This is a genomic window from Proteus genomosp. 4 str. ATCC 51469, from assembly GCF_003144375.1.
Classification (GTDB): domain Bacteria; phylum Pseudomonadota; class Gammaproteobacteria; order Enterobacterales; family Enterobacteriaceae; genus Proteus.
Genome location: NZ_PENV01000013.1, coordinates 1 through 57671 on the forward strand (window position 1 = coordinate 1; position 57671 = coordinate 57671).

The 57671-nt window shown below is 38.2% G+C and carries 50 protein-coding genes and 2 rRNA genes (1 of these 52 running past the window's edge); 35 read left to right on the forward strand and 17 right to left on the reverse strand.

Annotation, left to right across the window (positions count from 1 at the left end):
* Together DK866_RS12510 and rrf are read left to right on the forward strand one after the other, a co-directional pair.
* Nucleotides 1-161 (forward strand): 23S ribosomal RNA (locus DK866_RS12510); the annotation flags it as partial.
* A 117-nt stretch (nt 162-278) separates the two neighbouring features.
* Nucleotides 279-394 (forward strand): 5S ribosomal RNA (gene rrf, locus DK866_RS12515).
* Nucleotides 395-524: 130 nt separating this feature from the next.
* On the opposite strand, the gene DK866_RS12520 is transcribed toward rrf, so the two are convergent.
* Nucleotides 525-1184: a GntR family transcriptional regulator gene (locus DK866_RS12520; protein WP_109409179.1), complete on the reverse strand. Its 660-nt coding sequence runs from the start codon at nt 1182-1184 to the stop codon at nt 525-527.
* Nucleotides 1185-1651: 467 nt separating this feature from the next.
* Between DK866_RS12520 and DK866_RS12525 the strand changes: the two genes are divergently transcribed.
* The 11 genes from DK866_RS12525 (at nt 1652) to DK866_RS12575 (ending at nt 12542) form a co-directional block, all read left to right on the forward strand.
* On the forward strand, nt 1652-2902 hold the full coding sequence (locus DK866_RS12525) for an NRAMP family divalent metal transporter (protein WP_109409180.1): 1251 nt from the start codon (nt 1652-1654) through the stop codon (nt 2900-2902).
* A 13-nt stretch (nt 2903-2915) separates the two neighbouring features.
* Nucleotides 2916-3701 carry a LamB/YcsF family protein gene (locus DK866_RS12530; RefSeq protein WP_109409181.1) on the forward strand — a complete coding sequence of 262 codons (786 nt, stop codon included), beginning with the start codon at nt 2916-2918 and terminating at the stop codon, nt 3699-3701.
* Between the two features lie 2 nt (nt 3702-3703).
* Nucleotides 3704-4510, forward strand: coding sequence for a putative hydro-lyase (locus DK866_RS12535; protein ID WP_109409182.1), 807 nt, complete (start codon nt 3704-3706; stop codon nt 4508-4510).
* Between the two features lie 14 nt (nt 4511-4524).
* Nucleotides 4525-6102: a 5-oxoprolinase/urea amidolyase family protein gene (locus tag DK866_RS12540; protein WP_109409183.1), complete on the forward strand. Its 1578-nt coding sequence runs from the start codon at nt 4525-4527 to the stop codon at nt 6100-6102.
* A gap of 16 nt (nt 6103-6118) precedes the next feature.
* Nucleotides 6119-7864 carry an acetyl/propionyl/methylcrotonyl-CoA carboxylase subunit alpha gene (locus DK866_RS12545; RefSeq protein ID WP_109409184.1) on the forward strand — a complete coding sequence of 582 codons (1746 nt, stop codon included), beginning with the start codon at nt 6119-6121 and terminating at the stop codon, nt 7862-7864.
* A gap of 203 nt (nt 7865-8067) precedes the next feature.
* Nucleotides 8068-8865, forward strand: a complete 798-nt coding sequence (locus tag DK866_RS12550) for a sulfite exporter TauE/SafE family protein (protein ID WP_109409185.1) — start codon at nt 8068-8070, stop codon at nt 8863-8865.
* Between the two features lie 104 nt (nt 8866-8969).
* Nucleotides 8970-9245: a His-Xaa-Ser system protein HxsD gene (hxsD, locus tag DK866_RS12555; RefSeq protein ID WP_208624184.1), complete on the forward strand. Its 276-nt coding sequence runs from the start codon at nt 8970-8972 to the stop codon at nt 9243-9245.
* Nucleotides 9242-10630 (forward strand): His-Xaa-Ser system radical SAM maturase HxsB, encoded by a 1389-nt coding sequence (hxsB, locus tag DK866_RS12560; RefSeq protein ID WP_109409187.1) that lies wholly within the window; start codon nt 9242-9244, stop codon nt 10628-10630. The genes hxsD and hxsB overlap by 4 nt, the downstream gene beginning before the upstream one ends.
* Entirely contained in the window at nt 10623-11732 is a 1110-nt protein-coding gene (hxsC, locus tag DK866_RS12565; protein ID WP_109409188.1) for a His-Xaa-Ser system radical SAM maturase HxsC, read from the forward strand. Before hxsB ends, hxsC begins: the two co-directional genes overlap by 8 nt.
* Nucleotides 11729-12292 (forward strand): His-Xaa-Ser repeat protein HxsA, encoded by a 564-nt coding sequence (gene hxsA / locus DK866_RS12570; RefSeq protein ID WP_109409189.1) that lies wholly within the window; start codon nt 11729-11731, stop codon nt 12290-12292. Before hxsC ends, hxsA begins: the two co-directional genes overlap by 4 nt.
* Nucleotides 12293-12311: 19 nt before the next feature.
* Complete coding sequence (locus tag DK866_RS12575; RefSeq protein WP_072063842.1) at nt 12312-12542, forward strand: hypothetical protein; 231 nt, start codon at nt 12312-12314, stop codon at nt 12540-12542.
* A 38-nt stretch (nt 12543-12580) separates the two neighbouring features.
* On the opposite strand, the gene DK866_RS12580 is transcribed toward DK866_RS12575, so the two are convergent.
* Entirely contained in the window at nt 12581-13021 is a 441-nt protein-coding gene (locus DK866_RS12580; protein WP_109409190.1) for a PACE efflux transporter, read from the reverse strand.
* 111 nt (nt 13022-13132) lie between these two features.
* Between DK866_RS12580 and DK866_RS12585 the strand changes: the two genes are divergently transcribed.
* Nucleotides 13133-14035: a LysR family transcriptional regulator gene (locus DK866_RS12585; RefSeq protein ID WP_109409191.1), complete on the forward strand. Its 903-nt coding sequence runs from the start codon at nt 13133-13135 to the stop codon at nt 14033-14035.
* On the opposite strand, the gene narL is transcribed toward DK866_RS12585, so the two are convergent.
* The gene (gene narL / locus DK866_RS12590) at nt 14032-14685 is read right to left on the reverse strand and encodes a two-component system response regulator NarL (RefSeq protein ID WP_082239485.1); all 654 of its coding nucleotides are present in this window, start codon (nt 14683-14685) and stop codon (nt 14032-14034) included. The genes DK866_RS12585 and narL overlap by 4 nt on opposite strands.
* 25 nt (nt 14686-14710) lie before the next feature.
* Nucleotides 14711-16516 carry a nitrate/nitrite two-component system sensor histidine kinase NarX gene (gene narX, locus DK866_RS12595; RefSeq protein ID WP_109409192.1) on the reverse strand — a complete coding sequence of 602 codons (1806 nt, stop codon included), beginning with the start codon at nt 16514-16516 and terminating at the stop codon, nt 14711-14713.
* 296 nt (nt 16517-16812) lie between these two features.
* Between narX and DK866_RS12600 the strand changes: the two genes are divergently transcribed.
* From DK866_RS12600 to DK866_RS12640, 9 genes are all read left to right on the forward strand, one after another.
* A complete protein-coding gene (locus DK866_RS12600; protein ID WP_109409193.1) occupies nt 16813-18207 on the forward strand; it encodes a NarK family nitrate/nitrite MFS transporter in 1395 nt (464 codons plus the stop codon).
* Between the two features lie 52 nt (nt 18208-18259).
* Nucleotides 18260-22021 (forward strand): nitrate reductase subunit alpha, encoded by a 3762-nt coding sequence (locus tag DK866_RS12605; RefSeq protein WP_109409194.1) that lies wholly within the window; start codon nt 18260-18262, stop codon nt 22019-22021.
* Nucleotides 22021-23574, forward strand: coding sequence for a nitrate reductase subunit beta (narH, locus tag DK866_RS12610; protein ID WP_075672934.1), 1554 nt, complete (start codon nt 22021-22023; stop codon nt 23572-23574). The genes DK866_RS12605 and narH overlap by 1 nt, the downstream gene beginning before the upstream one ends.
* The gene (gene narJ, locus DK866_RS12615) at nt 23574-24299 is read left to right on the forward strand and encodes a nitrate reductase molybdenum cofactor assembly chaperone (protein WP_167395486.1); all 726 of its coding nucleotides are present in this window, start codon (nt 23574-23576) and stop codon (nt 24297-24299) included. The genes narH and narJ overlap by 1 nt, the downstream gene beginning before the upstream one ends.
* A complete protein-coding gene (gene narI / locus DK866_RS12620; RefSeq protein ID WP_109409196.1) occupies nt 24296-24973 on the forward strand; it encodes a respiratory nitrate reductase subunit gamma in 678 nt (225 codons plus the stop codon). The genes narJ and narI overlap by 4 nt, the downstream gene beginning before the upstream one ends.
* Nucleotides 24974-25347: 374 nt before the next feature.
* Complete coding sequence (gene ycaC / locus DK866_RS12625) at nt 25348-25971, forward strand: isochorismate family cysteine hydrolase YcaC (RefSeq protein ID WP_109409197.1); 624 nt, start codon at nt 25348-25350, stop codon at nt 25969-25971.
* A gap of 122 nt (nt 25972-26093) precedes the next feature.
* Nucleotides 26094-27290: a lactate oxidase gene (locus DK866_RS12630; protein ID WP_109409198.1), complete on the forward strand. Its 1197-nt coding sequence runs from the start codon at nt 26094-26096 to the stop codon at nt 27288-27290.
* 193 nt (nt 27291-27483) lie between these two features.
* Nucleotides 27484-28587 carry a hypothetical protein gene (locus DK866_RS12635; RefSeq protein ID WP_109409199.1) on the forward strand — a complete coding sequence of 368 codons (1104 nt, stop codon included), beginning with the start codon at nt 27484-27486 and terminating at the stop codon, nt 28585-28587.
* Complete coding sequence (locus DK866_RS12640; protein WP_109409200.1) at nt 28578-29153, forward strand: tetratricopeptide repeat protein; 576 nt, start codon at nt 28578-28580, stop codon at nt 29151-29153. Before DK866_RS12635 ends, DK866_RS12640 begins: the two co-directional genes overlap by 10 nt.
* 113 nt (nt 29154-29266) lie before the next feature.
* Here the strand turns inward: DK866_RS12640 and eptB are convergent, their stop codons facing one another.
* The gene (gene eptB, locus DK866_RS12645; protein WP_109409201.1) at nt 29267-30958 is read right to left on the reverse strand and encodes a kdo(2)-lipid A phosphoethanolamine 7''-transferase; all 1692 of its coding nucleotides are present in this window, start codon (nt 30956-30958) and stop codon (nt 29267-29269) included.
* A 529-nt stretch (nt 30959-31487) separates the two neighbouring features.
* Between eptB and fdhF the strand changes: the two genes are divergently transcribed.
* The 4 genes from fdhF to DK866_RS12665 all read left to right on the forward strand — a co-directional run bounded on the left by fdhF (nt 31488) and on the right by DK866_RS12665 (nt 37769).
* Nucleotides 31488-33632 (forward strand): formate dehydrogenase subunit alpha, encoded by a 2145-nt coding sequence (gene fdhF / locus DK866_RS12650; protein WP_109409202.1) that lies wholly within the window; start codon nt 31488-31490, stop codon nt 33630-33632.
* Between the two features lie 297 nt (nt 33633-33929).
* On the forward strand, nt 33930-35507 hold the full coding sequence (locus DK866_RS12655; protein WP_109409203.1) for a PTS transporter subunit EIIC: 1578 nt from the start codon (nt 33930-33932) through the stop codon (nt 35505-35507).
* A gap of 14 nt (nt 35508-35521) precedes the next feature.
* Nucleotides 35522-36883 (forward strand): 6-phospho-alpha-glucosidase, encoded by a 1362-nt coding sequence (locus DK866_RS12660; protein ID WP_109409204.1) that lies wholly within the window; start codon nt 35522-35524, stop codon nt 36881-36883.
* 109 nt (nt 36884-36992) lie between these two features.
* Complete coding sequence (locus tag DK866_RS12665) at nt 36993-37769, forward strand: MurR/RpiR family transcriptional regulator (RefSeq protein WP_109409205.1); 777 nt, start codon at nt 36993-36995, stop codon at nt 37767-37769.
* A 23-nt stretch (nt 37770-37792) separates the two neighbouring features.
* Here DK866_RS12665 and DK866_RS12670 read toward each other — a convergent pair whose 3' ends face one another.
* Both DK866_RS12670 and DK866_RS12675 read right to left on the reverse strand, forming a co-directional pair.
* A complete protein-coding gene (locus DK866_RS12670; RefSeq protein ID WP_109409206.1) occupies nt 37793-38680 on the reverse strand; it encodes a 2OG-Fe dioxygenase family protein in 888 nt (295 codons plus the stop codon).
* Nucleotides 38681-38857: 177 nt separating this feature from the next.
* Nucleotides 38858-40471, reverse strand: coding sequence for a sigma 54-interacting transcriptional regulator (locus DK866_RS12675; protein ID WP_109409207.1), 1614 nt, complete (start codon nt 40469-40471; stop codon nt 38858-38860).
* A gap of 403 nt (nt 40472-40874) precedes the next feature.
* Here DK866_RS12675 and hydN point away from each other — a divergent pair, with 403 nt between their 5' ends.
* From hydN to sugE, 4 genes are all read left to right on the forward strand, one after another.
* Nucleotides 40875-41432, forward strand: coding sequence for an electron transport protein HydN (gene hydN, locus DK866_RS12680; protein ID WP_109409208.1), 558 nt, complete (start codon nt 40875-40877; stop codon nt 41430-41432).
* Between the two features lie 72 nt (nt 41433-41504).
* Nucleotides 41505-41846 carry a hydrogenase maturation nickel metallochaperone HypA gene (hypA, locus tag DK866_RS12685; protein ID WP_109409209.1) on the forward strand — a complete coding sequence of 114 codons (342 nt, stop codon included), beginning with the start codon at nt 41505-41507 and terminating at the stop codon, nt 41844-41846.
* An 8-nt stretch (nt 41847-41854) separates the two neighbouring features.
* Complete coding sequence (hybG, locus tag DK866_RS12690; protein WP_036933156.1) at nt 41855-42145, forward strand: hydrogenase maturation factor HybG; 291 nt, start codon at nt 41855-41857, stop codon at nt 42143-42145.
* A gap of 130 nt (nt 42146-42275) precedes the next feature.
* Complete coding sequence (gene sugE / locus DK866_RS12695) at nt 42276-42590, forward strand: quaternary ammonium compound efflux SMR transporter SugE (RefSeq protein ID WP_072069833.1); 315 nt, start codon at nt 42276-42278, stop codon at nt 42588-42590.
* 65 nt (nt 42591-42655) lie between these two features.
* Here sugE and frdD read toward each other — a convergent pair whose 3' ends face one another.
* The 4 genes from frdD to frdA are packed head-to-tail and all read right to left on the reverse strand — an operon-like array spanning nt 42656 to nt 45963.
* Entirely contained in the window at nt 42656-43015 is a 360-nt protein-coding gene (gene frdD, locus DK866_RS12700) for a fumarate reductase subunit FrdD (protein WP_006535438.1), read from the reverse strand.
* Nucleotides 43016-43029: 14 nt separating this feature from the next.
* Complete coding sequence (gene frdC / locus DK866_RS12705) at nt 43030-43422, reverse strand: fumarate reductase subunit FrdC (protein ID WP_075672947.1); 393 nt, start codon at nt 43420-43422, stop codon at nt 43030-43032.
* Between the two features lie 14 nt (nt 43423-43436).
* Nucleotides 43437-44174 carry a succinate dehydrogenase/fumarate reductase iron-sulfur subunit gene (locus DK866_RS12710; RefSeq protein ID WP_109409210.1) on the reverse strand — a complete coding sequence of 246 codons (738 nt, stop codon included), beginning with the start codon at nt 44172-44174 and terminating at the stop codon, nt 43437-43439.
* The gene (gene frdA, locus DK866_RS12715) at nt 44167-45963 is read right to left on the reverse strand and encodes a fumarate reductase (quinol) flavoprotein subunit (protein ID WP_109409211.1); all 1797 of its coding nucleotides are present in this window, start codon (nt 45961-45963) and stop codon (nt 44167-44169) included. The genes DK866_RS12710 and frdA overlap by 8 nt, the downstream gene beginning before the upstream one ends.
* Nucleotides 45964-46907: 944 nt before the next feature.
* On the opposite strand from frdA, the gene epmA reads away from it, so the two are divergent.
* On the forward strand, nt 46908-47885 hold the full coding sequence (epmA, locus tag DK866_RS12720) for an elongation factor P--(R)-beta-lysine ligase (RefSeq protein WP_109409212.1): 978 nt from the start codon (nt 46908-46910) through the stop codon (nt 47883-47885).
* A gap of 43 nt (nt 47886-47928) precedes the next feature.
* Here the strand turns inward: epmA and DK866_RS12725 are convergent, their stop codons facing one another.
* From DK866_RS12725 to glpT, 6 genes are all read right to left on the reverse strand, one after another.
* Nucleotides 47929-48342, reverse strand: a complete 414-nt coding sequence (locus DK866_RS12725) for a hypothetical protein (protein WP_109409213.1) — start codon at nt 48340-48342, stop codon at nt 47929-47931.
* Nucleotides 48339-48881 (reverse strand): LemA family protein, encoded by a 543-nt coding sequence (locus DK866_RS12730; protein WP_109409214.1) that lies wholly within the window; start codon nt 48879-48881, stop codon nt 48339-48341. The genes DK866_RS12725 and DK866_RS12730 overlap by 4 nt, the downstream gene beginning before the upstream one ends.
* A 9-nt stretch (nt 48882-48890) precedes the next feature.
* Entirely contained in the window at nt 48891-49964 is a 1074-nt protein-coding gene (locus tag DK866_RS12735; RefSeq protein WP_109409215.1) for a hypothetical protein, read from the reverse strand.
* Nucleotides 49965-50000: 36 nt separating this feature from the next.
* Entirely contained in the window at nt 50001-50558 is a 558-nt protein-coding gene (locus DK866_RS12740; protein ID WP_072069826.1) for a LemA family protein, read from the reverse strand.
* 264 nt (nt 50559-50822) lie between these two features.
* Nucleotides 50823-51902 (reverse strand): glycerophosphodiester phosphodiesterase, encoded by a 1080-nt coding sequence (gene glpQ / locus DK866_RS12745; RefSeq protein WP_109409216.1) that lies wholly within the window; start codon nt 51900-51902, stop codon nt 50823-50825.
* A gap of 134 nt (nt 51903-52036) precedes the next feature.
* On the reverse strand, nt 52037-53389 hold the full coding sequence (glpT, locus tag DK866_RS12750) for a glycerol-3-phosphate transporter (RefSeq protein WP_109409217.1): 1353 nt from the start codon (nt 53387-53389) through the stop codon (nt 52037-52039).
* A 380-nt stretch (nt 53390-53769) separates the two neighbouring features.
* Here glpT and glpA point away from each other — a divergent pair, with 380 nt between their 5' ends.
* The 3 genes in view from glpA to glpC are tightly spaced (each overlapping or abutting the next) and all read left to right on the forward strand, a layout consistent with a single transcriptional unit that may run on beyond the window.
* Entirely contained in the window at nt 53770-55428 is a 1659-nt protein-coding gene (glpA, locus tag DK866_RS12755) for an anaerobic glycerol-3-phosphate dehydrogenase subunit A (RefSeq protein WP_198624321.1), read from the forward strand.
* On the forward strand, nt 55418-56725 hold the full coding sequence (gene glpB, locus DK866_RS12760) for a glycerol-3-phosphate dehydrogenase subunit GlpB (protein WP_109409218.1): 1308 nt from the start codon (nt 55418-55420) through the stop codon (nt 56723-56725). The genes glpA and glpB overlap by 11 nt, the downstream gene beginning before the upstream one ends.
* Nucleotides 56722-57671, forward strand: partial view of an anaerobic glycerol-3-phosphate dehydrogenase subunit GlpC gene (gene glpC / locus DK866_RS12765; protein WP_109409219.1) — the 5' portion only. The gene runs 244 nt beyond the window's last position; only the first 950 of its 1194 coding nucleotides appear in the window; the start codon lies at nt 56722-56724; its stop codon lies beyond the right edge, outside the window. The genes glpB and glpC overlap by 4 nt, the downstream gene beginning before the upstream one ends.

Genomic DNA, 57671 nt, shown 5'->3' on the forward strand with positions numbered 1-57671 from the left:
GCTGAAAGCATCTAAGCGGGAAACTTGCCTCGAGATGAGTCTTCCCTGTCACCTTGAGTGACCTAAAGGAACGTTTAAGACTAAGACGTTGATAGGCTGGGTGTGTAAGCGTAGCGATATGTTGAGCTAACCAGTACTAATGAACCGTGAGGCTTAACCTGACAACACCGAAGGTGTTTTGTCTGAGAGACAAAGAGTAGATGAAGTAAGCTTGTTTAAGATTGAATATTGCTGGTTATGACGAGAAATCGGAGTAACGGGTGATAAAACAGAATTTGCTTGGCGGCCATAGCGCAACGGTCCCACCTGATCCCATGCCGAACTCAGAAGTGAAACGTTGTAGCGCCGATGGTAGTGTGGGGTCTCCCCATGTGAGAGTAGGGAACTGCCAGGCATTAAATAAGACGAAAAAGCCAACCCAATGGGTTGGCTTTTTTGCGTTTAGAGTTTTTAAATCGAATAATAATGAAAAATCACGCTATTTAGATGCCCCAACATAGGGCATTTTATTATTAATTGAATAATTAACAAAAATTATGACGAGAAAAAGCAGCAAGCACAGTCCTTTCTGAAATATCCAAATAGTCTTCCATTGCCATCGCCGCTTCTTGCGCTTTGCCATCCATTAACAGCATTAAAATCTGTTCATTTTTCTCAATATAAGGTGCATGTAGCAATTGAGGATCATTTAATAAGCCGAATGCTAAGCGCAATTCAGCTAAAATAAGCTGGTATTGCTTAAATAATCTGGGACTATCAGAAAGCTCAGCGATAGCGGTATGAAAATGCATGTTACAGGTTCCGACACCACTCCAATCTTGTTGTTCTTGAAACTTTTTTGCTTGATCGACACTATCTTGCATTCTAATAATGGCAGGGTGCATAGGATAAGAATGTCGCAGAGCATCACACTCAATTAATCGTCTTACACGATAAATATCCATGATACTTGCCATATCTGGCACTGAAACAAAAACACCACGATTAGGTTTATAAGTTAACAGCCCTTCTTGAGTTAATACACGAAAAACCTCTCTCAAGGTATTACGAGATATCTCTAGCGTTTCACTTAATGCGGTTTCTGAAAGTCTTTCACCAGGAGGTAATTCTCCGATAGTGATTTTTTGCCGAATAATATTGGCAACTTTTTGAGAAAGAATTTGTGGCGATGTTTTTTTCTGCATTATCTTCTGCTATTAGCTTAATAGAAACATCTATTCTATCAGTGAGCTTTACAATATATAACCTCTATTGTCGCTGTATGTTGCACTTATCACTCTCTACAATATTGCTTTCAGTTTGTTTTTATTAAAAAAATTGATTTTTTCTTTATTAATTTTTAATACTCAAATTTATTTTTCTTCATTTATATGCACTATTTTTGTGCATCTTATCTTTTTATGCTTCATTCCCGTGCATTTCTGATACGAATAAACCACCTCCAATTGTCAATAAAATGTTAAAAATGCGATCTTCTTTGCACTTTTATCATCCTATATTTAAATCTATTTGCTTATTTATTCATCTATTATTATTAATTGTTCAACAATCTAATATCAACTGATTAACAATCAGATATTCATGCTCAACAATGGCATGCAAATTGCCTTAGTAATAATAATTAAAATAATGATGATAAAGGGGGTAGCTTATGGCTACACAAGATTCTGCAAATACAGCTCCAACTTCGTTTATAAAAAGTAGACGTTCTTCTCTGATTGCCGCTATTTTTTTAATGGCAACCTCGGCAATTGGTCCTGGTTTTATTACACAAACTGCAACCTTTACGGCGACAATGGGTGCCGCATTTGCGTTTGGGATCTTAGCGTCGATTGTGATTGATTTTATTGTGCAACAAAGTATTTGGCGAGTGATCACGGTAACCAATATGCGCGCTTCAGATATTGCCAACAAAGCTATCCCAGGAAGTGGCTATTTGCTGGCGATATTAGTTATCTTCGGTGGTTTAGTTTTTAACGTTGGTAATATTGCAGGTGCAGGATTAGGGCTTAATGCTATGGTTGGGTTAGATCCTAAATGGGGTGGGATCTTAAGTGCATTACTTGCGATCTATATTTTCTCTTCACGCAAAGCCAGTAACTTTATTGATCGTATGATTATTATTCTTGGTATGGTCATGATCTTACTAACTGTTTTTGTCATGTTTGCTTCTAATCCACCGATTGGTGAAGCATTAAAACAAACGGTTTTACCTGACTCTATTAATTTTGCCACAATTACCACAATTGTGGGTGGAACAGTAGGGGGTTATATCTGTTATGCGGGGGCTCATCGCCTTCTTGATAAGGGAACGACGGGTATTGAGAATATTGAAGCCGTATCGAGCGCTGCAACAAAAGGTATCTTAGTTGTTGGATTGATGCGCTACATTTTATTCCTTGCCATTTTAGGTGTTGTGGCTAGTGGTGTAACATTAGATATTTCTAGCCATGCTGCAAACCCTGCTTCACAAGCATTTCAACATGCTGCGGGTTTAACTGGGTTACGTATCTTTGGCCTTATCTTATGGGCAGCTGCTCTTACTAGTGTTATTGGTGCTGCTTATACCTCTATGTCATTTATCACTGTGTTTAAAAAAGGGATCACTGAACGCCAGCGTAATATCGCAACCATTATCTTTATTGCTGTTTCATTAGCTATTTATATGATGATGGGAACAGCGCCCGCTGCTTTATTAGTCTTTGCCGGTGGTTTTAATGGTCTGATTTTACCTATTGGTATGACACTGTTTATTTTTGTTGCATGGCGTCGTCAAGACTTAATGAATGGCTATAAATACCCAGCATGGCTGTTATGGTCAGGCATTTTAGTCTGTGTACTGACTTGGTATATGGGCATCATGTCAGTAGGTGCGATTTTCAACTACCTCAATATTGCTTAAAGGAATAATAACAATGATAAATGCCATCGATTTAAACAGTGATTTAGGTGAAAGCTTCGGTCAATGGACAATGGGCAATGATGATGCGGTACTTGAAATAGTCAGTAGTGCCAATATTGCCTGTGGTTTTCATGCTGGCTCTCCTGATGGAATTTTAAGAACATTAAAAGCGGCAAAACTGCATAATGTCTCGATTGGAGCTCATGTTGCCTATCCTGATTTAGTGGGTTTTGGTCGTCGTAATATGGACATTGCCAGTGATGAATTAACCGCTGATGTGATTTATCAAATTGGTGCTTTGCAAGGGCTAGCTACAGCAGTAGGTTTGAGTGTGACTTATGTTAAGCCTCATGGTGCACTCTATAACACAATTGCACATGATAAACGCCAAGCGCTTGCGGTTATTGAGGCGATACTTGCTGTAGATCCTCAATTGGTATTAGTTGCTTTAGCCGGATCACCCTTGATTACTTTTGCTAAAGAAAAAGGGCTTCGTGTAATAGCCGAAGCCTTTGCAGACAGAGCTTATCACGCTGATGGCACTCTGGTTTCTCGTAAAAAAGAGGGCGCAGTTTTACATGATCCAGAACGTGTTGCACAACGTATGTTACAACTTGTACAAGAAGGTGGTATTGAGTCTATAGAAGGTATTTTTACTGCTATAGATGCAGATTCTATTTGTGTCCATGGTGATAGTCCTGATGCAGTCAATTTAGCCAAAAGTGTAAAAAAAACTTTAATAAATCATGGCGTTGTAATTAAACCATTTGCGCCTGCTTTACTGAAAAGTGAGGGGTAAATATGACAAATTTAATGAAAGCAGCTGCTGATGCAATCACCAAAGCACAAGAGGCTCGATTAGCAATTCGTCATGGTTTAGCTATACCAACAGCAGGTATGGCAAAAGGAATGACACAAGCAAATATGATTAGTTTGCCTCGTGATTGGGCATTCGACTTCTTACTTTATGCACAACGTAATCCTAAAAGTTGTCCTATTTTAGATGTTTGCGAATCAGGTAGTTATCGTACTGTTTTAGCGAAAGACGCCGATCTGCGTACCGACATTCCTCTTTATCGTGTTTGGGAAAATGGCAAATTAACGGATGAAATTACAGATGCTAGAGCCATATGGGCACAACACCCTGATCTCGTGACATTTCTTATTGGCTGTAGTTTCACTTTTGAAACGCCGATGTTAGAAGCGGGTATTGAAATCCGACATATCACGGATAACTGCAATGTTCCGATGTATAAAACCAATCGTTTATGTCGCCCAGCAGGACGATTAGAAGGCGAGTTAGTTGTTTCAATGCGTCCTATTTCGTCAGATAGAATTGCTGATGCTGTAATGATCAGTGGTCGCTTTCCTTCGGTACATGGTGCTCCCGTGCATATTGGTTCACCTGAAGCTCTGGGTATTAAAGATATTATGTCGCCAGATTTTGGTTCACCAGTGAGAATTGAAGACGGCGAGATCCCCGTGTTTTGGGCGTGTGGTGTGACCCCACAAGCGGCGGTGATGCGCTCAGGTGTTCCTTTTGCACTTAGCCATGCTCCAGGGCATATGTTTATTACCGATGTGCCCGATGCAGCTTATCACGTATAAGGGAGGAAGATACTTTGCGCTTTTTACCCGTTAATTTATCCCATTTACTTGTTGAGCTTTCCTCTTTAAAAGAGACTCTCGCGCTGTATGAATCCGTTAAACAAGCGGATATTGCTGCTATTGAAGATATTGTACCTGCAGCGAAAACGCTCTTAATTCACTATACGCCATGGCTAATCACGGCTGAAGAACTTGTTGTTCAGCTCCGACAATTAGAAATCAAAGCACTATCGGCACGTCAAACACAGTCATTAACGATCCCTGTTCATTACCAAGGGGAAGATCTTAGTGAAGTGGCTGAATTATTAGGCATAACCATAAATGATGTGATCCGCAGACATACTGAACAAACCTATCAAGTTGCATTTACCGGTTTCGCTCCAGGGTTTGCTTATCTGATCGCTGATGAAACCCAGCTCTATGTACCTCGTCGTAAAACTCCTCGTACACGGATCCCTGCTGGCTCTGTCGGATTAGCCGGTGAATTTAGTGGTGTATATCCACAACAAAGTCCCGGCGGTTGGCAGCTAATCGGAACTACGGAAATAAAAATGTGGGATCTATCCCGCAAACAACCTGCCTTTTTATTGCCGGGAAATGAAGTGCATTTTATTGATGCACAAAAAGCACCAATAACAGTTTCATTACCTGAAAAAAAATCGGCAGTAGCTTCTCCTATCTCATTAAATGATAAAGGCTTATATGTCATTTCGGCAGGATTACAGACATTATTTCAAGATGAAGGACGAATTGGTGCTGCATCAATGGGGGTTTCCGCTTCTGGTGCACTAGATAAACCCGCTTTACATGCGGCTAATCGTTTGGTGGGGAATCCGACAACCTTCGTAGCACTTGAGATAACTCAAGGTGGATTAGCACTTAAAGCGCGACAAGATTGTGTTATTGCCTTAACTGGGGCGGATTGTTCTATTTTATTAAAACATGAGTCAGGAGTGAATGAATATCTATCAAGCTATCAACCAATAGATGTTCGTTGTGGTGATGAAATTATTTTAGGGATACCAACAACAGGGGTACGTAGCTATCTTGCTGTGAGAGGTGGGTTTGAATTACCTAAAGTTTTAGGTAGTCATGCTTTTGATACTTTAGCCCAAATTGGGCCTAGTGCATTGCAAGAAGGAGATGTACTTCACCTTAATAACGAAAGCATATCAAACCGTGTTATTGTTGAGGAACAACCAATATTAACACTGCCAAAACAAGGAGATATCGTCACTCTTGATATTGTTTTAGGTCCTCGTACTGACTGGTTTACTGTGGATGCAATAAAGACGCTAACCTCTCAATTGTGGCAAGTCACACCACAATCTAATCGTATTGGTTTACGTTTACTAGGCGAAACGCCCCTTGCGCGAGAGCAACAACAAGAATTATCAAGTGAAGGCACCTGTATTGGTGCAATACAAGTACCAATTAATGGGCAGCCTGTTTTGTTTCTTAACGATCACCCATTAACAGGAGGTTATCCTGTTATTGGTGCTGTCGCTGAATATCACTTACCACTCGCAGGGCAGATCCCTGTTAACGCTAAAATTCGTTTTAATCCAATTACCGAATTCCAAGAATATTGATAGGAGAATGCCACTCATGACAACAATTAACCAAAAACAACGAGTGAAGCATCGAGTACTTATTGCAAACCGAGGCGAAATTGCGGTTCGTATCATTCGTGCTTGTCAGGATTATGGTGCCACTTCAATTGCTATTTATGCGAATGATGATATTGATGCACTGCATGTTCGTCTTGCTGATGAAGCTTATGGACTCAATGGTAATTTACCGAAAGAAAGCTATTTAGATATTAACAAAATTATTGATATCGCTAGTAAAGCTAAAGCAACGATGATCCATCCAGGCTATGGTTTTCTTTCAGAGCGTGCAGATTTTGCAAAAGCGGTACAAGAAGCTGGATTTATTTGGGTCGGGCCAAATTCTGAAACGATTGAGGTACTTGGCGATAAAGTGAAAGCGCGTAAAATTGCACAGTCAGTTGGTGCTCCTTTAGTTAATGGTACTGCTGATCCTGTTAATAATGCTAAAGAAGTATTAGATTTTGCCAAGCAATATGGTTTGCCTGTTGCGATTAAAGCTGCTTTTGGTGGTGGTGGGCGAGGCTTAAAAATTGCTCATAAAATGGAAGAAATTGAAGAGCTTTATCATTCCGCAGTACGAGAAGCTGTCACCGCATTTGGACGTGGCGAATGTTATGTTGAGCAATTTCTAGATAAACCTCGTCATATCGAAGCACAAATTATCGCAGACAAACTGGGCAATGTTGTTGTTGTCGGAACACGAGATTGTTCGCTACAGCGACGTAATCAAAAGCTTATTGAAGAAGCACCAGCACCTTATTTGACAGACGAACAACGTGAACGCATTCACCAGTCAGCTAAAGATATTTGTGCTAAAGCGGGCTATATAGGGGCTGGTACAGTTGAGTTTTTATTAAGTGCAAATGGCACTATCTCATTTCTGGAAGTAAATACTCGTCTACAAGTAGAGCATCCAGTGACAGAAGAAACCGCAGGTATTGATTTAGTTATCGAGCAGTTACGTATTGCTGAAGGTTTGCCACTCAGTATTGATAAAACACCTGTCCCGCGTGGCCACTCTTTTGAATTTAGGATCAATGCGGAAGATCCCACCAAAGGTTTTTTACCGACACCAGGTTTAATTACGCATTTTTCTCAGCCTTCAGGCCCCGGTGTGCGAGTTGATAGTGGTGTTGCTGAGAATAATCAGGTTTCACGCCAATTCGATTCAATGATGGCCAAACTGATAGTGACGGGTGCAACTCGCGAACAAGCTATTGCTCGTGCTCGTCGAGCATTATCTGAATTTAAAATAGAAGGCGTGGCAAGTGTATTACCTTTCCATTGTGAAATGATGGAACACACCGATTTTACTGAAGATTTTAAGGTACATACTCGTTGGATTGAAACTGACTTTCAGGCAAAAAATATTCATTTCCCTCGTAGTACACCAGCAAAAAATGAAGAACTCGTTCGTACCTTTATTGAAATTGATGGTCGTCGTCATGAACTCGCTTTGCCAGCTCAATTATTGTCACTCTCCGCGGTAATACCAACAGCTGTTAGTGCTAATCATGAGAAAGAAGAGAATGAAAAAGCGGTGATAGCGCCAATCTCTGGCGTATTACATAGCTGGATCTTATCTGATGGTGATAAAGTCAAAGAAGGTGATGTTATTGCTATTATGGAAGCGATGAAAATGGAAGTTCAGGTGATCGCATCTTGTGATGGGGTATTGCAGCAAAAAGCTAAAACAGGCGATTATTTTTCAGCAGAAACCGTTTTGGCTGAAATAAATTAAGAGTGTTAAATAACTAATATACTGATTAATAAGAATAATAACTGCCTTTAATATTAGCCCTTTAATATGAGTAAATTCCGTATTAAAGGGCTTTTTTATAATAACTTTATTTATATATCTATTTGTTATATCTAATTCCTTTTGGTTATAAGTTATTTTGCCTATAATCTAGGCTCGCTAAATTATCAGCAAAAGGAAATAGGATGTTACTCGTCTCACAACTGCTTATCGGCGCTGCAATAGGGTTAGTTATTACAACGACCGGAGTTGGCGGAGGCGTTATTTTATTGCCTGTTCTTATTTATCTTTTTGGAATGAATGCATTAGCGGCTGTGGCAACGGCTAATTTGTTATCTATGCTAATGAAACTCTCGTCTTCTTATATCCATTTTCGTTTAGGTAATATTCCATTAAAACCCGCATTATTAATTTTGACGATCATGTTTCCTGCAACTTTTTTAGCGAGTTATGGGGTGACGTGGTTGGGATCGCAGCCTCAATATTACGATCGTGTTGAATCTGGTATTAATATTTTAATGATCGTTGCCATCATATTTTCATTGATCTTGTTTTTACAACGAATGATAAGAAGATCAACAGGTTCAGATCCTTTAATTTCTTTGCCACCATCTTCATCTGTTACTTTTTCTTCCTTATTTGTACCAGGAATGAGTGCAGGGTTTGTGCTTGGAGCGACGGGAGTTGGAGGTGGATTAGTGGTATTGCCTGTATTAATGCGTTTTGCACAAATGGGGATTAAGGAGGCGATTGGTACCTCTATTTTTATTACCACCATTCTTTCGGGTGGCTCAGCTATCGCTTATAGTGCTGGTGGTTATACCGATGTTCACACGGCACTTATTCTCTGTTTAGGATCATTACTTTCTATTCCGCTAGCACGCTATCTTTTAGTGTATTTATCAGAGCGTTTTTTCCAATACTTAACACTATCTTTTATTCTGATCAGCATCATTATGATGAGTTGGAAGTTAATCTATTGAATATAAAAAGTTTTATATTCAATTTAATCGTTGCGGATTTATTGAATGACATTCGCAATATAAAAATATAAGATATTTTTATGTTTTTCTATGAAAGATATAAAATGACTGAAATAAAACTGGATAAAACTAATTATTCTCAATGGGTTATACGAAATTCTTTATATTGGATGTCTAGCTATACTCGCTGGACATTAGAAGAAATAGATGATCAATGGAAAATTACGTTCGAAGATAATAATGAGCCAAATTTATTTGAATTTAATAAATTAATTAATGATTATATTTTAAGAGAAAAAATAGAATTAAAAACAGGAAAAGTAAAAGAATCAATTATTAATAGAGTATTGATGAGTATAAATGAAAGGTTGAACGAATGAACTTATTACCATTTAATCTCGAACATATAGATAATAATAGATTATTTATCAGTAACCTGGCTGGTTTTAATCATGTATTAAGTTACGTTGAGTTATCCAATATTATTGACTTTGGAAAAAGCGATGATGAGAAAATAAATAAAATACTTAGAAATAAATTATTTATTACTGATGAAGATACAAAGCTTCCAAAAATGATGCTCGCATCTGGGCTGGGGAAGAAACTTATGTCAGAAATGAAATTTTCTCCAATTTTTATGATTGTACCAACATTGCGTTGTGATCATACTTGTAAATATTGCCAAGTAAGCCGAGCCTCCATATCAGCTAATAATTTTGATTTAAATGAGAATGAAATACCTAAAATAATTTCAATCATAAAAAATCTTTCAAAAAAGAATTATAAAATTGAAATACAAGGCGGTGAGCCATTAATTAGGTTTGATCTCGTTAAAAAAATATATGATGAAGCTGTTATTCAACTCGGTCAAGAAAATATTGAGTTTGTTATTACTTCAAGTCTTTCGTTACTTACAGATGAAATGATTGAATGGTCAGAGGAAAAACCTGTTATCTACTCAGTATCTTTAGATGGGGATGAATATGTACATAATAAAAATAGGATATTACCTACAAAGAACTCCTTCCAGATAATTACAGAAAATATAAAAAAACTACAATGTAGATTAGGTAAAGATAGGGTTTCAACGGTCACTACAGTAACAAAGGAGTTACTTCATAACCCTCAATCATTAATTGATGCTCATTTTGAATTAGACATATTTGATCTTTTTATTAGGCCAATAAGTCCTTATGGATTTGCAGAAAAAAAAGAAAGCTACACAATATCTGAATATATTAGTTTTTATGAAAAGTTATTAGATATTATTTTTGAGGAAAACAAGAAAGGATTTCCTTTTGTTGAACATTCTGGTGCTATACATATAAAAAGGTTATATAACCCAGGTTTTTGTGGGTATGCTGATTTAAAATCTCCAAGCGGTATCATATTTAATAGCTTATTATTTAATTATGATGGGAAAGTATATGGAAGTGATGAATCAAGAATGCTTCAGCAGGTGTACTCTGATATTGATTTTTCTTTAGGTGATTTTGATTCATTATCATTTAATAAAAACCCTATCTATAATAATTTACTTTCTAATTCATTTAACATGCTACATGTTGGTTGTGAAACTTGTGCTTTTCAGCCATATTGTGGTGTTGACCCTTGTCAAAATATTAGTTTATTTGGTGAGCCGATTGGAAATAAAAGCCTTTCACGATTTTGCCTTTATCACAAAGGAATGTTTAAATTATTAGTAAAAAAAATTGATAAAGGTAATGACGGATCTACATTATTAAAAAGTTGGGCTTATGCTTGAGGTTATCAGAAAAGATTTATTCGATATTAAGAATAAATTAGGTAATGGTTACTACCAAATATTTAAAGATAAATTGGTAGATCCTAAATTCTATTTAGACAATGTTATTGTTCAACAAGAAGAAACGTCTTTACCGCTGACATCTTATAACGGTGCAAAATATGTAATAGCAAATAGTGAGCTTTATAATAGCGTTGAGAGTGGTGATATTATTTCTTCTTATAATAGTAAAGTGAGAGTGATTTTATCTCGTAGGGCAAATCACAACACATTACTCGTTACCGAACGATGCAATAATCTATGCCAGTTTTGTTCTCAGCCCCCCAAAAAAGATGATGATTCTTGGTTATTAGAAGACGCTATTCTTGCAATATCTGCATTTAATTTTGATGGCATCATCGGGATTAGTGGTGGAGAGCCTTTAATTTATGATGAAAAGTTTATTGATTTTATCCAAAGAGTAAAAAAGAATGCGCCTAAAACAGCACTACATGTATTAACTAATGGACGAAAATTTAGTGATATCGCTTTTACTAAAAAATTAACAGAAGAAATTAAGGGGATGGCTATATCATTTGGTATTCCTCTTTATTCTACCTATGAGGAAATTCATGACAAATTAGTTGTATGTAAAGGGGCATATAAAGAAACGATTTCAGGATTAATTAATGCAGGTAATCTCGGTATCAATATTGAATTAAGGATAATCCCAACAAAAATAAATTACCTTTATTTTCATGGTATTGTTGAACTATGTGCAAGAGTATTTTCAAATATTAATCAAATTTCAATTATGAATTTAGAGCCAACCGGTTGGGCTAAAAGAAATTGGAAAGAGCTTTATATTCCTCCCGATGAGTACTCAGAACAGCTAAATTTAGCGATTAATATGACTGATATTAGTCAAATTCCTTTGGCATTATTTAACTATCCGTTGTGTCATCTACCTGAAAATTTATGGGAGTACAGCGTTCAATCTATTTCTGATTGGAAGAACTATTATCCAAGTGAGTGTAGCCTATGCAAAATGAAAGAGCATTGTGGTGGATATTTTAGTTCTTCATACGGTAAATATCATCAAGCTACGAGGGCAATTTTATGAAAAAGTGGAGTTTAGCTGCTTTACTTCCTGGTTTTTTATCCTTAAATAGTCAGGCAATAGCCAGTTCTACTGGGCTACCTAATTCTGAGTTAACATTTGAACCCGAAGATCTTGTTTTTGCACCTTTAAATGTAGAAACGCCTTTTTATATTGCAGGGCATAGAAGTCATAGTTCTCACCGAAGCCATCGTAGCCATAGTTCACACCGTTCTTCTTCTGGTGGTGGTTATTACAGAAGTGCACCTTCAACACCGAGTTATTCTCAGCCACAAACAACCAATAGAACAAACTCACAGAATTCATCAAATTCTTCATCTAGTAATGATTTTTCACAATCAGTTAGGAACTCAAATTTTACTCAAGAACAAAGAAAGCGCCTTGTTATGAGGGTACAATTTGCACTATTTGAAAAACATTATTTCAATGGAGTAATTGATGGTGTTATGGGACCAGCAACCCGTCAATCGATACAAAATTACAGAAGAGATATGAAGCTATCTTCTAATGCATTAATTGATGCTGATTTATTAAATGCATTAGGAATTTATGCAACTAACTAAGAATGCAGATGGTTAAAGTATGAACATTAAAATAGGTGATGAATTTTTAGTTTATATGGCGCTAGGTGAAGAAAGCTATATGAAAGAATATTATCGTGTTGTTGAATTAGATACTCAACTTTCTCAAGTAACAGGTAAGTTACTCAAAAGAACAACGGCTGATGATAAAAATATTGGTTTAGGTCGTTGTGAATTAGAGGGGGGTATTGAGCAATTTGCATTAGAAGATATCTATCCTGTTAAAGAGTGATCTTAATTGCAGATCACTCTTCTTAATTCGTTTGTCGTTTAGGCTACTGGCGCATTTTCAGGTAGTGCAGATGTCGGTAAACCGAATACTTTGTCAAATACCCAGTTATAAACGAAAGTATAACAAGGGATAATGATGATCAGCGCAAAATCCATAACTAATGCCTGCCATAACGAAACATTAAGCCACCATGCAATTAATGGGATTAAATAGAGTACCAGTGTTAGCTGAAATCCAATTGCATGTACAATACGACGTCTAAAAGTTCGAATTCTTGAAATCTGCCGACTTTCCCAAAATTCAAACATACAGTTATAAATAAAATTCCAACTCACCGCGATTGTTGTTATAACAAGTGCTAATGGGCCCGTTACTGCTGTTGAGCTATCAGCCAAAAGAGCAAGTCCAACGGATGAAATAACCCACCCAAAAATCTCATAAGCTGTCACGTAGACAATTTTTCGTTTGATTCCTTGCATTGTACTCTCTTTTTTCTGTGGATTAGTGTTGTTAAGCATCGTAAGATAAATCAGCAAGAATGACAGAAAAAGTCAGCTAGTATCAATTTAACTGAAACATCAGGAGTGAACATGCAGTTTTCAAGTGAACATATTGCGATATTTTTAGCCGTGATGGATAAGGGATCTTTTTCTGCGGCGGCACGTTCATTAAAACGCGTTCCTTCTGCGGTTAGTATGGCGATTGCCAATATGGAAGCTGAATTAGGTTATGCACTTTTTGAGCGCTCATCACGAGAGCCTCAGCCAACCGAAAAAGCCAAAGCACTTGAACCTCATGCCAGAATGATCGCAGAGCAATTAAAATTATTACAAGTGCATGCACAAGAGCTTTCAATGGATCTCGAAAGTGTCTTAAATATTGGTGTTGCAGCTGATATTAATCCTGATTATTTATTACCTGCGTTATCTGAATTAACGCAACGTTATCCATTACTTAATGTGAATGTGATAACCGCGGCACAAGATGACATTATTGAGATGTTGCATTCGCATAAAATTCAATTGAGCCTAGTTTATGGGGGGTTGTATGTGAATGGTGATGAGCAATTTCAATATCTCGGCTCTGAATCATTAGTGGCAACGATCTCTGCAAGTCATATTGCATTAGCACACCCTTCTGGCGTATTTATTGAGGATTTAGTGAATGTTCGCCAAATTATGATCGCAAGTCATACCAAAGAGTTGAGGGATGAGCGCTCATTAGTGGCTACAAATTATTGGCAAACGGATAGTTTTCAAATGGCATTAGGTATGGTTGAAGCGGGAATGGGATGGGGTAATTTGCCATATTCGTTGATTTATACTCAATTGCAAAAAGGTAAATTAAAACAACTTCAGTTTAAAAATACGAAAAATGAGTTGCGATTGCCTATTCATGCCATGTGGTTAAAAGGGGAGTCGTTACAAAAAGGGGCAAAAGAGTTAGTTGAGCTGATGAGTACCCACCAGCCCATCGTACCTAATTTTGATTAATCGACACGTTGTTGATGAACCCAAACGGCAACTTCTACGCGAGATTTTAGCTTCATCTTTTTCAGTAAATGTTTAACGTGTACTTTGACAGTACTTTCTGTGATATCAAGTTTACGTGCGATCATTTTATTGGATAGCCCTTGCGCTATTAGTTTTAAAATATCACGTTCACGCGGGGTGAGCTGTTCAATATCACGCTCACCTTCAGAACGATCTTCACGTAATGATTCCGCTAAAATCGGTGTTAATGCAGGACTGACAACCATTTTTCCGGCCGCCGCTTGTTTAAGTGCTGCAAGCAATTCTTCAGGCTCCATATCTTTTAAAAGATAGCCATCAGCACCGCGTTTTAACGCCGTCACTAAATCATCGCTGTAGTTTGATACACTAAACACAACGATCCTTCCTGATAATGACTTTAATCTCAACTGATCAAGTGTTTCAAAACCATTCATTCCAGGCATATTCAGATCCAGCAAAATTAAATCTGGATCTAATTCTTCTGCGAGTTTCACGCCTTGAATACCATCACCCGCCTCCCCAACGACAGTTAATGTTGTATCAAGACTTAAGAGTTGCTTTACGCCATTGCGTAGCATTGGGTGATCATCAATGAGTAAAATTGTCGCTTTTTCTGTGGGTGATCCCATGTTATTCATTACGACTTGCTCCATGTTATACAGGGTCTTTATGAGTAGTGATTAATGGAAATTTAACAAGCACTTGAGTACCGCCCTGTTCACGTACTTTTATAGTATAAGAGCCATTTAAGCTATTTGCGCGTTCACGCATAATAATAAGGCCATAGTGATTTAATTTTTCAGGGTTAGGACTAATTCCTTCACCATTATCGTTAATTTTTAATTCAATAATGCCATTATTAAGAGATAAAGAGACTTCAGCCCAGTTGGCATTAGCATGCTGTAATATATTATTCAATGCTTCACGTACAATTTGAACCACATGAATACTCTGATGTGAATTCACGCATTTTGCAGGCAATTGATAGTCAAAATTAATAGCAAACCCAAGTCGCTGATTAAATTCATTCAATGTACTTTCTAATGCTGCTAATAATCCCGGCTCAGTAAGTTTTAAACGAAATGTAGTTAACAATTCTCTTAGCTGGCGATAAGCCACGTTAAGCTCTTCTCGCATCTCTTTGAGTAATTTTTGGCAATTATCCGGTAAGGTTTCTGACTGCATTTGCAAATAACTGACTTGCATTTTTAAACATGAAAGTGATTGTGCGATAGAGTCATGCAATTCACGGGCAATAGCAGAGCGTTCATCCATGAGTAAAAGCTGCTGTTGTTGCTCATTTTGTTGTTCCATTGCCAGCATGGCGGAGATTTGTTTTGTCAGTAATAACATTAAATTATTCTGCTCGTCAGTCAGGACTGTGTGTTCGGGTAGTTGCATAACAAATAACCCATAACGATGGATCTGATCAGCTAATTCCCAATGCAATAGTTCACTGCGTAATGGAATAGTGGCTGAAACCGTTTCATCACAGCGCTCACATTGTTGATCTGGGCAATGCTCAGGACGTGAGTGCGGTTCTAAACTGATTTCATTAAATAATGTGTGATGATTATCTTCATATAAACGTATCTGCAAATAGGTATCAGGAATAATTTGTTGAAGTTCAAATAGTATCTGTCTTAATCGAGCGCAAAGAGGGGCAGGGGAGTGTAATTGCTGGCTTGAATGATAAAGGTAAGAGAGTACTTTGTTTTTCTGTTGTAAGTCGTGCGTTTTTTCGACCACCCTTTTTTCTAATTCGCTATATAGCGTTGAAAGCTCTTCTGACATGGTATTAAGTGCAATACCTAATGTTGCAATTTCATCATGATGAGCACGTTGGTGGAAGCGGGCTGAAAAATTACCATGGCCAATTGAATTCGCCATTTGCATTAATTGTTGCCAAGGATGCAATAAACGGCGGCGGAAATGCCAGACGGAGCCAAATAACAGTAAGAGTGTCAGTGCGGTAAATATAAGCTGAGTGTAAGCAACCAGCCTTATTTTTTGTTCTGTTAACTGATCTATGCTTAATACTAGTTTGTCTAATTGAGAAACAAACAAGGCGACTTCTTGTTTTGCATCATCTCGTTGTTGTGCATAGAGCAAGGTTGGTTTTAAGGTTTCTTTCCAATATGTATTTAACTGGGCATATTGTGATTGTAATGATGCATTACTCAGGACTTGGAGTAACTCATTGCTGTCTAAATCGGTTTCTAATTCATGAAGGTAATAACGATGCTGTTCATCTAGAGGTAAAGCAGATAGCAAGCGATAGCTTTGCATCCGTAGCGATCCAGATTTATTAATCGCATGAGCATTACCTTGTACACTCAAAATAATATGGTTAGAAATCGCCATTCCTACCACACCCAATAGAGTGAAAAGTAACATTAATATCGCTATTTGATTAATAATTGAAAAACGGTAGTGCCATTGGATTTTATGCGTGCTCATCATTTTTTTCCAAGTTGATTCCGTCGCTATCTTGCCTTAAAAAGGTATCAAATGTCATATACTACTAAAGTATTACCTCTAAATAGCTGGTAAGGGTAATTTCACCTCTAAATTATTGTGTTTTCTATTTAACCTTATAATTTGTAATGATAAATCAGGAATAACCCTATTAATACTTAGGTGTAAATAGCCACTTTAGCTTAAAAATCAAACAAATGTTTGCTTGATACAGATCATGACTTATTAACAATTCTAATCGTAAAAAGGTGCCAATCTAACCGTTAATCGAGGTTGTTATGGCACTCACTCAACACCCAGAAAAAATGAGAAAAGGGGTGATCGAAGATTGGCATCCTGAAGATAAAGCTTTTTGGGAAAAGACTGGTCAAAAGATCGCTTCACGCAATTTATGGATTTCTGTTCCTTGTTTACTTTTATCGTTCTGTGTATGGATGCTTTTTAGTGCTGTTGCAGTAAATTTGAACAAAGTAGGTTTTAACTTTACCACAGATCAGTTGTTTATGCTGACTGCACTGCCTTCAGTCTCAGGTGCTATATTACGCGTTCCTTATTCTTTTGTTATTCCTATTTTTGGCGGTCGTCGCTGGACAGCAATCAGTACTGTATTTTTGATTATTCCTTGTCTCTGGCTGGGTTTTGCGGTGCAAGATACAACAACGTCTTACGCAACCTTTATTGCTATTTCACTGTTATGTGGTTTTGCTGGAGCAAACTTTGCATCCAGTATGGCAAACATCAGCTTTTTCTTTCCTAAAGCACGTCAAGGTGGGGCATTAGGATTAAATGGTGGATTAGGCAATCTGGGTGTCAGTGTTATGCAGTTAGTCGCACCATTAGTGATTGGTGTTGGCGTTTTTGCAATGTTTAGTGGTCCGGGTGTTGTTCAGCCAGATGGTTCACGTCTATGGTTAGAAAATGCTGCATGGATTTGGGTTCCTTTCTTACTTATTCTGACATTTGCGGCATGGTTTGGTATGAACGACCTGGCGGCTAATAAAGCCTCTTTAAGCCAGCAATTACCTGTTTTAAAACGTGGTCACCTCTGGTTGTTAAGTATTTTATACCTGTGTTCTTTTGGTTCATTTATTGGTTTTTCAGCGGGTTTTGCGATGTTATCTAAAACCCAATTCCCAGATATCGTTATTTTACATTATGCCTTCTTTGGACCTTTATTAGGAGCCTTAGCTCGTCCTGTAGGTGGCGCTTTGTCTGATAAATTCGGGGGTATTAGAGTCACGCTGATTAACTTTATCATCATGGCAATTTTCTCTGCTCTACTCTTCTTAACACTACCTGAAAACGGTGCTGGTGGCTCATTTATCGCATTCTATGGCGTCTTTATGGTGCTGTTTTTAACTGCAGGTTTAGGTAGCGGTTCTACATTCCAAATGATTGCAGTGGTGTTTAGAAAAATCACTGTTGATCGCATGAAAGCACAAGGCGCTTGCGATGAAGCTGCTCAAAAAGAAGCGGTGACAGAAAGTGCTGCGGCGCTTGGTTTTATCTCTGCAATTGGTGCAATTGGTGGCTTCTTTATTCCTAAAGCCTTTGGCACATCGCTTGCAATGACTGGCTCACCTGCCGGAGCCATGAAAATCTTTGTTCTATTTTATATCGCCTGCGTCTTGATCACTTGGTTGGTCTATGGACGTAAACACAATAAACAATAATGACGAATTATACGCAATGTGAGAGCGCTCGCGCGCATTGGGAGAGTATCTGATGAGTAAGTTTCTCGATAGATTCCGCTATTTTAAACAGCTTGGCGATACCTTTTCAAAGGATCATGGCCAAGAATTAAATGTTAATCGTGATTGGGAAGATGGTTATCGTAGTCGTTGGCAACATGACAAAATTGTCCGTTCTACTCATGGTGTTAACTGTACAGGCTCATGTAGCTGGAAAATTTATGTCAAAAATGGGTTAGTAACTTGGGAAACCCAACAAACGGATTACCCTCGTACACGTCCAGATTTACCCGATCATGAACCCCGTGGTTGCCCTCGTGGTGCAAGCTATTCATGGTATTTATACAGCGCAAATCGCGTTAAATATCCCATGGTACGTAAACGCTTAATTAAATTATGGCGTGAAGCGAAAGCACAACACAGTGATCCTGTCGATGCTTGGGCTTCAATTATTAGCTCACCAGAAAAAACTAAAAGCTATAAACAAGCGCGTGGACGTGGTGGTTTTGTTCGTTCTTCATGGTCTGAAGTAAATGAAATTATTGCTGCTTCTAACGTATTTACCGCTAAAGAATATGGTCCTGATCGTATTATCGGCTTTTCGCCAATTCCAGCAATGTCGATGGTGTCATACGCTGCGGGTGCGCGTTATTTATCACTTATTGGCGGGGCATGTTTAAGTTTTTACGATTGGTATTGCGACTTACCACCAGCATCACCAATGACATGGGGTGAGCAAACAGACGTTCCTGAATCGGCAGACTGGTATAACTCATCTTACCTGATTGCCTGGGGCTCTAACGTACCGCAAACACGTACTCCAGATGCCCACTTCTTTACCGAAGTTCGCTACAAAGGAACAAAAACCGTTGCGGTTACACCTGATTATGCTGAAATCGCTAAACTGTGTGACCAATGGTTAAATCCAAAACAAGGTACTGATAGCGCAATGGCAATGGCGATGGGACACGTTATTCTTAACGAATTCCACGTTAAACGCCAAACGGAATACTTTAGTAACTACGTGCGCACTTACACTGACATGCCAATGTTAGTGATGTTAGATAAACATGATTCTGGCAATTTAGTTGCGGGTCGCATGTTACGAGCTTCTGATTTAGTGAACAATCTCGATCAGGAGAAAAATCCAGAGTGGAAAACCATTGCTATTGATGAAAAAACACAGCAACTGGTTGCTCCTCAAGGTTCTATGGGCTTTCGTTGGGAAGGCGCTGCTAAATGGAATCTTGAGCCCAAAGACGGTAAGAGTGGTGAAGAAGTCACTTTACAATTAGGGCTTTTAGAGAATCACGATGATGTTGTTGACGTTGCATTTCCTTACTTTGGTGGCATCAAGAGTGAATACTTTGAAGGTGTTGCCCTTGATGATGTTCTCGTTCATAAACTGCCAGCTAAGCGTATTACACTTGCAAATGGCGAAGAAAAATACGTTACAACCGTCTATGACTTGCTATTAGCAAACTACGGTGTTGATCGCGGTTTAAATGATGAAAACTGTGCATCAGATTACGATGAAATCAAAGCATATTCACCAGCATGGGCTGAAAAAGTGACAGGTGTAGGCCGTCAAGATATCACCCGTATTGCGCGTGAATTTGCAGATAATGCAGAAAAAACACATGGTCGTTCTATGGTGATTGTGGGAGCCGGTATTAACCACTGGTATCACATGGATATGACCTATCGTGGCATTATTAATATGCTGATTTTCTGTGGTTGCGTCGGTCAAAGTGGTGGTGGCTGGGCACATTATGTTGGACAAGAAAAATTACGACCGCAAACAGGTTGGTTGCCTTTAGCTTTTGGTCTTGATTGGCAACGTCCGCCTCGCCATATGAACAGTACGTCATTTTTCTATAATCACTCCAGTCAGTGGCGTTATGAAACCGTATCACCAACAGAGTTGTTATCGCCACTAGCGGATAAATCACGCTTTAGTGGTAGCTTGGTTGATATGAATGTGCGTTCAGAACGTATGGGATGGTTACCATCGGCGCCTCAATTAAATTTAAACCCTCTGTCTATTGCGAAAAAAGCTCAAGAGGCAGGTGTTAGTGCCGCTGATTACACCGTTAATGCATTGAAATCAGGTGAAATTCGTTTTGCTTCAGAGCAACCTGATAATCCACAAAACTTCCCACGTAATTTATTTATCTGGCGCTCTAACTTATTAGGTTCGGCGGGTAAAGGACATGAGTATTTACTGAAATACTTGCTGGGAACCGAAAACGGATTACAAGGTAAAGATTTAGGCGAGCAAGGCCAAGTTAAGCCACAAGAAGTGGAATGGCAAGATAACGGTGGTGAAGGTAAAGTTGATTTAGTGGTGACTTTAGACTTCCGTATGTCAAGTACCTGTCTCTTCTCCGATATCGTTTTACCAACCGCTACATGGTATGAGAAAGATGATATGAATACTTCGGATATGCATCCATTTATTCATCCATTAACTGCCGCGGTTGATCCTGCTTGGGAATCTAAAACAGACTGGGAAATCTATAAAGGCATTGCTAAAACTTTCTCTAAATTGTGTGTTGGTCATTTAGGGGTTGAAACGGATTTAGTGACATTGCCTATTCAGCATGACTCTGCCGCTGAAATGGCACAGCCTTTTGATGTGAAAGATTGGAAAAAAGGTGAATGTGACCTTATTCCGGGTAAAACAGCACCACACCTTATTCCTGTTGAGCGTGATTATCCAAATACCTATGCTCGCTTTACCTCACTTGGCCCTCTGATGGACAAATTAGGTAATGGCGGTAAAGGGATCAGTTGGAATACGCAAACAGAAGTCGATTTCCTGAAAAAACTCAATCGTGTCCGTCATGATGGTGTGGCAAAAGGGCGTCCAGCAATTGAAACCGCGATTGATGCAGCCGAAGTTATTCTTTCTTTAGCACCTGAAACTAACGGTCAAGTGGCTGTAAAAGCGTGGGATGCATTAAGTAAAGTGACAGGACGCGATCACACTCATTTAGCCAAAGTGAAAGAAGACGAGAAAATTCGTTTCCGCGATATTGTTGCTCAGCCTCGTAAGATTATCTCAAGCCCAACATGGTCTGGTCTTGAAGATGAGCATGTCTCTTATAACGCCTGTTATACCAATGTTCACGAGATGATCCCTTGGCGTACGTTAAGTGGTCGCCAGCAGTTGTATCAAGATCACGAGTGGATGCGTGCTTACGGTGAAAGCTTAGTGGTTTACCGTCCACCTATTGATACTAAAGCGATTGATGCGGTTAAAGGTAAAAAACCAAATGGTTTCCCTGAAAAAGCGCTGAATTTCCTAACTCCTCACCAAAAATGGGGTATTCACTCAACCTATAGCGATAACTTACTCATGTTAACGCTAGGTCGTGGTGGCCCTGTAGTGTGGCTGAGTGAAGATGATGCCAAAGAGATGGGAATTAGCGATAACGATTGGGTTGAAGCGTACAACAGTAATGGTGCGTTAACGGCAAGAGCCATTGTCAGTCAGCGTATTCCTGATGGCATGATTTATATGTATCACGCACAAGAGCGCCAAATAAACCTGCCAGGATCAGAAATGACAGGAATGCGGGGCGGTATTCATAACTCAGTGACGCGTGTTTGCCCTAAACCAACCCATATGATTGGTGGTTACGCTCAATTGGCTTATAGCTTTAACTATTACGGCACTGTGGGCTCTAACCGTGATGAGTTTGTTGTGGTGCGTAAAATGAAACAGATTGATTGGCTTGATGGTGAAGGTGATGCTTATCAACAGACCCTGAATGGACAGGAGAAGGCATAATGAAAATTCGTTCACAAGTCGGTATGGTACTCAACCTCGACAAATGTATCGGTTGCCATACCTGTTCAGTAACCTGTAAAAATGTTTGGACTAGCCGTGAAGGTGTTGAATACGCATGGTTCAATAACGTTGAAACCAAACCAGGTACAGGGTATCCACAAAATTGGGAAGACCAAGAGAAGTGGAAAGGTGGTTGGATAAAAAATATCAAAGGTAAATTAGTGCCAAGAATGGGTAATCGTGTTGGTCTATTATCTAAAATTTTTGCCAACCCAGATGTTCCAGCATTGGACGATTACTATGAGCCGTTTGATTATGACTATGAGCATTTAAAAAATGCACCAGAAGGCTCATTACCGACAGCACGTCCTCGTTCACTGATCACCGGTCAACGCATGACTAAAATCGAAAAAGGCCCAAACTGGGAAGACGATTTAGGTGGCGAATTTAGCAAACGTGCTGCGGATAAAAACTTCGCCAATATGCAAAAAGAGATGTATGGGCAGTTTGAAAATACATTCATGATGTATTTACCTCGTTTATGTGAACACTGCTTAAATCCTGCTTGTGTGGCGACATGTCCAAGTGGTGCTATTTATAAACGTGCTGAAGACGGTATTGTGCTTATCGACCAAGATAAATGCCGTGGATGGCGTATGTGTTTAACTGGGTGTCCATATAAAAAAATCTATTTCAACTGGAAAAGCGGTAAGTCAGAAAAATGTATTTTCTGTTATCCACGTATTGAAGCCGGTCAGCCAACACTGTGTTCAGAAACCTGTGTAGGACGTATCCGTTATCTGGGGGTAATGCTGTATGACGCAGATAAAATCTCACAAGCTGCCAGTGCGGATAATGAAAAAGATTTATACCAAAGCCAGTTAGATATCTTCTTAGATCCCTTCGATCCTGAAGTGATTGCAGCAGCTGAAGAGCAAGGTATTCCGTTAAGTGTGATTGATGCAGCACAACGTTCACCTGTCTACAAAATGGCAGTGGATTGGAAGCTGGCATTACCACTACACCCTGAATATCGTACCTTACCAATGGTTTGGTATGTACCACCTTTGTCACCTATTCAGTCAGCTGCGGATGCGGGTGTGTTACCTCATACTGGTGTATTGCCTGATGTAGAAAGCTTACGTATTCCAGTTCAGTATTTAGCAAATTTACTGACAGCGGGTGATACAGCCCCTGTGTTATTAGCACTAAAACGAATGCTTGCGATGCGTCATTACAAACGTGCTGAAACCGTAGAAGGAAAAACAGATTTAAGTGCGTTAGAGCAAGTCGGCTTGACTGAAGCACAGGCGCAAGAGATGTACCGCTATCTTGCTATTGCAAATTATGAAGATCGCTTTGTTATTCCATCAAGCCATCGAGAACTTGCAAGAGAAGCTTTCCCAGAACGTAATGGTTGTGGTTTTAGCTTTGGTGATGGTTGCCATGGTAGTGATAGCAAATTTAATTTGTTTAATAGTCATCGCATTGATGCGATTGATATCACTTCAAGAACACCTCAGGATGAACGTCGTTCAGAGGAGAAAATATGATGATCTCTCTGAAAGTTATTTCTCATCTTTTAGATTATCCCACTCAAGAATTATGGGATAACCGTGGCGAGCTTATTGATGCATTACAGGAGGCCGATGAGCTTCCTGTGACTCAAGTTGCAAAATTGATGGCATTTATTCACGCATTAACGCAACAAGAGTTATTAGATGCACAATCTAACTACAGTGAACTTTTTGATAGAGGTCGAGCACGCTCACTGTTGTTATTTGAACATGTTCATGGTGAATCTCGCGATCGCGGTCAGGCAATGGTTGATCTGTTAAATCAATATCAACAAGCGGGGATCACATTAAGTAGCCGTGAACTCCCAGACTATTTGCCTACTTACCTTGAGTATTTAACACTTTTACCGACCACAGAGTGTATAGAAGGGCTAAACAATATTGCGCCTATTTTGGCCCTGTTAGGTGAGCGTTTAAAACAGCGAGGCAGTGATTATCACGCTCTCTTTGATGTATTGCTTTGTCTTTCACAAAGCGGATTAGAAGCATCACAACTCACTGCTCAAGTAGAAAAAGAGCCTTTAGATGATACCCCTGCGGCGTTAGATGCGGTATGGGAAGAAGAACAAGTGACGTTCCTTGGAGAAGGTACGCAATGTGGCAGTAGCAATATTAGCCAACATCAGCGTCGTTTTGCACAAGAGACGGTAGTTCAATATCTCAATGTGGGGAATTCGTTGGATACGGGAGCACAAAAATGAATTACATCAATATGTTATTTTTTGATATCTATCCCTATATTGCTGGTGCCGTTTTTATTATCGGTAGCTGGTTACGCTATGATTATGGTCAATACACTTGGCGTGCAGGTTCTAGCCAGATGCTAGACAAGAAAAATATGCGATTGGCATCTAACTTATTCCACGTTGGGATCATCGGTATTTTTGCTGGTCATTTTCTGGGAATGTTAACTCCACATTGGATGTATGAATCTTTTTTACCGATTGAATATAAACAAATTATGGCGATGGTAGGCGGTGGTACTTGTGGTGTGTTAATGCTGGTGGGGGGCGTGATGTTATTAAAACGCCGTTTAACCAATCCACGAGTGAGAGCCACATCTTCATTTGGTGACATTATGATTTTAACGCTACTGGTTATTCAAGTGGCATTAGGTCTACTAACAATTCCGTTCTCAGCACAACATATGGATGGTAGTGAAATGATGAAGCTGGTGGCATGGGCACAATCTATTGTGACATTCCATGGTGGTGCTTCAGCAAATCTTGAAGGTGTTGCATGGGTATTTAAATTGCACATTTTCTTAGGAATGACGATTTTCTTATTATTCCCATTCTGTCGATTAGTTCATATTTGGAGCGTACCTGTTGAGTACTTAACTCGTCGCTATCAAATTGTGCGTAATCGTCATTAATGAATGATCCATCTCCTGATAGTAAGTTAGAGACCTTTTAGTTGCGCTTATCTCACCCCCGCCCGCGGGGGTTTTTTTATCCCTTTTTCCAGCCCTAAAACATCAACAAAAATTTTGAATAGTTAAAACAATAATCTTTAGATTCATTTAAGAATGATTGCACTTATAATTCTTTTCAACAAAACGAATAAATTTATATAAACCAATAATCAGTTAATTAAATATCGTGATATTTAATTATATTTAAAATTTATAATCGATTATTTATTAATAATAAATAAAAATATAAATTTAAAAGGGTCTGAGTATTGTCATATAAATTTGGTGCTATTATTTAATTGAGCCTTGCCTCTATTATACTACCGGAGATTATTATGAGCTTTACATATCATCGTATTGATAAAAATAATGCTGCAGTTCTGTTGGTAGACCATCAAGCTGGATTACTCTCTTTAGTAAGAGATATCGAGCCTGATAAATTCAATAATAATGTATTAGCATTAGCTAATGCCGCTAAATACTTTAATTTACCTACCATTTTGACCACCTCATTTGAAGATGGCCCTAATGGCCCTCTAATGCCTCAACTTGTTGAGATGTTCCCGGATGCTCCTTATATCGCCCGCCCTGGACAAATTAATGCCTGGGATAATGAAGACTTTGTAAAAGCAGTTAAAGCGACAGGTAAAAAACAACTAATTATTGCGGGTGTCGTGACTGAGGTTTGTGTCGCATTCCCTGCATTATCTGCACTTGAAGAAGGTTTTGAAGTCTTCGTGGTAACCGATGCTTCTGGAACTTTCAATGCCATTTCTCGTGACTCTGCGTGGGATAGAATGTCGAAAGCAGGGGCACAATTAATTAACTGGTTTGGTTTAGCTTGTGAGTTACACCGTGATTGGCGTAATGATGTCGAAGGATTAGGTACGCTCTTTGCAAATCATATTCCAGACTATCGTAATCTTATGACAAGCTATAATACTTTAACAAAAAAGTAAGTAGTTAATTTAATTTTTATCTAAAAATAGGGCTTGTATTATTTTTGGATAAATATAATTTAATTAAAATTTGAATTTATTAAATTATAGATATAATCCCTTAATTAATAAATGGATCAGAAATGAAAAATAAATTATTAAAAACAACCGCTATTGCGATGGCATTAAGTGTGGGCGTTGCACAAGCAGCTGAATATAAAGCAAGTACAGCAGAAGGCCCAATTAAAATAGTTAACCTAAAAGCGATGGAAGCACAAGTTCAAGCGAATATGGATAAAGGGGCTTTCGGTTATATTCGTGGTGGTGCTGAAGACGAAAATAATTTACGTTCAAATACGACGGCATTTGATAAAAAATATATTATGCCTCGTTCATTACAAGGCATCGAATTTTCTGACTTAGATTTAAAAACAGAATTTTTGGGTATTAAATTAGATACGCCTATTATTCAGGCACCGATGGCAGCTCAAGGGCTTGCACATCAACAAGGCGAAGTTGCCACAGCAAAAGGTATGGCAAAAGCAGGCTCTATTTTTTCATTAAGTACTTACGGTAATAAAACCATTAAAGAAGTGGCAGATGCTCAACCGGGTTATCCTTTCTTCTTCCAGTTGTATATGAGTAAAAATGATGCCTTTAACGAGTATATTTTATCTCAAGCAAAACAGTATGGTGCTAAAGGTATCATTTTAACTGTTGATTCACCTGTCGGTGGTTATCGTGAAGATGATATTAAAAATAGCTTCCAATTCCCATTAGGTTTTGCCAACTTAGAAGCGTTTGCAAAAATCAGTGATGACAAATCGAAAACAGGTAAAGGTGCGGGTATTAGCGAAATTTATGCTCAAGCTAAACAAGCCTTCACACCAGCAGATATTCAGTATGTGAAAAAAATGTCTGGCTTACCTGTGATTGTAAAAGGTATCGAATCACCTGAAGATGCAGATACGGCAATTAAAGCAGGCGCAGATGCTATTTGGGTTTCTAACCACGGTGGACGTCAATTAGACAGCGCACCAGCCACTATTGATGTATTACCTGCGATTGCAAAAGTGGTAAATAAACGTGTTCCTATCGTTTTTGATAGTGGTGTACGTCGTGGCTCGCATGTCTTTAAAGCATTAGCCAGTGGTGCAGATGTTGTCGCTGTTGGTCGTCCAATTCTTTATGGATTAAATTTAGGGGGCGCTGAAGGTGTAAATTCAGTTATCCAACATTTAAATAAAGAATTAAAAATTAATATGATGTTAGGTGGGGCGAAAACAGTAAAAGATATTCAAGCCACTCAACTTTATACCGATGCAAGTTTTAATCAATAATTAAATGTAATTTAGATAATCAAAAACCGCACTTAAGTTAAATATTAAGTGCGGTTTAATTTTCTATTTAAAATTATAACTTAAGATAATATAACGGTATTTTTAATAAATTTAATAACTTTTATTTTTTTTGACTTTTATATAAAAGAGAATTAGTTTTACAGGATTATTTTATAATCAAGGAAAGTTATTAATGGATAATGTAGGACAAGATTTTGGCCTTATAGAACGTGATGAAATAAAAAATAAACATTACCCAATTATGGATACTATAAAAGTAAACATTGCTCCTTCTGGTACTTTATATACAGATATTAACAATCAAACAAGTAAGTCTTCATTTGGGCATGTCTGGGTGGAATTTAGTGGCGAATCAATAGGCTGGGGTCTTGGTGACACTAAAATGGAAGGCGGCGCTGATAATCTAACGTTTCATGATTCTAAAGGATATGACTCTAATAAAGTGACAAGTATGACGTTTCCATTATATTCACCAGAAATATCTGACCGTATTAGCAATGCTATTGAGCAAATAAAAAATGGAAGTTATCAGCATTTCCCGAGTAGCTATAATTTACTAACTAATAATTGCATTGATTTTATAAACCATTTATTGGCTTTAACGGAAAATGGTGAGAATAATCCTGACTATATATTGCAGCTAATGGGGGATACACCAAATAAAATTATTGAAAAAATAGAGGAGTATATTCTGGAGCAGCAAGAAGCTGAAACTCCATTAGTTATTGCATTAACAGAGAGTGGGATTTTTACATTACCTGATGATGATAGTATTCATTTTGATCATAATAATAATGAAGTAAAAGAATCGACAGGATGGATAGATAATAATAGTGCATTCCTTGTATTTGATAAAAATAAAAATGGTGTTATAGATAATGGGAATGAAATGTTTGGTAATAATACTTCTAATATATCAGAGGGCTATGCAAAACACGGGTTTGAAGCATTATCTCAATATGATATCAATCAAGATAATAGAATTGATAAGAGCGATATAATCTGGTCTTCTTTAAATCTATGGATAGATAAAAATATTGATGGAAAAACAGATGCTGATGAATTGATTAAGATTGAGTGCTCAGGCATAGAATCAATAAATTTAAATTATAAGAAAAATGGCGTTATAGATGAAAATGGAAATCAATTTTTATTAACAAGCGATGTTGTATGGAATGATGGCCATCATACTGAAATTTCAGATATTGTATTTAATACCCATATTTCTTCCCAACAAAATAATACTTTACCTAATAATGGTGACTTATGGCTATAAAAAATAGATGGAGCCAAATCATTTTTTTTAGTATGGCAATTATGTTAAGTGGAAAAATAATGGCTAATATTCTTGTACCAGATAAAGTTTATTTACATGATCCCGATTTTTTATCATCATTTAGTCTTGATATGCCAAATACAGCAGATGAATTTTATGATTTGATAAAACTTGCAGATAATGGAAATAGCGATGCTAATTGGATGGTTGCTACAATCTATGATCAAAGTAATAACGGCTTGGAGGCTGAAAAATATTATCAACGTTCTATTGATAGAAAAGATAATTATTTAGGCCAATCTGCTGTAAATCTAGGCTATATATATGATAAAGCTAATAATATTGAAAAGGCTATGACCCTTTTCCAATTTGCTGGTGATGCAGGATATAGCAATGGATACAAAGCATTGGCAACTGAATATTTTTTAGGTCATTCAATTCCATTAGATTTTGCTAAAGCGAAAGTTTTTTATAAAAAAGCGGCTGATTTAGGTTGTATAGAGTGTCAAGATTATATTAAAAATTGGGATGATACAGTTAAGTTGAGATTAAAAGATTTGGAATAAAATAGAATTCAATTTAATTAAATAATAAAACCCACGCTCAATATTGAACGTGGGTTTTTTCTATCAATTTATTTTTTCTATCAACTTAAAAGAATATTGTTAGTTTAAAAAAATTATTCTTGGGTTGATGGTGTATCACCAAAACAGAGGTTATTTTGATTATTAATGCCACCATCAGGTGATGAATAACCCAAGCAACCTAACATCGAATCAAAAATATTGTGATGATAGAACGTGCGTTCCGCATCTTGATTGCGTTTTAGGTTATCAAATAATTGCTTATTTTCAGGCTCTGCTAAATAGCTATCTGACATCCAAACTAAGAAAGGCACTTTAAATTGTTCTGGTGGTGCAATTTCTTTTGGTGTTCCGTGTAAACCACCTTTCTCTGAAATAGACTCACCGTGATCGGAGGTATAAAACACAATGGCTTTTTTATCGCGTAATGTGTCGAGTATGCCATCAATAAAATAGTCGGTATAAAGAATCGAGTTATCATAAGCGTTTACTAACTGCTCTTTAGTACATTCATCATCCACATTTAAACATTCAGGTTGATACTTTTTGAATGATTCTGGGTAACGCTGTGAATACATAAAGTGAGAACCTTTAGTATGTAAAATCACTAAATGATTTCCCTTTGGATGCTGAGAAACCGCATTTGCTGTTTCAGCAATTAATAAAGTGTCATCAAGCTCTTTACCAAAATTGCTATTTTTTGCTGTCATCATCTCTTTCATAGCGTAGTTATTTAAATCAAGCTTATTGTAAAACCACAATTCACTTTGCATTGAAAAGAGTTCTGATGTCATACCTAGTTGTTTTAGAACTGAGAAAATATTGTTCTCTTTTAATGTCCGTTGGTCGTTACTTTCTGTTCCGTTTTCTCGTACAAACATACATTTTAAAGAGAGCTTTGTTGCGGTATCACAAGAAATACCTTTAAAGGCAACAAGATTTTTTTCTTGGCTTAATAGAGGATTCGTTTGGCGTTCATACCCTAATAATCCCATATGATCCCATCTTGCTGTTTCACCGATAATAAAGACAACATACACATCTTCATTAGCCTTTGATGGCTGGTATGTGAAGTGTTCGGCAGGATCAAAAATATTTTGGCTATTAAACGTATCGTCATACTGCGTTATTGCATATTGAAATAATGGAATAATCCAATTTGTTGGTAAATATGCATAACTTAAGCCGCCACTATAACTTGGTAAATCCAAATTATTTTTTATTTCATAGGCTTTTTGTCTTGAATCGAGTGTTTTCAAATAGGCAAAAACAGCCAGTGCGATCACAAGCATTTTGGCCGTATTTTTTATCCAGATTTTTTTCTTTTGTTGAGTCGTGAGATTTTTCTCTGGTTTTTTACATAGCCAAATAAGCGCCAATGGCAAAATAGATAAGCCAATAATCCAAATAATTACATTTGGGCTAACCAGCTCTTTAGATAAATCGGTATCGGTGGTGAGTGTTGAAATGATAATACCGTATCCAATGACGACGTCATAAAAAGAAATATAGTAACTAGCACAGACACTCACGACGAGAATAAAAGAGGTGACTATTTTAAAAAAAAGAGAGCCAAAAAAAGAAATAAGTCGTAATAGGAAGAAGGTAAAAGCAATATTAACGGCAATTTCACCTAGAATATATAATGCATCAATGAGGGGGTTGTTTGTATTCTGTGTGCCGTATCGGCCAATGTAAACGGAAAGATTAAGAAAAAAACCAAGGTAGACTGCTAAAAAAAGGGCAATATTTTCTTTCGAAAACCTTAAAAACTTTAATTTTTGCATGTTCAATTATTATCAAAATGTATGGTGTAGAGGTCTTTATGACCGCGATGTTGTTTTCAGGTTCAGTATTATGTGCTTTTTTTTATTGAAGTTTAAAAAATTTTTATTTGAATAACATTAATATCAAAATTATTAATTTTAAATAGTTTTAGTAGATAGAAATATTGGTAGAGATATTAGGAGGTTGTCATCATTATATACGGTAAGACCTTGATAAAGGCAGATAAGAAGGCGTATTTGCTCAATTGTTATTTCTTATCAAATGAAAGATGTTCTTTCGCTATAAGTTCTTATGTATAACGTATATTGATGGAAACGAAAGTCGACATAAATATCGTCATTAGTGTCGATCACCCCCTGTTATTTTATTATTCATTATTTGCTTATTAGTTTATCAAATTTATTTTTCTTTATTTTTCATTGTATTACGAAAAGCTAAAAAAGCGTGCTTATTTGGCACACTCTCTGCATAGATAAAGGAGAGAATCAGGTAATAACCTGAAAGTTGATGAACACAGGAGCAATGTTGATGAAAAAAGTCATCACGGTCTGTCCGTATTGCGCTTCAGGATGCAAAATCTACCTGAAGGTGGAAAACGGTAAAATCATTGGCGCTGAAGGAGCCAATGGTTTAACAAACCAAGGTGAGCTGTGTCTGAAAGGGTATTATGGATGGGATTTTATCCATGATACTAAGATACTGACTCCACGTCTTAAAACACCTATGATCCGTCGTGAAAGAGGCGGAAAATTAGAATCGGTTTCTTGGGAAGAAGCGATTGAGTTTGCCAGTAGCAAACTGCTTGCTATCAAAGAGAAATACGGTGCTAAATCTATTATGACAACCGGTTCATCACGAGGTCCAGGTAACGAAGCTAACTTCGTTATGCAGAAATTTGCTCGTGCGGTTATCGGAAATAATAATATAGACTGCTGTGCTCGTGTCTGACACGGCCCTTCGGTTGCAGGTCTGCAGCGTTCGGTCGGTAATGGTGCTATGAGCAACTCAATCGTCGAGATTGAGGATACCAAATGTCTATTTGTCTTCGGTTATAACGCCGCAGACTCGCATCCTATTGTTGCTCGCCGTATTGTTAAGGCGAAAGAAAAGGGTGCCAAAATTATTGTATGTGACCCTCGTTACATCGAAACAGCACGTTTAGCCGATTTACACTTAGGCTTAAAAAATGGTTCTAACATTGCGTTATTAAATGCGATTGCACATGTGATTATTGAAGAAGGATTGCATGATAAATCCTTTATTGAAAATCACACTGAGCAATTTGAAGAATATTGCAAATTAGTTGAAAGCTATACACCTGAATCAGTTGAAGAAACGACAGGTTTGAGTGCTCAAATCATTCGTGAAGCTGCGCGTATGTACGCAAAAGCAGAAACAGCAACAATTCTTTGGGGAATGGGGGTAACTCAATTCTACCAAGGTGTTGAAACGGTCCGTTCACTGACTAGTTTGGCATTATTAACTGGTAATTTAGGTAAAAAATATGTCGGAGTTGGCCCTGTTCGTGGTCAAAATAACGTACAAGGCGCGTGTGATATGGGGGCATTACCTAACACACTACCGGGTTATCAATACGTTACCGATGAAAAAGCACGTGAGAAATTTGCTAAGTTCTGGGGCATTGAATCAATGCCTGATGAAGTGGGCTATGCGTTGAGTGAAGTTCCTCACAATATCGATCACGGCTTATTAAAAGCTCACTATGTAATGGGTGAAGATCCACTGCAAACTGAGCCTGATTTAGCAACCATCCGTAGAACCTTTGAAAAACTGGATCTTCTGATAGTCCAAGATATCTTTATGACCAAAACGGCAGCGATTGCTGACGTTATTTTCCCTGCAACATCATGGGGTGAGCATGAAGGTGTTTATACTGCGGCAGACCGTGGTTTCCAACGTTTCTATAAAGCGGTTGAACCTGTTGGTGATGTGAAAACAGACTGGCAAATTATCAGTCTGATGGCAACAGCAATGGGCTATCCAATGCATTACAACAATACCAAAGAAATTTGGGATGAGTTGCGTGAGTTATGCCCAATTTATTATGGTGCGACTTACGAAAAAATGGCGGACTTGGCTTATATTCAATGGCCTTGCCCAACAGAAGATAGCCCAGGTACACAATATCTGTACGATGGTGGTAACTTTGATACCCCTAATGGTAAAGGCCAATTCTTTACCTGTGAGTGGGCGCCACCAATTGACAAACTGTCTGATGAATTCCCAATGGTACTGGCAACAGTCCGTGAAGTTGGGCACTACTCTTGCCGTTCAATGACGGGTAACTGTAAAGCATTGGCGGCATTAGCTGATGAGCCAGGTTATGTTCAGTTAAACACTGAAGATGCCAAACAACTAGGAATTAAAGATCAAGAGCTAGTTTGGATACGCTCTCGTCAAGGTAAAGTAATTACGCGTGCTGCAGTCAGTGATAGACCGAATAAAGGCGCGGTATATATGACTTACCAATGGTGGATTGGTGCTTGTAACGAACTGGTTGCGGAAAATTTAAGCCCAATTACTAAAACACCTGAGTATAAATATTGTGCAGTATGTGTTGAGCCAATCAAGGAGCAGGCTCAGGCAGAACACTATGTGAAAACGGAATATAGCAATATTAAACGTCGTTTAAGAGAAGCCGCCGAGGGCTAATTTTATCTGATTAATATTGTTTTTCTGCCTTAAGACCGAGTTTATTGACCTTGTGTCAGTAAGCTCGGTTTTTTTATGATTTTTTATTGTCATCAGATCTTTTTCTACAGCTTATCGTTAAAAACCCCTTTTTATCTGTTTGAATATTCACCATGCGTTGGCTCACAATAAAAAAAGTAACATGTTACTTTTAACGTAATCCGTTTCTAAATCAAGTGGATAAATTGCTTTTTATTTAAGGCCAGCGCAGGATGCTGTCATGGAAATGAGTGTAAGAAAACAACAACGAGATACCGTATGAAAAAACTCATTAATGCCCTACAAGCGTTTGGTAAATCCTTATATGGACCCGTCTTGATATTACCTATTGTTGGTTTATATATCGCTTTAGGTAACGTCTTTGGCAATGGCAATCTTGCGGAATATATTCCGTTTCTAAATCACCCGGTTATTCAAAGTATTGGACAATTACTCGCAAAATCATCTGTTGCTATTTTAGTCAATTTAGCACTGATTTTTGCTGTGGGTATTCCTGTCGGCTTAGCAAAAAAAGATAAAGGCTATGCAGGATTAATTGGCTTAGTGGTGTTTGTTATTTTTACAAATGCTATGAATATTACGCTAACACTGCAAGGGAAGTTGGTTAGCACAGAAGAAATGCGAGCTGCAGGTCAAGGCATGGTATTAGGTGTTCAAGTCCTTGAGATGGGGGTATTTGCCGGTATTTTAACAGGTTCAATATCTGGGTGGCTTTATAATCGTTATTCAGGTCGCCAATTTAACGGCATTATGGCTATCTACTCTGGCCACTGCTTTGTCGCCATTATTGCTATTCCATTCACCATTGCACTCGCTGTTTTAATGTGTGAAATCTGGCCTTTTGCTCAGGCAGGTATTACTAAAATGGCACTTGTTATTCATGACTCTGGTGCTTTTGGTGCGCTGATTTATGGATTCTTAGAACGTATTCTTATCCCAACGGGATTACACCATTTAGTTTATACCCCATTCTTGTATACCGAACTAGGCGGTGTTACTGATGTTTGTGGCACAACTTACCAAGGTGCAAGAAATATCTATTTTGCTGAAATGGCGTGCCCTGAAGTAAAACAACTCAGCAGCACTGTGATTTGGGATGCTCGTGGTATCGCTAAAATGTTCGGTTTAACGGCAGCAGCTGCTGCCATGATCTCTGTGGCCAAAAAAGAGAAAAAGCAGATGGCAAAGGCGATTTTAATTCCTGCGGCTGCAACTTCTTTCTTGTTAGGGGTGACAGAGCCTCTTGAGTTTTCCTTCCTCTTTGTTGCTCCTGTTCTGTTTTTGGTTCACGCCGTATTAACGGGTATTGGCATGATGTTGTTCTACCTATTAGGTGTTCATGCGATTGGTGCAAATGGTGTCATTGACTTCATTTTATATAACTTGCCGTTAGGTACTGAAAAATCAAATTGGCCTATGTATATCGTGGTGGGTTTGATTATGTCAGTTCTCTACTTCGTTATCTTTAGGACCTTGATTTTAAAACTCAATCTTAAAACCCCTGGTCGTGAAGATGATGATGAAGAGACTCGTTTATACAGCAAAGAAGACTATAAGAAAAAAACAGAAATAGTCACTAATCCTGAAGGAATAACTGAAAATATTAATGAGTTAGGTGAAGAAATTATTGAAGGGCTAGGTGGGCGTGACAATATTGAAGTCGTTGATAATTGTTATACGCGCTTACGAGTCATTGTTAAAAATGTCGATGTAATTCATGAAGATCTACTGAAAAAAACCGGTGCTAAAGGCGTTGTTCGCCACGGTAATAATGTTCAAGTGGTTTATGGATTACATGTGAAAAAAATGCGTGAAGCGGTCGAAGCCGCACTTTAATAGGAGAAAGTAAGATGACGAAATCACCTTTTATCTTAAGTATTGCAGGCGGCGGAAGCACCTATACACCAGGAATTGTAAAAAGTTTAATGGTACGTTTAGAGGATTTTCCACTGAGTGAAATTCGTTTATACGACATTGATAAAGAGCGCCAAGATACGATTGCACCTGTGGTTGAAAAAGTGATCCGTGATCATAGCGATACCATTAAATTTACGGTGACGACAGATCCAGAAACTGCATTTGATGGTGCTCACTTTGTATTTGCCCAAATGCGTGTGGGTCAATACAAAATGCGTGAACAGGATGAAAAAATCCCATTACGTCATGGTGTTGTTGGGCAAGAAACCTGTGGGCCTGGGGGACTTGCTTACGGTTTACGTACTATTTTACCAATGGTTGAGCTAATCGATTTAGTTGAACAATATGCTTCTCCTAAAGCATGGATTGTAAATTATTCCAATCCAGCTGCGATTGTTGCTGAAGGTGTGCGTCGTCTACGCCCTAATGCTCGAGTATTGAATATCTGTGATATGCCTGTTGCGGCAATGCGTAATATGGCCGCTGTATTAAAAGTGGATCGTCATGATTTAGATGTGGATTATTTTGGCTTAAATCATTTTGGTTGGTTTACTTCAGTACGCGTAAAAGGTGAAGAAAAACTGCCTGAATTACGCGAACATATCGCTAAATTTGGTCTTTTGACAGAAGATGCGGCACAAACTGACCCACAACATTCTGATCCATCATGGGTGAAAACGTGGCGTCATATTCAGCCATTAATGGAAGCATTCCCTGAATATATTCCAAACCCATATTTACAGTACTACTTGATGCCAAATTATATCGTGGAACATCAAGATCCTGACTACACTCGTGCAAACGAAGTGATGGATGGTCGTGAAAAACGCCTGTTTGAAGCTGCTCGAGAATATAAAGAGACGGGAATTTTACCCGATGCATTCCATGTTGGTGTTCATGGTGCCTTTATTGTTGATGTTGCTTGCTCTTTAGCTTTTGATTTACGTCAGCGCCACTTGGTGATTGTTGAAAATAAAGGTGCAATTTCTGATTTACCTTATGATGCGATGGTTGAAGTACCGGCTTATATCACATCTCACGGCCCTGAACCTATTCGTGTCGGCGATATTCCTCGTTTCCACCGTACTTTACTGGAACAACAACTGGCATCAGAACAGTTATTGGTGGAAGCAACACTTGAAGGTAGCTATGAAAAAGCATTAGAGGCGTTCACACTGAATAAAACAGTGCCAAGTGTGATCCACGCGAAGAAGATCCTTGATGATATGATCGAAGCAAATCGAGAATATTGGCCTGAATTACGTAAAGCTTATGTAAATGGTAAGCGTGTTTGATCTGAATACTTGCTGTTAACGAGTAATTGAATAAAAATGCTGTTCTATCACCAGAACAGCATTTTCCTTTTATGTTGGTAAGGACGATGTATCAATTAAGGTAACCGGTATGTCGGCACGATTATCATCTTTACTCTCAAGAGCAACAGAATTAACACGCGCAGAATATCGTATTCTCTCTTATTTAATTGATAACCCAACACAAGTTGGAAAACTTACGATCAGAGCGCTAGCACAAGCCAATTTTGTTTCGACAACGACCATTATGCGACTTTGCCAGAAATTAGGTTTTTCTGGTTATAGTGAATTAGTTTATTACTGCAAACAATTGTTATCCACGGCTGAAAAATCCCATCAATTGAAAAGTGATGAAAACGAGGTAACAGAGCCTCTTTTTGATCAGTTTTTGGCGAATTATTTAAAAACCTTCACGTTAATTTCAGATGAGAAAAGACACGCTTTTGTTGATTTAATTAACAGCAAGAATTCATTTTTTATTTATGGGGCAGGGTTTTCTCATATATTCTCAGAATATATCAGTAAGCGATTACAGCTGATTGGTAAGGATGCATTTCTCTCAGGATTGAGTGACAGTAAGAATATCTTTATTAATAATGCTTCACGCTATACCGTTTTTATTGCGATATCTCGTAGTGGAGAGACTGAACAAGTGGTTGAAAAGGCGAGAATAGCAAAAAGTATTGGTATGAAGATTGTTGCATTTACTCGCGCAAGTGCCAATCCATTGGCTGAACTTGCTGATATTCATTTCCCCATTTATGACGATGCAGTGAATTATCATTGTGACACTATCGAAAGCTCGTCCTTTGAATCAAACCTTGTCTTAATTATTGATTTGTTACTTAGCCGAGCTCAACGATTTTAATTTATGTAATAACGATTTTATGATTAAGCAACTGACTGATTTAAATAAAGCGTTAAGGGTAAATCAGGGTGTGCATTCATTGAGTCGAATTTATGTGATGGGTGAGTATCAACGGTGGGATAACGAGATAATAAAACCATAAAGTCTTGGTAAGCTTGATTTTTATTATCATGAGTAAAAATAGGTGTACCACTATGATTTAATTCATTATCTGCAATTAATAGAACATCAAGATATTGTGCATTATTGTGCTCATAAAGCACATTTTCAGGGTTGATTTCTTGCCAAGGTGTTCCTATGGCTTCTTGTGGTGAATGGACACGTAAAGCACCAGTATTATCCTTCACATTATGCTTATTCATCATAACAATCATGGTGTGGTCAACTCCATCCTTATGCACTCCTTCAATTGAAAGCTCGCTTAAAGAGTCTGGTTGAGCAATTAATCTTAAATGAAAAACAGTTGATATTGATTTTGGCGATTGTTGATCTGTTAAGTGACGAGGAGTAAATGTATTACCTTGAATTAATAGCATTTTTAATTTTAACAAGGCTTGATAAGCTGTATTGCTCTGCCAGCGATCATCAAGTGCTCTAAAATGTCTTTGCGCACCACTGTCTTCACGAATAAATCCATCTTCTTCAGTGAGAACAAAAGGTTGATACTCTAATCTGGAGATAGTTTCTATGTCATTATCAAAAAGGTAGCGTCCTGTTCGAGAGTGACGAAACGAAAGAGTAGGATCTTGTGCTAAATAATCGCCGTATTCTATTAATGTATTGATATCTTTTTCTTCAGCACCTAATTGCTTTATTAAGTTAATAACAACATTTTGGGGAATAAAAACATATTTGTTATTTTTGTATTCTTTTTTTATTTCATTAATTTTATTTATAAGCAGGCTATTCATATATAATATGCTCCATTGATGGTTTATATTATTAATAATTAATTAGAGAAATAATTGATAAAATATAATCAACTAAATTATAGATAGAGATTAATAAGTTTCAAATTAATGAAAAAGAAGAGTGTAATTAATTTATTACACTCTTCTTAAATAATTGAAGAAGAAATCACTTTGGAATTAAAGTATTTCCGGAATTGAAATACCAAGGCGTTGCATCCGTGATAATAACGTTGTTCGTTTTAATCCTAGTTTTAAAGCAGCACCTCTGGCTCCAGCAACAACACCATTGGTTTCTCTTAACGCTTGAATGATCCTTTCTCGCTCCTCATCATCACTTTCTGGCGCATTAGTTTGCATGCGCTTTTCAATGGATGAAGGTTGAGTCAGTACCTGTTTTAAACGAGAGGGCTTATTGATGTGAAGCTCTTTTAACTGAAGGTTTAATGTTGAACCACGGGTTAAAATAACCGCACGCTCAATAATATTTTCAAGCTCACGGACATTACCTGGCCATGGATAAAGAGTTAATTGTTCCAATGCATTAGCTGGAATACAATCTATTTTTCTATCCATTCTACGCGCAATTTTTTGTGTAAAATGTTTAACCAAAAGTGGAATATCTTCTGGTCGTTCTCTTAACGGCGGAATAATAATAGGAAAAACATTCAGACGGTAATATAGATCTTCTCTAAATTCACCTTCATCAGTTAATTCATGAAGATCTTTATTGGTCGCCGCAATCAGCCTAACATCAACAGGAATAACTTTATTACCACCCAGTCTTTCTATTTCTCGCTCTTGAAGAACACGAAGTAGTTTGGGTTGTAATTCAATTGGCATATCACCAATTTCATCAAGAAATAGAGTGCTTTTATCCGCCATTTCAAATCGACCAATATGCGTATTGGTTGCACCCGTAAATGCCCCTTTGTCATGACCAAAAAGATCGCTTTCTAATAGGCCAGAAGGCACAGCAGCACAGTTCATCTTTATCATCGACTTACCTTTCCGCTGACTAAGGCGATGAATTGCTCGTGCAATTAATTCTTTACCTGTGCCTGTTTCACCTAAAATAAGTACAGTGCTATCACTTTGTGCCACTAATTCAATTTGTTCGAGCACATTATGCATGGCATCGCTTTGGTAAATAATCTCACTAAAGCATCCGTTTTTATCTATTTGCTCATTAAGCCAAATATTCTCATTCTTTAAACTGTCTTTTAAATGCGTTATTTCTTCATATGCGGCTGCGTTTTCAATAGCGATACCAATACGAGCTGCAATTTGTTGTAGCAATTGACAGGTATCGTCGGTAAAAACACTACCGACTTCATGTGCTAAAATTAATAAACCAAGTGGTTTATGATTAAAAGCTAGTGGCAATAACAAAGCCGTCTGCATATTTTGCTTAACTAGACGCTTAATCAAAACATCTTCTTGATCTTCATTATTAATATCAATTAAGACAGGTTTGTTTTGATTAATAATTTCTTCTGCTTTGTTATTCGCGCTACTAAACTTACGTTGTTGGCGAATGACTGATTTTCCAGTCTGATAACGGCTAGAATAAAGAATACCTTCATGACTATTTTGTGATGAAGTACGGCATAACATTAGACTAATATGATTCAGTCCAAAAAAACGATGTATTTCTTTAGAGACTTCAGAAATAAGACCATCCATGTCTAGATGAGCTAATACAGAGTTTGTGATATCAACCAATATGCGATATTGGTTACGCTCATTACGAAGGCTCTCCATAGTTTCAGCATTGTTACTGCTTAATTTCATGACACCACCGATTGCCCTAAAAAATTAGCTATATTGTAGTAGGTTTATAATAAATTTATATCAATGACTGAATCATTTTTGATCCAACCCGCTATTTTTGTATCTGTAATGAAACTTAAAAATATAAACTTATCAAATAGCTATATAATCAATTATATAGCGTTTTCATTTATCGTCAAAAATGTCGAATAATTTGACGAAGTGACTTATTTATTAATTAATAATCATTTTTATTTAAAAATTATTTAATTGAAAAATAAGGAATAGTTATATCAAAAATATATTGGCATGAACCGTGCTAGATTCATTCTATAAATACCTAATTATGACTCTTAATTAGAATAACTCGTTGCATTTATCGCCATATATAACGGCTATATATAACAAAGATCAGGAGAATATGATGAACCGTTTCATCATTGCAGACCCTAAAAAATGTATTGGTTGCCATACTTGTGAGGTAGCTTGTGTGGTTTCACATCAGCAAGCCGATCAAGATAACTTAGCCATTGAGCAAATTAGTGAGCAAAATTTTCAACCGCGAATTCATGTGGTTAAAGGATTCTCAATTAGTACAGCAGTTGTCTGTCACCAATGTGAAGATGCCCCTTGTGCAAATGTGTGCCCGAATGGTGCCATTATTCATAATAAAGATTATTACTATGTCGATCAGGATAAATGTATCGGCTGTAAAACCTGTGTGTTGGCTTGCCCTTATGGCACTATGGAGGTGGTTTCACGCCCAGTTATGCGCAAATTAACTGCGCTTAATACTATTGATGCATTTAAGGCCGAAGCTAATAAATGTGATTTATGCCATCACCGAGAAGCAGGGCCTGCATGTATTGAAGTTTGCCCAACGCATGCTTTAGTGTGTATCGATAGAGACGCACTCGAAGATATGGTGAAAGAGCGTCGTCGTAAAGCAGCTTTTGAAACCGGTGCTGAATTGTTGTTTTAAGATCAATAATAAAGCAACTATGTGCTGATACTATAGTTGCTATTATTTATCCTGCTTCAATAAGGTATCGACATGCATGAAATCACACTTTGCCAAAGTGCATTTGAGATAATAGATTCTCAGGCAAAATTAAATAATGCAAAAAAAGTAAAAAGTGTATGGATGGAAATTGGCGCATTATCTTGTGTTGAAGTGAGTGCGCTTGAGTTTTGTTTTGATATTGTTTGTAGAGACACTATTGCACAAGGCTGTGAATTACATATAGAAGTTATTCCTGCAAAAGCGTGGTGCTGGGATTGTCATCAAGTCGTGACGGTTTCAACGTTTAACGCGGGATGCCCTTCTTGTGGTAGCCAAAATATGCGTGTTGAAAATGATGATGCAATGCGAATAAAGCAAATAGAGATCGAATAGGGGTTGTTATGTGTCTTGGTATTCCAGGTCAGGTTGTTGAAGTAGGAAAAACAATCACTGAAAATGCAATGGTCGATGTTTGTGGTGTAAAACGTGAAGTGAATATTGCACTAGTCTGTGAGGGAGAGCCTCATACGATGATTGGAAAGTGGGTATTAGTACATGTGGGTTTTGCCATGAGTATCGTCAATGAAGAAGAAGCAAAAGAGACGCTGGATGCCTTGATGGCAATGGGAGAAGTAGAGGATGATGTCTCTGCTTTTCTTTATGGTGAAGAGGGCGCACCTAAAAAAAATTGAGTTAATTTTATGCTATTGCATGATTAATTTCTTTTTCTTATACTTAAACTTCATCTTTTAAAAGCTGGGACGACCCAGCTTTTTGTCTTTGTATTCAGGGGACGACCCCAATTTATCGATAGGGGACGTTATGTCTTGGATTATTCTTTTTGTTGCGGGTTTGTTGGAAATCGTTTGGGCTGTTGGCCTTAAATATACACACGGTTTTACACGCTTAACGCCAAGTATTATCACTATTAGTGCCATGGTTGTGAGCATGGGAATGTTGTCTTACGCCATGAAAGGCTTACCTGCGGGTACAGCTTACGCAATTTGGACCGGTATTGGTGCAGTGGGTACCGCGATCTTTGGTATTTTGGTTTTTGGTGAGTCTGCAAATATCTATCGTTTACTGAGTTTAGCTATGATTATTTTCGGTATTATTGGGCTGAAATTAGCGAGTTGATTATCATCAGTTTTCCATAAAAAAGCCACTCAATTGAGTGGCTTTTTATCTTACGTATTAATCAATTACAGTGTAAATACACCAATGATAGCGATAACGCTGATAATTGCTGCACCACCATAAAATACCCATTTGCTTGCAGGTACATGCACTTTAAAATCGTGCAGGGTATGGTGAATACGGTGTAATGCACACCAAACTGGCAGAATAATCATTAGCAGTAAGAACAGACGACCAATGATGCTTTGGCTAAATGCCATAATACGTTCGTAAGTAAATGCTTCTGGCGCAATACCCATAGGGATTAGGATACCGAGCAGGATGATGATTGCTGGAGAAACAATCGCACTCCACATACCACCTGCACCAAATAATCCCCAGAAAATAGGTTCATCAGAGCGCTTAGGAAGTTGATTCTGATTCATTATTTCCTCCTGGGTTACATTAACGCCACTGCCAGAATAACGGCAGTAACAACAATAGTGACACCCCAGAAACCACGCACAATAGGTTCTTGCGGCATTTTTTCATCTTTAACAACGATAACCACAGCTTTCGGTGCAAGTTTGAACCAAGTGGCAGTGTGGAAGATGGTTGCAATCAGAGTCACAATATTAATCAGCATTACAATTGGGTTGCTCAGGAATCCAACGAAACCTGCCCAACTTTCTGGTCCATTTTTCAGTGCGAATACACCAAACAGTACAACCAGACTGAACCAAAGTTGTGGAAGACAAGTCCCTTCACGGGTGATATAGAAACGATAGAATCCAAGTTTCGTCCACCAGTTTGGTTGCATGCCACGAACATAAGGCTTACGTTTTGTTGTCATGTCTTGTTTCCTCCTTAACGTGGTTTCAGCATCGCAATAACAAAGTCTTGCGCGCTGGCTGCTTTACCTTGCTGAATAGCGGCAGCAGGATCCACATGTTTTGGACAGACTTCAGAACAGTAGCCAACAAAGGTACAAGACCAGACACCGTTCTCACCATTTAACTGAGGCATACGCTCTTTTGCCCCATGGTCACGACTATCTGTGTTGTAACGTTGAGCTAATGTAATCGCTGCTGGGCCAATAAACTCTGGGTTTAGACCAAACTGCGGACATGCTGCATAGCAAAGACCACAGTTGATACAACCAGAGAATTGGTGATATTTCGCCATTTGAGCAGGAGTCTGTTTATTCGGACCTTCTGAAGGCTTACGATCATTACCGATGATATAAGGTTTAATCGCTTCTAAGCTTTCAATAAAGTGAGTCATATCGACAACAAGGTCACGCTCAACTGGGAAGTTACCCAATGCTTCAACTCTTACACCGTCTGGATATTCACGAATAAACGTTTTACAAGCTAATTTAGGCACTTTGTTGACCATCATGCCGCAAGAGCCACAAATCGCCATACGGCAAGACCAACGGTAAGAAAGATCAGGCGCTAAATTGTCTTTAATATAACCCAATGCGTCCAGTAATGAGGTTTGCTCATCATAAGGAACATCATAAGTGACGAAATGAGGCGCTTCGTCCGTTTCTGGGTTATAGCGCATGACTTCCATTTTAATGTGCTTCATGTCATCAGCCATTCGCTTTCTCCTTATTCTGCTTGTCCTGTGCAGTCGCTTCACCACCATAGACACGTTTAGCAGGAGCAGATTTCGTGATCTTCACATCGCTATATTCTAAACGAGGGGCACCTTCTGGGTTATAGAACGCCAGAGTGTGTTTTAGGAAGTTCACGTCATCACGCTCAGTACAACCTTCGTCAAGACGTTGGTGTGCACCACGAGACTCTTTACGATTGATTGCGGAATGAGCCATACATTCAGCGACATCTAAACCAAAGCCAAGCTCAATTTTGTACAGTAAATCTGTATTAAAGACGCTACTGGTGTCTTTAATTTCAACGCGTTTGAAACGTTCTTTTAATTCAGCCAGTTTATCAACAGTTTTTTGCATTAATTCAGGTGTACGATAGATACCGCAACCTTCTTCCATTGATTCGCCCATTTCATCGCGAATTTGTGACCAGCTTTCAGAACCTTTTTGGTTCATCAGTTTTTTCAGGCCATCTTCGATATCACGAGTACGAGCATCTAATGCTGATGCGTTAGCTGGTGTTGCTTCTTGAACACAACGAACCGCTTCTTCACCTGCAAGACGACCGAATACAACCAGCTCTGCCAGTGAGTTAGAACCTAAACGGTTAGCGCCGTGTAAGCCAACAGATGAACATTCACCTACCGCAAATAGACCTTTAATACGGGTTTCAGTTTGTTGGTTAGTTTCGATACCACCCATAGTGTAGTGAGCAGTAGGACGTACAGGGATTGGTTCATTAACTGGGTCAACACCCACATACGCTTTTGCCAGTTCACAAATAAATGGCAGACGTTCATGAAGTTTTTTCGCACCCAGATGACGTAAGTCAAGATGAACAACGTCACCACGGTGAGTTTTGATGGTACGGCCTGCGCGCCACTCATGCCAGAATGCTTGAGAGACTTTATCGCGAGGGCCTAATTCCATGTATTTATTTTCTGGTTTACCTAATGGTGTTTCTGGGCCTAGGCCGTAATCTTGCAGATAACGATAGCCATCTTTATTGACCAGAATACCACCTTCACCACGACAACCTTCGGTCATCAGAATACCTGAGCCTGGTAAGCCGGTTGGGTGATATTGAACAAATTCCATATCACGCAGTGGAACGCCATGGCGTAAAGCGATACCCATACCATCACCCGTCACAATACCGCCATTGGTATTGAAACGATAAACACGTCCAGCACCACCCGTTGCCATAATGACAGCATTTGCACGAATTTGAACTTTCGTACCTTCCATCATATTGATAGCAACAAGACCACGAGCGTGACCTTCATCAACAAGGATATCGAGAACAAAGTGTTCGTCGAAACGTTGAATCTGTGGATATTTTAAGGATGTTTGGAACAGGGTATGTAGCATATGGAAGCCGGTTTTATCGGCTGCGAACCAGGTCCGTTCGATCTTCATCCCACCAAAACGTCGGACGTTGACTGACCCGTCTTCTTTACGGCTCCAAGGACAGCCCCAGAGTTCTAGTTGAGTCATCTCTGTTGGACAATGCTCAACGAAGTAATCTACGACATCCTGTTCACACAACCAGTCACCGCCTGAAACGGTATCATTGAAGTGAAAATCATAGGAGTCGTGAGCCTGAGTCACTGCTGCTGATCCGCCTTCTGCTGCCACGGTGTGGCTACGCATTGGGTAAACTTTTGAGATCAGAGCAATTTTCAGTTGAGGATTCGCTTCCGCGGCAGCTATTGCTGCTCGTAAGCCTGCGCCCCCGGCTCCGATTATCGCTATATCGGCATTAAAGGTTTGCACTGCGCTTCTCCATTGTTCAAGTGAAAATTGGAATAATTGTCTAGAATTCAATTCACTGACATTATTAATTTGTAATGCTATTTTTTTAAGCTATCCGTAACGAAATTGTTTCACTGCCTTGTGACTGCGCTTGATAACATCTTTATTATCATTGACTGTAATTTTAGTATAACGAAATGTGGGGCACCGAAATTTGATATGAATGATGGTTTTCCCGTATTTCGCAAAAAAAGTGTGATCCACACCAAGAATTCTGGGTTTTGATAATAAGAGCCCAGAGAAACTTGAGGATAAAATAGAATATATTTTTTTAAATTGAAAATTATAAATAGTAATGAATAATCTGTTTTTAAAGTATAGATAACTTTAATTGAAAATGACAAGGTTTTTTTGTTATTTATTGATTTTAAAGAGTAAAAGTTTTTACCTTTCCTTTGGCTAATTTAAATTAATAAAAAGTCATTCTGAAAATTAAAATAAATTTTTTACTATTTATCTAAAACAAATCGGTTTGTCTTGTTAATTGTTAATAAAATATTAATAATATTTCTAAAGGTTTTTAATACTCGTCAAAATACGCAAATTTAAATAGAAAGTTAACGTTGAAGTTAAAATGAGATTGGCTATTCAAATATAAGCATTGTGTTAGTTTATTGTTATTCGCAATTGAGAAAAAGAATTATTACAATTTACTTTTATTATAAAATAATAGCTAACGAGTTGTCTCTGGTACATTAGATTGATGTTTATTTCGACGATAAAAAGTGCCTTAAAGTAGATGTTTTGTAGAATTACATTTATTTGCCTTATGTGTTTTTACTTAAAAAACCATAAGGATAATGAATAAACATAAAATGAAACGCCTCTTTATTAGGGAGAAATTTGTCTGTTGAGGAGGATGCGAGTAAACTGCACGCTTTGTTTTCTGTTGGAGTTTTTCGTTCATGAGTGATATCGCGGATTGGCAGCCAAGCGCCTCAATCGCCAACTTACTGAAAAAGGCGAAAATAGTCAGTAATATTAGGCGTTTTTTCGCTGATCGTGGTGTGTTAGAAGTTGAAACACCTATGATGAGTCAGGCTACCGTTACCGATGTTCATCTTTTCCCATTTGAAACCCAATTTGTCGGGCCAGGTGCTTCACAAGGGCTAAAGCTTTATTTGATGACAAGCCCCGAATATCACATGAAGCGTTTATTAGCGGCAAACAGTGGGCCTATTTATCAAATGGGGCGTTGCTTCCGTAATGAGGAAGCCGGTAGATATCATAATCCGGAATTTACGATGCTAGAATGGTATCGCCCTTGTTTTGATATGTACCGGTTGATGAATGAAGTCGATGATTTATTGCAAGAAGTGTTAGATTGTGAAGCGTCAGAATCACTCTCTTATCAACAAGCATTCTTGCGCTATCTTGATATCGATCCTTTATCAGTTGATAAAGAAAAATTACGTGAAGTGGCCGCAAAACTAGATTTATCAAATATCGCAGAGACTGAAGAAGATAAAGATACACTGCTTCAGTTGCTATTTGTCTCTGGGGTTGAGCCACATATCGGTTTAGAAAAACCAACCTTTATCTATCATTTCCCTGCGTCACAAGCGTCATTAGCTGAAATTAGCTCAGAAGATCACCGTGTTGCAGAACGTTTTGAAGTCTATTTTAAAGGTGTGGAGTTAGCGAATGGGTTCCGTGAGCTAACGGATGCGCAAGAACAACGTCATCGCTTTGAACGTGATAATCGTCAACGAGTGGCAATGGGATTACCTGAGCAACCTATTGATGAGCGTTTTTTAGCTGCCCTTGAAGCAGGATTACCAGAGTGTTCTGGTGTTGCTTTAGGTGTCGATCGTCTCATTATGTTGGCTCTTGGTGTCGAGCGTCTTAGTGATGTGATTGCATTTCCTGTTTACAGGGCATAAACGTGATATTGATAGCGTAATAAAAGAGAGCTTAGGCTCTCTTTTATTTTTTTGATTTTCGGCTTTGTCTTCGTTTTTCTTCTGCTTCAAGCGCTTTTTCTTGAAACTTCGCAAATTTATTCCCTGTTACGTCTTTCATATAGCGATAATTAATAAACCAATACGTAATACATGAAAATAAAATAACCCACCAGACTAAGAGTAGTTTTAAGGCAGAGTTAACACCGAGTATTAAATTAAAACTAATCAAGACCATTAAGCTGACAAATACCGAGCTAAATAACCCACCTGCAATTTGTGGCATATATCTTTTTAAAGGAGTGATACTTATTAATGGCAAAATGATTGCCATTGAAAATAATGTACCAAAAGTGGCAAGCATAATAATCATGATGGGATCACCAAGACCCAATATCCAATCGGTAATACCAAAAAATGAAAAAGGAATTTCTATCATAAGTCTGTCTCCCTACTAGGATAGAAAAGAGGGATATCTTTAAAATTAAAAATCAATTTAAACAATACATTAGGGAAAATATGTATTTCAGTATTATAGAGTGTGACGGATTGATTAAAGAACTCACGTCTATCTGCAATACACTCTTCTAATTCTTTAGCTTGTGCTTGTAATATGTGTAAATTTTTTCCGCTGATAAGTTCAGGGTATTTTTCAGCAATGATGAGTGATTTTTTTATTTGAGGTAATAACTGATTTGCTAAATCAACTTTTTGGTCTAATACATCTGTGCGTAAATAGTGATCTCTATTTTCAGCTAATTTTTCAAATAAGATTTTCTCATGATCCATCGATTTTTGTGTAATTACTATCAACATGGGGATCAAGTCAGCTTGTTTTTTTAATAAAACATCAATATTTGCAAAGGCTTTATAGCAATTGTTCTTTAGCATCACCATATTGTTATAAATCATCACTAATTGGCGTATTAAAAAATAAACCAAAGCGAGAATAAAAATGATGAAAATAAGCCATTCCATATTAATCAATTACCAAGATGAAGAGGTGCTATTAAAATAAAGTGTTAGGATGCCGTTTTGGTAATCCATTGGTACCACCAGAATGGATAAGATAACAAAAAGAGCAATAATAACGATGATAGCCGAGTTACGACGAAAGGGGCGAGCTTTGTTCCAACTAACAACATAATCTTGTGGGGATAAACCTAATAGATAGTGAGGAGCATTATGTGTGATAACAACTTCATCATTGATAGGCTCTGCATTCCCTATCAATAAATAAGTGGTATCAGCTTCTAAAATGTACTCCTTAAAACGTTTATTGTTATATTCCAGATCTTGGTGGGGATCGATGCCAAGATGAACTAAAGGTTTATCAGCTGCAAGAATTTGAACTGAGCCGGTATCATCTGTCATAGTGAAATTGTTGATCTTTTTGTCACAGAGTGTTTGGCGATAGCTTTTCTTACCTTCTTTATCTGTCGATATGTCATATTCATAATAGCAGTAGCCATAGCACTCTTTTTTACCTAGGCGACTCGTTAATTTTTTACCCGCAGTTATCTTGCCTTCAATTTCAACCAGCCCAATGGCTAAAGAGCGAATTTTAGATGTCGCTAGAATTTTTTGAAAACGTAAAAAACGCTTTTCAGGTGTTTTTTTGGCAATTTGATAAACGAACATTAAAACGAAACTTAAAAAGAACAATCTATGGTCAATAAAAAAGCCAAAGCTTAAACAGAGCAGTAAAAGGCTAATAAATACGGTGTTAATAAGTGCCGAAAATTTAGACTCACCTTCCATTTGTAATTGATGATAATTTTTTATCGCTTTTTCACCAATATTTCCAATATGATTTGAAATACCATAGGAAAATATCAAAATGACAGCGAATGCAATACAGGAGATAAGATTAACAACAGAGTCTTCACCGCTAGGATAAAGGCCATTTTCTCGCGAAAAAAACAGATAATTTCCAGCCACAAACGCTATCCCTAAAAAGGGAACAATACCTAAGTTGTTCTTCTTTTTTTGAGCACGTTTACTGCGTAAAAAATAGATTAATGCACCTACGGTACAGCCGATAAAAAAATAAATTAACACTGCAATTTATCCTTAATGCGGTTATTTAACTCATTGTTATTTAAAATGAATACCATCAAATTTCATTTCTTCTTTTGGTATTTCTAACAATTGCATGCGTTCAAAGCGGAAAAGGCCAGCAATTAAGCTATCAGGAAACATCTCTATTGCGGTGTTGTAGTTGGTGGTTGCATCATTAAAGCCTTCACGACGTTGAGCAATTTTATTTTCTACATCACTAACACCGGTTTGAAGTAGTGCTAATTGTTCACCAGAAATTAACGTCGGATAATTTTCAGCAAGGGCAATCATGCCTCGTAGTGCTGTATTCATCTCATTTGATGCGCTGATTTTTTCATTAATATTTTGCGCTTTAAAGTAGCGTTGTCTTGCGTCGCTTAATGCAATAAATACACTTTTTTCGTGTTCCATTGCTTTTTCAGCTACCGCCATTAATTGAGGAATTTGGTCTGCTCTCTGTTTTAAAATAACATCAATGTTTGCAAATTGATTACTGACTTGATTGCGTGTCGCAATAAGACGGTTATAAATTGAAATACCCCAACTAATAAAAAGAACGATAAGAACGAGTAAAATAATGGCCATTATTGTCATTGTGATCCCTTCTTCTAAGTATTTAAGAAATGATGATAGCTAACTTAAAAAGTTATTTTGGTTTTTTAATTAAATTATTAGAGTAACTTAGATAAAGATGAAGAAATATACAATCAGAAAGGGCGCAAATATCCTATTTCAAGTTGCAGCATTGGTGACAGTGTTCACTCGCACTAACCACATACTAATGTATGCCTAGTATCTCATTCACTTGTCGCCTAGCTGCACCTTGAATTATTTAGAGCGTAAATAAAATGCGATGATTTATTTAGCTTGTTTTTGTAAGAACTTAACCCCTAAATCAGGGAAGTCTGTAAAGACACCTTCTGCACCCGCTTGGTTATAAATGATGTCGTAAAGTTGATCACCATCTTTTGCGTATTTAGGAAGTTTATCAATACGAACAGTAAACGGATGAATGGTCAATTTATTCGCATGAGCATCAGCAGACATACCCGTTAAGGTAATTTTTTCTGGTGTTGAGTTTTCTTCCACTAACATATGGTAATCAGGGCCAATTCCATCAGCATAAGTGGCAATCTCTTTCATTGCACCCGGCTTAAACATCCATTCATAGCTGTAGTTTGTCCATGTACCGTCAGGCTGTTTCTCATAAGTCTCATTCCAGTCGGTATAAGCAATTAACTGAACGAGTTTTAAGTCCATGCCCATTTTTGGCATTAATTCTGTTTTGATGCGTTTTAGGTCGTTAGCATCGAATGATTGTAGATAAACATTGTCGGTTTTTTTCGTATAACCGTACTGTTTAAGTACTTCCAGCACTTTGGTGGTAATGTCTTTACCTTCTTGTTCATGAAACCAAGGTGCTTTAATTTCAGGGTAAATACCAATATCTTGGCCTGTTGATTTGTTTAGGCCTTGGATAAATTCAATTTCTTCTTGGAAAGTATGTACACGAAAATCCGATTTACCCATAGGGAAACGGTTTGGGTAACTTTGGACCTTTTTACCATCAACAATGTCAAAACCTTCGGTAAATTTCAGCCCTTTAATTTCCTCAAGCGTAAAATCGATAGCATAGTAACGGCCATCTTTTCTTGCTCTATCAGGATAACGATCAGCCACATCTGTTACACGATCAAGATAGTGGTCATGTAAAACAACTAATTCGTTGTCTTTGGTCATCACCAAGTCTTGCTCTAGATAATCTGCGCCTTGGGCATAAGCTAATGCTTTGGCAGGAAGCGTATGTTCAGGCAAATAACCACTTGCACCACGGTGAGCGATAACAACCTTATCGCTTGCCGCTTGTGCAATTGCACTTAAGGATAGAGTTAAAAGAACGCCTGCAACTAACGGTTTTATTCTAAAAGATGTACTCATAAAGCAGCTCCATTTTAATCCTACGTACAATAAAGTTATGTACAGTTGGCAATAAAAAAGCCACATCAAAACAGTTGATGTGGCTTGGTTTTAGAGATGAGATTTAACTAATTTCATAAATAATCAGTTAGCGATTATTCGTACTTCTGAAGCATTTCACGTTTGTGTTTGGTTTCAGTAACCATCACGATAAGTAATAACACAACAGACAGTGCACTACCGCCGATCATGACCATAAAGCCACCATCCCAGCCGAAGTAGTCAACTGTGTAACCTACGATAGCACTCGCTGCAACAGAACCACCTAAGTAACCGAATAGACCGGTAAAGCCTGCTGCTGTACCTGCTGCTTTTTTCGGTGCAAGCTCAAGAGCATGCAGACCAATCAACATAACAGGACCGTAGATTAAGAAACCGATAATTAACATACACGCCATATCAACATTCGGGTTACCCGCTGGGTTCATCCAGAATACGATAGTTGCGATAGTAACTAAGGTCATGAAGAACACACCTGTTGCACCACGGTTACCTTTGAACACTTTATCTGACATCCAACCACACAGCAGTGTGCCCGGAATACCTGCGTATTCGTATAAGAAGTAAGCCCATGATGATTTATCCATTGCGAAGTGTTTTACTTCACGCAGATAAGTTGGTGACCAGTCCAGCACGCCGTAACGTAGTAAGTAAACGAACACGTTCGCAATCGCAATCATCCACAGAAGTTTGTTAGGGAACACATACTTCATAAAGATTTCTTTTGCAGTCAGTTCTTGTTCGTCAGTTTCCTTATAATCAGGTGGATAGTCGTTTTTGTACTCTTCGATTGAAGGTAAACCACATGATTGAGGGGTATCGCGCATTAATGCGAATGCAATCATTGCAACTAAAATTGCTGCAAATGCTGGCATATATAACGCTGCTTTCCAGTCGTTAAACCACGCCATACCTAATAAGAATAGTAATGGAGGTAAGCCACCGCCGACGTTATGCGCACAGTTCCAAATTGAAACGATACCGCCACGTTCTTTCTGTGACCACCAGTGCACCATGGTACGTCCACAAGGAGGCCAACCCATACCTTGGAACCAACCACAAAGGAACAACAGAACGAACATAATCATAATGCTCGAAGTTGCCCATGGCACAAAGCCCATAAATATCATCACTACAGACGCTAAAATAAGACCTGCTGGTAAGAAATAACGTGGGTTAGCACGGTCAGAGAATGAGCCCATGATAAACTTAGAGAAACCATAAGCAATTGAGATCCCTGATAAAGCAAAACCTAGGTCACCTTTAGAAAAACCTTCTTCTACGAGGTAAGGCATTGCTAATGCAAAGTTTTTTCTTACTAAATAATAAGCAGCATAACCGAAGAAAATCCCCATAAAGATCTGCCAGCGTAGGCGACGATAGACGGGATCTATCTGCTCTTTTGGCAAACGCGCTTTATGTGGCGCAGGTCTAAACAGACTTAACATATTAGCCTCCGATGGCTTTTATTTTAATATGTTGATATTAAATAATGACAAAACGAACAGTGAAATTATCAAAAAATTTTCTTTAACGAACTTAATAGTAAACTTATACAATCAAATTTACTGTGAGGTATTACTCAGTTGTCGAATAATTTTTCAAGATGTGCAATTTTGAGTGATATGTTAACTTTATCAAATACTTTTTGTTAAATAATTTGTGATTAGTATCACAGATGTGGTTTTAATTTTTCACTCGTGAGCGTTTCTCTTTCGTTTTTGCTCATTATCAAACATTAACCACACTTTTTGTGTATCTTATACACTATAATTAACGCTAAAGAATAATTAAGCGTTTGCTGAATGTAATGTGAGAGGGCATCTCTATGATGAGCGGTTCACCAGTGACAGAAACTGATGTCATTATTATTGGCGGAGGAGCAACCGGTGCAGGCATGGCAAGAGACTGTGCACGCCGTGGATTACGTTGCGTCCTGCTTGAAAGACACGATATTGCAACCGGTGCAACCGGTCGAAATCATGGGTTGTTACACAGTGGTGCGCGTTATGCAGTAACCGATCCTGAGTCAGCGCGTGAGTGTATTGAAGAGAATATGATCTTAAAACGGGTCGCTCGTCATTGTGTAGAAAAGACGGATGGCCTTTTTATTACCCTACCCGAAGATTCTCTAGAGTTTCAACAGACTTTTATTCAAGCTTGCCAAGCTGCAGGTATTGATGCTCAAGCGATTTCACCCGAAGAAGCTATTCGCTTAGAGCCTTCTGTTAATCCGAATCTAATCGGTGCAGTTAAAGTACCTGATGGAACAGTTGATCCGTTTCGTTTAACCGCAGCAAATATGTTAGATGCTCGCGAACATGGTGCACAAGTCCTGACCTATCATGAAGTCGTTGGTCTTATTCGTGAAGGTGATCGTGTTAAAGGTGTCAAAGTTTACGATCATCAAACGAAAAGAATGTACGAAATTCGCGCACAAATTGTGGCGAATGCTGGCGGTATTTGGGGACAAAAAATTGCTGAATACGGTGAGTTAAAAGTTCGAATGTTCCCAGCAAAAGGGGCATTACTGATTTTGGGTCATCGTATTAACAATATGGTGATCAACCGTTGTCGTAAACCTGCGGATGCCGATATTTTAGTACCTGGCGATACGATTTCATTAATTGGTACAACTTCAACACGCGTACCTTACGATGAAATTGACAATATGTATGTCACTCCTGAAGAAGTCGATATTCTTATTCGTGAAGGTTCAATGTTAGCGCCAAAACTGGCTCAAACTCGAATTCTACGTGCTTATGCTGGTGTACGTCCTTTAGTGGCAAGTGATGATGATCCGTCAGGTCGTAATGTTAGCCGTGGTATTGTTTTACTCGACCATGCGCAACGTGATGGATTAGAAGGCTTTATTACCATTACGGGCGGTAAATTAATGACTTACCGTTTAATGGCCGAATGGGCGACAGATAAAATCTGTGAGAAATTAAATGTTTCTGCAAAATGTACCACTGCAGAAGAGGCATTACCTGGCTCTCGCCAATCAGCAGAGCAAGCATTACGTAGCGTTGTTTCATTACCTGCACCAATTCGTGGTTCAGCGGTTTATCGTCATGGTGATTTAGCGAATAAATTACTGAGCAATGAACGTATTGATAAAAGCTTAGTATGTGAATGTGAAGCGGTAACGGCAGCTGAAGTTCGCTATGCGGTTAACTCTTTAACGGTTAATAACTTACTTGATTTACGTCGTCGTACTCGTGTGGGTATGGGAACTTGCCAAGGTGAACTCTGTGCTTGTCGTGCCGCTGGATTATTAAACCGTTTACAAGTTACTACTCCTCATGAATCAGAGCAGCAACTTGCTCATTTTCTGAATGAGCGTTGGAAAGGTATTCGACCAATTGCTTGGGGCAATGCATTACGTGAAAGTGAGTTTACCAGTTGGGTTTATCAAGGTTTATGTGGTTTAGATGCAGATATGATTGAAAAAACAGCTTCAGCGGAGGCAGATAATGAAATTTGACGTCATCATTATAGGTAGCGGACTGGCAGGATTAACTGCTGGTATTCGTCTTGCCGAAGCCGGTAAGTCTTGTGCAATCATTAGTAATGGTCAAAGTGCGTTGCATTTTTCATCAGGTTCATTGGATTTATTAACTCATCTACCTGATGGAACTGCGGTGACTCAACCTAAAAAAGCACTGGCAACATTAGCAGAGTTAGCGCCAAAACACCCGTATAGCCGTATTGGTGAGATACAAGTTTCAACTTTAATCGAACAAGCTCAGGCATTGTTGGCAAGTACAAGTGGTCTTGAGTATCAAGGTAATGGTGATGAAAACCATTATCGTATTACGCCAGTAGGGCGCTCTCGTATGAGTTGGATGAGTCCAAAGCGAGTTCCTATTCATGGTATTGATAAAGCATTGCCGTGGAAAAAACTAGCTGTGGTAGGAATTGAAGGTTTCTTAGATTTTCAACCACAATTTGCAAGCAACACGCTTAATGAGCAAGGTGTTGAAGCTATTCCTTATCATATCCACTTACCGTTATTAGATAGATTGCGTGATAATCCAAGTGAATTTAGAGCAGTTAATATTGCACGTTATTTAGATAAACCAGAAAACACACAAGCATTAGCTGAAGAACTGAAAAAGCACATTGATGACAGTGTTGAGGCGATTATTTTACCTGCATGTATTGGGCTTGATGCTGAAGAGCCAGTGACATTACTGCAACAGTTAGTAGGTAAAACGATTTGTCTATTACCAACATTGCCACCTTCTCTATTAGGAATTCGTCTACATCAAGCATTAAAACTGCGTTTTCAAAAAGCGGGCGGTTTAATTATGCCTGGTGATCGCGCGGAGGAAGTTGACTTAGTGGGTAACACTGTTACAGGCGTTCATACTAGAAATCACACTGATATTCCTATTCGCAGTGAGCATGTGGTGTTAGCAACGGGAAGCTTTTTCAATAATGGCTTAATTGCCGAATTCGATCGTGTTTATGAGCCTTTAATGGAGCTGGATTTGTTAGAGACATTACCTCGTAATGAGTGGACACAAGAGAATGTCTTTGCGAAACAGCCTTATATGCGCTTTGGTGTTAATACCGATAGCCAATTAAGGCCCATGAAATATGGTGAAGTATTAGACAATGTTTATGCTGTGGGCGCTGTGTTAGGTGGATTTGATCCGCTAAATGAAGGTTGTGGTGCTGGTGTTTCAATGATTAGCGCTCTTTATGCCGCGCAACAAATTTTACAGCATCATAAATCAGAACAGACCACATCTGCGGTTGTGGAGGCAGCACAATGAGTTTACAAGATAACAGTTTTGAAGCTTGCATTAAGTGTACAGTTTGTACAACTTATTGCCCTGTTGCAAAAGTGAATCCACTTTATCCTGGGCCTAAACAAGCAGGCCCTGATGGCGAGCGTTTACGCTTGAAAGATCCGATGCTTTATGATGAAGCATTGAAATATTGCACTAACTGTAAGCGTTGTGAAGTCGCATGTCCGTCAGATGTAAAAATTGGTGATATTATTTCGCGTGCGAAACTGAACTATAACACCAAAACACCTAAAATTCGGGATGCTATTTTAAGTCATACGGATTTAATGGGAACATTATCAACGCCAATGGCGCCGATAGTAAATACTATTACCGGATTAAAACCAGTCCGTAAAATCTTGGATAAAGCGCTTAAAATCGACCATCGTCGTGAATTACCAAAATACTCTTTTGGTACATTTAGAACATGGATGAAAAAGCAGGTTGAAGAGCAGGCGCGCTTTAAAGATCAAGTTGCCTTCTTCCATGGTTGTTATGCTAACTATAACCACCCACAATTAGGGAAAGATTTAGTTAAAGTATTCAACAAAATGGAGATCGGCGTTCAGTTATTAAAACGCGAAAAATGCTGTGGTGTTGCATTAATTGCGAATGGTTTTGTTAAACAAGCCAAAAAACAAGCCGCTGTGAACCTTGAATCGCTGACAGAAAAAATTGTTGAAAACAATATTCCTGTCGTTGCAACATCATCAACCTGTACCTTCACTATTCGTGATGAGTATGAACATATCCTTGATGTTGATACATCAAAAGTACGTGAAAATATCGAATTAGCGACACGTTATATTTATCGCTTACTAGAAGAGGGTCGTGAATTACCACTGAAACATACCCCGTTAAAAGTGGCATATCACACCCCTTGTCATATGGAAAAAATGGGATGGACAGCATATTCCATTGATTTAATTAA

Excerpts from the sequence above, each read along its gene's own strand:
- DK866_RS12520 (WP_109409179.1), bottom strand. The coding sequence starts at position 1,184 with ATGCAGAAAAAAACATCGCCACAAATTCTTTCTCAAAAAGTTGCCAAT.
- DK866_RS12525 (WP_109409180.1), top strand. The coding sequence starts at position 1,652 with ATGGCTACACAAGATTCTGCAAATACAGCTCCAACTTCGTTTATAAAA.
- DK866_RS12530 (WP_109409181.1), top strand. The coding sequence starts at position 2,916 with ATGATAAATGCCATCGATTTAAACAGTGATTTAGGTGAAAGCTTCGGT.
- DK866_RS12535 (WP_109409182.1), top strand. The coding sequence starts at position 3,704 with ATGACAAATTTAATGAAAGCAGCTGCTGATGCAATCACCAAAGCACAA.
- DK866_RS12545 (WP_109409184.1), top strand. The coding sequence starts at position 6,119 with ATGACAACAATTAACCAAAAACAACGAGTGAAGCATCGAGTACTTATT.
- DK866_RS12550 (WP_109409185.1), top strand. The coding sequence starts at position 8,068 with ATGTTACTCGTCTCACAACTGCTTATCGGCGCTGCAATAGGGTTAGTT.
- hxsD (WP_208624184.1), top strand. The coding sequence starts at position 8,970 with ATGACTGAAATAAAACTGGATAAAACTAATTATTCTCAATGGGTTATA.
- hxsB (WP_109409187.1), top strand. The coding sequence starts at position 9,242 with ATGAACTTATTACCATTTAATCTCGAACATATAGATAATAATAGATTA.
- hxsC (WP_109409188.1), top strand. The coding sequence starts at position 10,623 with ATGCTTGAGGTTATCAGAAAAGATTTATTCGATATTAAGAATAAATTA.
- hxsA (WP_109409189.1), top strand. The coding sequence starts at position 11,729 with ATGAAAAAGTGGAGTTTAGCTGCTTTACTTCCTGGTTTTTTATCCTTA.
- DK866_RS12575 (WP_072063842.1), top strand. The coding sequence starts at position 12,312 with ATGAACATTAAAATAGGTGATGAATTTTTAGTTTATATGGCGCTAGGT.
- DK866_RS12580 (WP_109409190.1), bottom strand. The coding sequence starts at position 13,021 with ATGCAAGGAATCAAACGAAAAATTGTCTACGTGACAGCTTATGAGATT.
- DK866_RS12585 (WP_109409191.1), top strand. The coding sequence starts at position 13,133 with ATGCAGTTTTCAAGTGAACATATTGCGATATTTTTAGCCGTGATGGAT.
- narL (WP_082239485.1), bottom strand. The coding sequence starts at position 14,685 with ATGGGATCACCCACAGAAAAAGCGACAATTTTACTCATTGATGATCAC.
- narX (WP_109409192.1), bottom strand. The coding sequence starts at position 16,516 with ATGAGCACGCATAAAATCCAATGGCACTACCGTTTTTCAATTATTAAT.
- DK866_RS12600 (WP_109409193.1), top strand. The coding sequence starts at position 16,813 with ATGGCACTCACTCAACACCCAGAAAAAATGAGAAAAGGGGTGATCGAA.
- DK866_RS12605 (WP_109409194.1), top strand. The coding sequence starts at position 18,260 with ATGAGTAAGTTTCTCGATAGATTCCGCTATTTTAAACAGCTTGGCGAT.
- narH (WP_075672934.1), top strand. The coding sequence starts at position 22,021 with ATGAAAATTCGTTCACAAGTCGGTATGGTACTCAACCTCGACAAATGT.
- narJ (WP_167395486.1), top strand. The coding sequence starts at position 23,574 with ATGATCTCTCTGAAAGTTATTTCTCATCTTTTAGATTATCCCACTCAA.
- narI (WP_109409196.1), top strand. The coding sequence starts at position 24,296 with ATGAATTACATCAATATGTTATTTTTTGATATCTATCCCTATATTGCT.
- ycaC (WP_109409197.1), top strand. The coding sequence starts at position 25,348 with ATGAGCTTTACATATCATCGTATTGATAAAAATAATGCTGCAGTTCTG.
- DK866_RS12630 (WP_109409198.1), top strand. The coding sequence starts at position 26,094 with ATGAAAAATAAATTATTAAAAACAACCGCTATTGCGATGGCATTAAGT.
- DK866_RS12635 (WP_109409199.1), top strand. The coding sequence starts at position 27,484 with ATGGATAATGTAGGACAAGATTTTGGCCTTATAGAACGTGATGAAATA.
- DK866_RS12640 (WP_109409200.1), top strand. The coding sequence starts at position 28,578 with ATGGCTATAAAAAATAGATGGAGCCAAATCATTTTTTTTAGTATGGCA.
- eptB (WP_109409201.1), bottom strand. The coding sequence starts at position 30,958 with ATGCAAAAATTAAAGTTTTTAAGGTTTTCGAAAGAAAATATTGCCCTT.
- DK866_RS12655 (WP_109409203.1), top strand. The coding sequence starts at position 33,930 with ATGAAAAAACTCATTAATGCCCTACAAGCGTTTGGTAAATCCTTATAT.
- DK866_RS12660 (WP_109409204.1), top strand. The coding sequence starts at position 35,522 with ATGACGAAATCACCTTTTATCTTAAGTATTGCAGGCGGCGGAAGCACC.
- DK866_RS12665 (WP_109409205.1), top strand. The coding sequence starts at position 36,993 with ATGTCGGCACGATTATCATCTTTACTCTCAAGAGCAACAGAATTAACA.
- DK866_RS12670 (WP_109409206.1), bottom strand. The coding sequence starts at position 38,680 with ATGAATAGCCTGCTTATAAATAAAATTAATGAAATAAAAAAAGAATAC.
- DK866_RS12675 (WP_109409207.1), bottom strand. The coding sequence starts at position 40,471 with ATGAAATTAAGCAGTAACAATGCTGAAACTATGGAGAGCCTTCGTAAT.
- hydN (WP_109409208.1), top strand. The coding sequence starts at position 40,875 with ATGAACCGTTTCATCATTGCAGACCCTAAAAAATGTATTGGTTGCCAT.
- hypA (WP_109409209.1), top strand. The coding sequence starts at position 41,505 with ATGCATGAAATCACACTTTGCCAAAGTGCATTTGAGATAATAGATTCT.
- hybG (WP_036933156.1), top strand. The coding sequence starts at position 41,855 with ATGTGTCTTGGTATTCCAGGTCAGGTTGTTGAAGTAGGAAAAACAATC.
- sugE (WP_072069833.1), top strand. The coding sequence starts at position 42,276 with ATGTCTTGGATTATTCTTTTTGTTGCGGGTTTGTTGGAAATCGTTTGG.
- frdD (WP_006535438.1), bottom strand. The coding sequence starts at position 43,015 with ATGAATCAGAATCAACTTCCTAAGCGCTCTGATGAACCTATTTTCTGG.
- frdC (WP_075672947.1), bottom strand. The coding sequence starts at position 43,422 with ATGACAACAAAACGTAAGCCTTATGTTCGTGGCATGCAACCAAACTGG.
- DK866_RS12710 (WP_109409210.1), bottom strand. The coding sequence starts at position 44,174 with ATGGCTGATGACATGAAGCACATTAAAATGGAAGTCATGCGCTATAAC.
- epmA (WP_109409212.1), top strand. The coding sequence starts at position 46,908 with ATGAGTGATATCGCGGATTGGCAGCCAAGCGCCTCAATCGCCAACTTA.
- DK866_RS12725 (WP_109409213.1), bottom strand. The coding sequence starts at position 48,342 with ATGATAGAAATTCCTTTTTCATTTTTTGGTATTACCGATTGGATATTG.
- DK866_RS12730 (WP_109409214.1), bottom strand. The coding sequence starts at position 48,881 with ATGGAATGGCTTATTTTCATCATTTTTATTCTCGCTTTGGTTTATTTT.
- DK866_RS12740 (WP_072069826.1), bottom strand. The coding sequence starts at position 50,558 with ATGACAATAATGGCCATTATTTTACTCGTTCTTATCGTTCTTTTTATT.
- glpQ (WP_109409216.1), bottom strand. The coding sequence starts at position 51,902 with ATGAGTACATCTTTTAGAATAAAACCGTTAGTTGCAGGCGTTCTTTTA.
- glpT (WP_109409217.1), bottom strand. The coding sequence starts at position 53,389 with ATGTTAAGTCTGTTTAGACCTGCGCCACATAAAGCGCGTTTGCCAAAA.
- glpA (WP_198624321.1), top strand. The coding sequence starts at position 53,770 with ATGATGAGCGGTTCACCAGTGACAGAAACTGATGTCATTATTATTGGC.
- glpB (WP_109409218.1), top strand. The coding sequence starts at position 55,418 with ATGAAATTTGACGTCATCATTATAGGTAGCGGACTGGCAGGATTAACT.